A 54,976-nucleotide genomic window follows, 5' to 3' on the forward strand; every position below is an offset into this window, starting at 1 on the left:
GACCGGCATCCCCGCCTTCATCGACCGGTGCGAGGCCCTTCAGGCCCGGCACGGCGAGCGCTTTGCCGTGCCGCAGCTGCTGCGCGACATGGCGGCCAAGGGCGAGAGCTTCTACCGGAGGTGAGCCCAGGCCCGCTGTCGCCGGTTGCTCCTGGGCGCATCGGCGAAGTGGGTCTGGCGCCTGGAAGCGTCAAATTCCGCCGCGTGAAGCAGCGGAAAGGGCCGTCAAAGCGGCATGGCACGTTGAATGATCTCTTTGCAATCGGTGCCGTAAGGCAGTGTTCCGTACTGATGCTGCCCCTTTGCGGCAAGGCGCGAATGGCAGAACGCATCGGCGGTGTTTCCCGTCGAGTGCCGAGTCAACAGCGCGGCCTGCAATGCCAAAGCCATCCGGTCGACGAGATGGCGGGAAGAGAATTCCATCGCGACGGGGTCCGAACGCAGGGCATGCATGTCCTTTTTCAACTCGCTCACGTAGTCGCCGAGTATTCTGCTCTGGCCGGCTGCTTCGCCCACTTCGTCGAAAAACAGTTCCAGCAAGCCCGGCGTCTTGTTGAGGGCACGCAAGACATCGAGACATTGAACATTGCCCGGGCCTTCCCAGATGGCATTGATCGGCGCCTCGCGGTAGAGGCGCGGCATCGGGGAGTCCTCCATGACGCCGCTGCCGCCAATGCACTCCATCGCCTCATAGGCGTGGTGTGGCGTGCGCTTGCAGATCCAGTATTTGCCGATGGCGGTGACCAGGCGCACGAGCCCGTCCTCGCTGGGCTGATCACGATGGTCCATGGCGCGCGCCATGCGGAACGACATCATGGTTGCCGCTTCCGATTCGAGCGCCAGGTCGGCCAGCACGTTTTGCATCAGCGGCTGGTCGACCAAGGTCTTCCCGAAGGCGGCGCGGTTCTTGCAATGAAACAGCGCCTCAGCGGCGGCTCGCCGCATGCCGGCGGATGAGCCGATCATGCAGTCGAAACGCGTCATGGCAACCATTTCGATAATGGTCGGCACGCCTCGGCCTTCGGGGCCCACGCGCCAAGCCAGGGCGCCGCGCAGCTCGATTTCAGTCGAGGCGTTGGAGCGGCCGCCCATTTTCTTCTTCAATCGCTGAATTTGAATCGGGTTCTTTTCCCCATTGGGCTTCCAGCGAGGCAGCAAAAAGCAGGTCAATCCGCCCGGGGCATGGGCCAGGACCAGGAAGGCGTCGCACATCGGTGCCGACGAGAAAAATTTGTGCCCCACCAGAACATAGGCTTCGGCGCCGGATTCCTTGCCGATCGGATAGGCCTTCGTTGTATTGGCGCGCAGATCCGTGCCGCCCTGCTTTTCAGTCATCGCCATCGAAATGGTCACGGCCTGCTTCTGGCTGTCTGTGACATTGCGCGGATCATAGGATCGGGCGAGAATTTTCGGTTCCCATAGGGCAGCCAGATCCGGCTGCAAGCGGAGCGCCGGTATGGACGCAAAGGTCGCCGTGACCGGACAGCAATGACCGACTTCCACTTCGGTCTGCATATAGTATTTGGCCGCCCGCACCACATGGGAGCCGGGTCGCGGATCAGCCCAGGGCGAAGCATGCAGGCCTTCTTCAATGGCTGTTTTCATCAGCTTGTGATAGGCCGGATGAAATTCCACCAGATCCACGCGGGCGCCGAAGCGATCGTGGCTATCGAATTCCGGCAGGTGCTTGTTGGCCAGGACACCCAGTTCCAGATAGTCCGCAGTTCCGGTGAGCGCGCCGAAGCGCTGCAGGTCGTCCACGCCCCAGGCGCCGCCCTCGCGTTTCACGGCATCCATCAGCACGCAATCGCCGGCATAGAGGTTGTAGTCCGCCAGTTCACGCGTCTGGTTCAGCACCGCGTGGGTGTTGGCGTAGAAGGGGTCGCTGGCGGGCAACAAGGCCGGATCGAATTCTTTCAGGTAGTTCATGGTAATTAATTGTTGAGTAAAAGATATGATGCCGCCTCGAAGAAACGCACGCGTGGCTTTTCTCGAGGGCCATGGCCGTTCGGCTGCAGCCAGGTTACGCAGATTTCTCTTGCTCCAGCTTTCTCAATTCTCTTCTCAGAACCTTTCCGACGGCGCTCTTGGGCAGGGTCTTGATGAATTCAACCGATCGAGGAACCTGATAGGTCGACATATTCTCCTTGCAGTACTCAATGATGTCCTCCGCCGTCACTGGCTCCATATCGCCTTCCTTGAGCACGACATAGGCTTTCACCGATTCGCCCCGGTAGTCGTCAGGTACGCCTATGACGGCGACCTCCAATACGGCCGGGTGCTTCATGACGGTTGATTCGACATCGAATGGAGATATGTTGTGGCCGGAGGCGATGATCAGATCCTTGATCCGGTCGACAAAGAAAATGAAGCCGTCCTTGTCCATATACCCGGCATCGCCGGTGCGGACCCAGCCGTCGGGCTGGAAGGTCGCCTTGGATTCCTCGGGCTTGTTCCAGTAGCCCTTCGAGGTTTGCGGGCTGCGGTACATGATTTCGCCCGTCTCCCCGATCGGAACCATGGCCCTGGTTTCCGGGTTCACGACCTTCACTTCTCCATTGGTGGGAACGCCAATGGATGCATTGCTCTTCTTGTTCTGGATGTTCACGATCGCGCCGGCGTTGCATTCGGTCATTCCCCAACCCTGGGTCAGTTCCACGCCGGTCTTTTCCTTCCACAGCCGCTGAACCTCCGCGGGGACCGGCGCCCCGGCGGCGATGCAGACGCGCAGCCGGCGCAGGTCGTGCCTGGAAAGGTCCGGGTGATTCAGCAACGCGATGAACATGGTCGGTATACCGAGCATGGTGGTGACTTCATATCGATGAAGATAATCCAGATACTTGCCGGGCTCGAACATGGGCATGAGAACGACTGTCCCGCCCTTGTAAAGCGTTGGATGCAAGAATAGATAATAGCCGCCGATGTGGAACATCGGCAGCAGATGCAAATTCACATCGTTGTGCGATATTCCAATTGGCTGGCAATGGGAAAGGTTTGCATGCGCCATGTTGAAGTGGCTCAGCATGACCCCCTTCGGTGGCCCCGAGGTGCCGGCCGTGTAGATCAACAGGGCCATATCCTCTTTCGGATCGACGGCCACTGCCGGCGGATGGGTCGGGTAATTTTCGATGCAATCCATGAAATCAATCGCATCCGGCATGATTTTCTTTTCCGGATTCATTGCGGGTGGAATCCAGCATCCCGGTTCGGAAATGTCGGCCAGGTGAACGCTGATGACGTGGCGAAGCCCGGTGCTTGCCTTCACCTTTTGGATGAGGGGATAAAATGCATCCAGAAAGACGATGGCCAGGGCGCCCGAATCGTTCAGGACATGCGCCAGTTCATCGGTCTTGAACATCAGGTTGACCGGCACCGCGATGGCGCCAATCTTGAGGATGGCGTGAAAGGCGATGACGCTCTGGGCCGAGACCGGCGTCATGACGCAGACGCGGTCTCCTTTCTTGACACCCAAATCCGCGAGTGCGGTCGCGAATTTGTCGGACATCTGGTCCATTTCCCTGTAGGAAATTTTCTTCTCACAGGAAACCAGAGCGGTCTTCGATGGGAATCGGCGGGACGATTCCCTGATGGCGTCATAGAAATTCTCCTCCGGCGTCGGCGGCATGGGTTCGACGCCCCAATTCACATCGTTCTCGACGTAGGACAGACCTTCATATAAGTTGGGGGTCGCTTTTTCCATTTTTGCCTCTATTTGTTTTATAAAAATCGAATTTGACGAGGGTGGGCTGGACCAATGGCCGCTCATTCCAGACCGGGAATCGAACGTGCCTTGCTTCTTGCGAAATCGTCGAATGGGTCATGTGACCTAGTTTGCGATCGATTGTAGGGAAATCGGGGTTGCTGTCAACATGAGCCACAATCCTCCGTTCGGCAATTTTTAAAAAAAGCGTAAGGGCATGAGCGCAGACACAGAACCCAAGCTCCGCAGCAAGCGGTCGGAAACCACCGGCAAAGGCCACGAACGCGCCCGCAGCATTCTTGCGGCGGCCCGCACCGTCTTTGCGAGCGAGGGCTACTCGGGTCTGGCGATGCGCAACATCGCCGCGCAGGTCGACGTCAGTCTGTCCACCGTCCAGCACTACTTCCCGAGCAAGGACGCGTTGCTCGAAGCGTTGTTGCTGCAAACCCTGCAGGAATACCAGGCCTTCGTCGACCGGCAGGTGGGGTCGGGGCTCGACGACTCGGGACTCGCCAAGTTCGAGGCCGTGATCGATCACTTCCTCGATGAGCTCAGCACGACAGAATCGAACAGCGTGCTGTGCGAGGTGTTTGCGCTCGCCAACCGAAACGCCTTCGCGGCGGAGGTGCTCGACAAGATCGTGACGCGCGCGCGCAAGGTGTTCCGCAACCTCATCCGCTCTCTGGCACCCCAGCTCCCGCCGGCTCAAGCCGAACTCCGGGGCGCGCTGATCGTGGCGCAGATACAGGGCCTGATGCTCTATCTCGCCCACTCTCGCCCGAAGCACCAGGAGCTCGCCGGACTGAAGCAAGCGGCCCTTGGCGCGATTGTCCGCTTGGCGACGGCGCCCTGAGGCGGGGGGCGGCTGCGGCCGTTGCGCCGCTGCTGGGGTGTCCGGGCCCCTTGTCCCTTGTTCTACTTCTCGGGCTTGGGGCTATTGCTGTTCGACATTCGCCTTGACCGCGATGCGCTTCCACAGCTGGATCTCGCTCGCCTGGAAGGCGCGCATCTCGTCCGGACCGCCCTGCATGACCTCGGCGCCGATGCGCTCGTAGAACTCGCGCGTCTCGGGCATCGTCTCGATCTTCGTGAGCAGCGCCGCCAGCCTGTCCGTTTCGGCCTTCGGCGTCCTGGCCGAGACCATCGCGCCGACCCAGGTGTAGGCCGCGAAGCCCGGCAGGCCTGCCTCGCCGGCCGTGGGCACCGAGGGCAGCGCGGGTATGCGCTTGTCGGCGGCCACGGCGAGCGCATGCAGCTTGCCCGACTTGGTGAGCTCCTGCACGCTGGTGATCTCGGCGAAGGCCATGTCGACCGTGCCCGCCACGACCGCGATCACCGCCTCGCCCGCACCCTTGAACGGGACGTGGCTGGTCTGCACCCTGGCGGCGTCGTTGAAGAGCTCGGACATCAGTTGGTAGCCCGCCGAACCCGCGCCGTAGTTGAGCGCGCCCGGCTTGGCCTTCGCGCCGGCGATCAGTTCGGGCAGCGTCTTGTATGCCGAGTTGCCGGGCACCACGATCAGCGCCGGCGCGCGCATCATCATCGTGAGCGGCGCGAGGTCGGCGACGGGGTCGTAAGGCAGCGACTTGAACAGCGCCGCGTTGACCGCCAGCGTCGAGTTGCTGCCGACGAAGACGGTGTAGCCGTCGGCCGGAGCACCGAGCACGGCCTTCACCGCGATGAAGCCGTTGGCGCCGGGCTTGTTCTCGACCACCACCGGCTGGCCGGTAAGCTCGCCGAGCTTGCGGCCGAAGTAGCGCGCCGAGGTGTCGGTGCCGCTGCCCGGCGGGAACGGCACGACGAACTTGATGGGCTTCGACGGGAAGTCCTGGGCGGCCGCATGGTCCGCGCCGAGCACCAGGCCCAGCGCCAGCAGCGGCGCCATGAAGAGAGGACGGGCGGTCATGTGCTTCACCTTCAGTCGAGCGTCACGCCCGTGGCCTTGACGACACCGGCCCAGCGGACCAGTTCCTTCTTCACATAGGCGCCGTATTCCTGGGGCGTGGAGCCCAGCGGCTCGGCGCCCTGCAGCGCCAGGCGCTCGCGCACGTCGGGCGACTTGAGCGCCTTGACGATCTCTGCGTTCAGCCGCTCCACCACGGCCGGCGGCGTGCCGGCGGGCACCATCACGCCCTGCCAGGCGCCCACTTCGAAGCCCGGCATGCCGGACTCCGCGAGCGTGGGCACATCGGGAAACAGCGACATGCGCCTGGCCGTGGTCACCGCCAGCATCTTCAGCCGCTTGTCGCGCACGAAGCCCATCACCGAATTGACGGTGTCGGTCATGAACTGGATCTGGTTGCCGACCAGGTCGACGTCGGCCGGCGCGCTGCCCTTGTACGGCACGTGCGTGGCATCGATGCCGTTGGCCTGCACGAACTGGAACGCGCCCAGGTGCGTGACGTTGCCGTTGCCCGCGGAGCCGTACGAGAGCTTGCCCGGATGCGCCTTGGCGTAGGCCACGAACTCCTTGACGTTGTTGGCCGGGACCGACGGGTGCGCGACCAGCGCGAGCGGCACCACGGCCACCAGCGCGACCGGTGCGAAATCCTTCTGCACGTCGTACGACACGCTCTTGTAGAGCGCGGGGCTCAGCGTGATGGACGAGGTGTTGTAGAGGAGGGTGTAGCCGTCGGCCGGTGCCTTGGCGACCATCTGCGCGCCGATGTTCCCGTTGGCGCCGCCGCGGTTGTCGACCAGGATGTTCTGGCCCAGCTGCTCGCCGAGCTTCTGCGCGAGCACCCGCGCGACCAGGTCGGTGGGCCCGCCGGGCGGGAAGGGCACGACCATCGTGATCGGCTTGGTCGGGTAGGCCGCCGGGGTTTGCGCGAAGGCACACGGGCCAGCGAGCGCGAGCAGTGCGGCGCTCGCGGCCAGGGTGGCTGCGCGCCGCGTCGCTAGGCGATGAAAGAGGATTGACATGTCTTTGGGTCTCCGATGATGTTCTTGAAGCTCACGGGTCCGCCACGCTGCGCGTGCCCCGCGCCGTATGAAACCGGCGCAGCCAAGCCCAGGGATACCGCGGATCTGGCTTTGCCAGGCCGCTGGTATCGCCCCCTGGGGGGAGGCGCCGCCAGGCGCATCGGGGGGATTTCCATCTCAGCGGCCTGCGAGAAGGCGGCGCGCGTCGTAGTGCATGACGCACCGGCCATGCTGGTTGAAGACCTCGATGCGCGAATCGACGATGGCGCGGCCGCCCTTCGACGTCGGCCGGATGCCGGTGACTTCGATCGCCGCCTCGATGCTGTCGCCGACGAGCACCGGGGCATGGATCTTCTGCACCAGCTCGAGCATCGCGAGCCCCGTGCCCTGGATCATGGTCTGCAGGATGAAGCCTTCGATCAGCGTGTAGGTCAGGGCGGCCGGCACCGGCCGGCCCGCGATGGCGCTGCCTTCGTAGTCGGCATCGATGAAGATCGCCTCGAGCATGCCGGTCACGCCGATGAAGTTGACCAGGTCGGTCTCGGTGACGGTGCGGCGGAAGGTGCGCAGGCGCTGGCCGACCGCGAGGTCCTGCCAGACGAAGCCCTGGCCCAGGCGGGGCAGGGCGGCGTGCTCGGGCGAGCGGTCGGGGGGGGCGTTCATCTCTGGTTCTCCGTGGGCGTGGTGGTGGGTACGGGGGCCGTGGCGCCCGCCGCGCCGTCGGCAATCAACGCGTCGATCCGGGAAGGCGACAGGCCCGCGGCTGCGAGGCTCTGGCGCGTGTGCTCGCCAAGACGCGGCGGCATGCCGACCGCGGGGCGCTGGCCGTCGAACTTCACGGGCACGCCGGGAAAGCGCATCGATCCCATGTGCGTGTCTTCCAGTTCGGTGAAGAAGCCGGTCGCCGTCAGATGCGGGTCGTCGGGCAACTCGTCGAGATGGCGGATCGGTGCGGCCGGGATCTCCAGCCGCTCGCAGGTGGCGAGCCAGTGCGCGGTGGTGCCGCGGGCGACGAATCCACCCGCCAGTGCCAGCAGTTCGCCGATGTGGCGCGTGCGCGCCGCCATGTCGGCGAAGCGCGGGTCCGCAGCCAGGCCGGGCTCGCCGACTTCGGCGAAGAAGCGCTGCCAGTGCTGGCTGGTGTACGGCATCATGCAGATGTGCCCGTCGGCCGTGCGCCACGGGCGCCGCCACGGCGTGAGCACGCGCGGATAGCCGGCGGGGCCGAGCGGCGGCTCGAAGTGCCGGCCATACATGTGCTCGACGAGGTTGAAGGCCACCATGGTCTCGAACATCGGAATCTCCACGAACGCGCCGCGCCCCGTGCGCTCGCGCCGGAACAGCGCCGCCAGGATGGCTTGCGCGCCGACCAGTGCGCAGGTCTTGTCGGCGGCGATGGTGGGCAGGTAGCGCGCCTCGCCGCCCTGCTGCGCCATCAAGGCCGCCAGGCCCGACATGCCCTGGATCACGTCGTCGTAGGCCGGCCGCCCCGCATAAGGGCCGCCCTGCGCGAAGCCGTGCAGGCCGGCATAGACCAGGCGCGGAAAGCGGGCCATGAGCGCCTCGGGATCGATGCCCAGCGGGGCCAGCTTCTGCGGCCGCATGCTGTGCATGAACACGTCGGCGTCGGCGAGCAGCGCCATCAGCGCCTCGCGGGCCGCCGGGCGCTTGAGGTCGAGCACCACGCTCTTCTTGCTGCGGTTGCTGCCGAGGAACATCGCCGACATGCCGGCCTCGGTGGCCGGACCGGTGTGGCGGGTCGAATCGCCCTCGGGCGGCTCGATCTTGATCACCTCGGCACCGTAGTCGGCCAACGCCTGGCTCGCCAGCGGACCGAACACCACGCTCGAGAGGTCGAGCACCTTCACGCCTTGCAGGGGCAGCATCGTCTGTTTGTCTCCTGGGCGCATTCTGCGAAGCGGATTCGTTGCCGTCCAATATCAAATTACTGCTCTGTGATACCTTTCAGAGATCATGGATGCACGCCAGCTTCGTCACTTCATCGCCCTGGCCGAGACGCTCAACTTCCACCGCGCGGCCGAGCGGCTGCACATGGCTCAGCCGCCGCTGTCGGCGTCGATACGGCGGCTGGAGGAGCAGGTGGGCGTGCCGCTGTTCGTGCGCAACCGGCGCGGCACCGAGTTGACACCGGCCGGCGCGGCCGCGCTGGAGAATGCGCGCCGCGCGGTGTTCCACACCGAGCAGTTCGCGCTCGCGGCGCAGGCCGCCTCACGCGGCGAGGCGGGCATCCTGCGCGTGGGCTTCGTGGGCTCGGCCACTTATGCACTGATGCCGCGCCTGCTGCCGCGCTTCAGGCAGCGCTATCCGGGCGTGCAGCTGCAACTGGCCGAGTCGACCACGGCGCGCATCGTCGGGATGGTGGAGAGCGGCGATGTCGATGTGGGGCTGGTGCGCTTCCCCATCGGCCGCGCCTGCAAGGCGCGCATCTTTCCGGCCGAGCGCGATGTGTTCATGGCGGCGCTGTCGGTCGATCATCCGCTGGCGCGGCGGCGTCGGCTCACGCTGGCGGACCTCGCGCCGGAGACCTTCGTGATGTACGGCGCGATGGAAGTGCCCGGCCTGCATGCCGCGGCGCTGCTGGCCTGCCAGCAGGCCGGCTTCATGCCGAACGTGCAGCAGGAGGCGGTTCAGGTGCAGACGCTGATCAGCCTGGTGGAAAGCGGCCTGGGCGTGGCGCTGGTGCCCTCGGTCGCAGCGCGGCACGCGACGCGCAGGATCGTCTTCAAGCCGCTCACGGGGCCGGGCGCGCAGACGGCGATCGGGATCGCCCTGGCGCTGCCGCCGGGCGGCCAGACCTCCGCGGCGCAGCGCTTCCTGGAGAGCGTGCTGGAGTTGCCGGGCGAGTAGCGGCTGCCTCCATGGCGCAGGCGGCGCGCCACGGCGACTGCGGCGAGCTCAGGCGTAGTCGAGCGGCAAGGCCGTCGTGTACTTGATCTGCTCCATGGCAAAGCTCGAACTCACGTCGGACAACTCGATCTCGCGGATCAACCGCTTGTAGACCGCGTCGTAGGCCGCGATGTCCGGCACCACCACCCGCAGCAGGTAGTCGGTGTCGCCGCTCATCCGGTAGAACTCGACGATCTGCGGGATGGCCGCCACCACGCTGCTGAAGCGCTTGAACCACTTGTCGTTGTGCTGGCTGGTGCGAATGGCGACGAACACCGTCACGCCCACGTTGAGCTTGCCGGGATCGAGCAGCGCCACGCGCTGACGGATATAGCCCTCGCGCTCGAGCCGCTGGATGCGCCGCCAGCAGGGCGTCGCCGACAGGCCCACCTGTTCGCTGATGCCCTGCAGCGAGGCGCTCGCGTCGTCTTGCAGCACTTCCAGGATGGCCTTGTCGATCTTGTCCATCGAAGTATTCCAATCCAAATTTCTGCGGTGGGTGAGTAATATTTTGCTCGCATCCGGATCGCGCACAATGGGCACTCGGGGCTTGGTTGGAATAATTTTCCAGGCTATATGAATATAGCGCAAAGTTATATTTGCGAATCGCCCATCATCCGCTCATAACTTACTACTTGGCATAGACATTGCCTTTGCAAGGTGTCGCTTTTCTTTTCTGCTGAGAACCGAATGACCTGCTCACTGATCACTGATCTCCCGCCGAACCGGGCCGAGCTCGCCAAGGCGGCTCACATCGGCATCGACTGATCGCCCGGATACGATATTTATCCAATGACCATCCCTTCTCTTTCCCATTCCCAGGCCGCACCCGGCGGACTGGCCGCGCTCGAGCAGCGCCTGGCCCAGGATCTCGAATGCCTGGGCTGGCCGGCACGCGACTGGATGCCGCAGCAAGCGGCCGAAGATGGCCTGTCCGTGCTCGACGTCGCCATCATCGGCGCGGGCCAGGCCGGCCTGGCCGCGGCGGCTGCGCTGGCCCAGCAGGGCATCCACGCGGTGGTCTTCGACCGCGCGCCGCGCGACTTCGAAGGCCCCTGGGCGAGTACCGCGCGCATGGAGACGCTGCGCTCGCCCAAGGAACTCACCGGTCCGGCGCTCGGCCTGCCGGCACTGACCTTCCGTGCCTGGTTCGAGGCGCAGTTCGGTGCCGACGCCTGGACCCGGCTCGACAAGATTCCGCGCCTGCAGTGGATGGACTACCTGCGCTGGTACCGCCGCGTGATGTCGGTCGACGTGCGCAACGACACCGCCATCACCGCCATCGCACCGCGTGCCGACGGCAAGGTGCTGCTTGACCTGCAGACGCCGGGCGGCGCATCGCGCACGCTGGCGCGCCGCGTGGTGCTGGCCACCGGCCGCGACGGGCTCGGCGGCCCTGCCATTCCGGCCTTTGTGCGGGCGCTCGACCGCACGCGCTGGGCACATTCCTCCGACGTGATGGACTACGGTCGCCTCGAAGGACTGCGCGTGGGCGTGATCGGCGCCGGCTCCTCGGCCATGGACAGCGCGGCGACGGCACTGGAAGCGGGCGCAAAGAGCGTCGACCTGCTGATCCGCCGCGACGACCTGCCGCGCATCAACAAGTCCAAGGGCGCCGGCGTGCCGGGCCTGACGCACGGGCACTTCGACCTGCCCGACGAACTGAAATGGCGCCTGCGCCACTACATCAACGTATCGAACGTGCCGCCGCCGCACGGCAGCACGCTGCGCGTGTCGCGTCATCCGAACGCGCGCTTCAACTTCGGCTGCCCGATCCTGTCGGTCGAGCCGGACGGCCAGGCCCTGCGCGCGAGCACGCCCAGGGGCGAGTTCGTCTTCGACTTCCTGATCGTGTCGACCGGCTTTCGCATCGACTGGAGCGTGCGCCCCGAGTACGCGGCCATCGCGCCGCACGTGCGTGCCTGGAAGGACCGCTTCACCCACGCGCCCGGCCAGGACGACCCGGAACTGGCCGACTCGCCCGACCTCGGGCCGATCTTCGAACTGCAGGAGAAGACCACGGGCGCCTGCCCCGGCCTGGACCGCATCCATTGCTTCTGCTACCCGGCGGTACTCTCGCACGGCGCCGTGTCCGGCGATATCCCGGCCATCAGCGACGGCGCACGACGGCTGGCGAACGGCATCGCGAGCCTGTTCTACCGTGAGGACTTCGAGCACCACTTCGCGCGGCTCGAGGCCTACGACGATCCGGAACTCCTCGGCGACGAGTGGGTGGCCGCCTGAGCGCGCGCTTTTCTCATTTTCGACGTTTCAACCCTCCAGGACCCCACATGACAATTTCTTCCCCCGTCGACGTGATCGACCACGCCGTGCCGCTCGCGGCATCGCAGACGACGCACGCCGTGCGCCACCAACGCACCAAGGTGGTGGCCGCCACGCAGGCGAGCTACGAAGGCATGTTCACGCCCGAGGTCGAAGGCATCTCGGTCGTCGAGCGGCTGCTCACCGCCTTTCACGCCTGCCGCCTGTCGAAGTCGACCAGCCTGAGCGCGCACTACCGCGAACGCCTGCTCGCCGAGAAGGCCGACCCCGCGCTGATCGACGCCGTCGGTGCCGGCCGCACCGCCGCGCTCGGCGATTCGCGCATCGAAACCATCCTCGGCTTCACCACCAAGCTGATCGAGCGCCCGATCGAGGGCGACCGCGATGCGGTGCAGGCGCTGGTCCGCGCCGGCCTGAGCACGCCGGCCATCGTCGCGCTGGCGCAGCTCGTCGCCTTTCTCTCCTATCAGGTGCGCGTCGTGGCAGGCCTGCAGGCGATGGCCGCCGCGGAGGGCGCGAAATGAGCGGCGTCATCCAGATCAACGGCTTCACCAACGAGGTGCTCGATTGGGCCTCCTGGCTCGACACCGTGCAGCTCGAAAGCGCCACGCCCGAGCAGATCGCCGCGCTCGACGAGATGAGCCCGACGGCCAAGCAGTCGGCCTACTTCCTGCTGCTGGCGCACCAGCCGGAAATCCTGCTGCAGCGCTCCATCGCCTTCAACGCGATCATGTTCGCGCCCGGCGGCATGCCGCGCGCAGAGCGCGAACTCGGCGCCACGGTGGAATCGCGCATCAACGGCTGCGTGTACTGCACCTCGGTCCATGCGCAGCGCTTCGAGCAACTGGCCAAGCGCCGTGACGTGATCGAGCAGGTCTTCGAGGACCCGGCCACCGCCGGCACCAGCGCGCGCGAGAAGGCCATCGTCCAGTTCTCGGCCGAACTCACGCTGCGGCCCGACGCGCTGTCCGCCGAGCATGTGCAGGCGCTCAAGGCCGTGGGCCTGAGCGACCTGGAAGTGCTCGACCTGGTCCATTCGGTGGCGCTCTTCGCCTGGGCCAACCGCCTGATGCTGAACCTCGGCGAGCCGATCTTTCCTGCGCCGGCCGAAGCGGCACCCGCATGACGCGCCGCAGCCCCAGCGCTTTCCCCTGTCTCGTCTCCCGTTCTTCCTCTTTCCAGGAGCTTCCATGAAATCCATCCTCCGCACGGCGGCGCCCGCCCTGCTGGCCGCCGGCCTCGCGCTGGCGGCGTCGGCCGCTTTCGCGCAGAACAAGATCGTGATCGGCTACCAGCTGCCGCTGTCGGGTGACAACTCGCAGTACGGCACGCTGTTCAAGAACTCGGCCAATCTCGCGCTGGGAGACTTCAACAAGGCCGGCAAGCTCAAGGGCAGCACGGTCGAGATCCGCTTCGAGGACAGCAAGAGCGACGCCAAGGAAGGCGTGAACATCGCGAAGAAATTCGCCGACGACCCGGCCATCGTGGGCGTGCTGGGCGACTTCAACTCCACCGTGTCGATGGCCGCCGGCCAGGTCTATGCGCAGCAGAAGCTGCCGCAGCTGTCGCAGACCGCGTCGCATCCCGACTTCCTGAAGATCAGCGACTGGCAGTTTCGCAACATCACGACGATGGACATCGAGTCGCCCTTCATCGCCAAGTGGCTGGCCGAGAACGGCCTGAAGAAGTACGCGGTCGTCGCGATCCAGAACGACTGGGGCCTGAGCGCCGTGAAGGCCTTCACCGAAGCCGCGAAGGCCGCGGGCACGCAGATCACGAGCACCGAGTTCTTCAACCCGGGCAACCGCGACTTCCGCTCGATCATCACCAAGCAGAGCCGCGACAAGCCCGATGCAATCGTGATGTTCATGTTCTACGAGGAAGGTGCCTCGTTCCTGCAGCAGCGCACGCAGCTCGGCGTCAAGACGCCGACCTACGGCGCCTCGTCGATGTACGCGCCCAAGCTCATCGAGCTGGCCGGCCCGAGCGCGGACGGCGTGAAGTTCCCGACCACCTTCGTGGCGAGCAACCCGGCGCCGAAGGTCAAGGCCTTCGTCGACGACTACAAGAAGCACTACAGCGCCGAGCCCAGCATGTTCGCGGCGCAGGCCTTCGACGCCACCAACATCATGCTCGATGCCATCGTTGCGGCAGGCCCGAACCCGACGCGCCAGAAGGTGCGCGACGCGCTCGCCGCCACCAAGGGCTTCCCGGGCGTCACCGGCGACACCACCTTCGACCCGAAGACGCGCGAACCGTCCAAGGGCCTGACCCGCATGGAAGTCCGCTCGGGCGCCTTCACCGTCGTCGCCCAGTAGAGCCATCGGCCGCAGGAGGAGGGCGGGGCGGTTCCCGCGCCTCGCACGTCAAGGAAGAATATGTTCGATGCAATCTTGGTGCAGCAGCTCGCGAACGGGCTGAGCCTCGGGCTCGTCTACGCACTGATGGCGATCGGCTTCACGCTGATCTTCGGTGTGCTCAACGTCGTCAACTTCGCCCACGGCGAGATCTACATGCTCGGCGCCTACGCCGGCCTGCTGTTCATCACGAGCACGGCGCCGCCGCTGTTCGCGGTGCTGCTGTTCGTGCTGGCCGTGGGCGCGGCGCTGGGCTTCAGCCTGGAGCGCATCGCCTTCCGGCCGTTCCGCCGCTTCCGGGACGAAGCCTCGCTGAAGTCGAAGGCGATCCGCGAGGCGACGCTGCTGTCGTCGCTGGCGCTGTCGATCGTCATCCGCGAGCTGGTCGAGAAGTTCTTCGGGGCGAGCATGCAGACGATTCCGCAGGCGTATCTGCTGATGACGCCGATCGAGATCGGCCCGATCTCCTTCTCCAGCGGCCAGTTCGTGATCTTCGGCCTGTCGATCGTCATGCTGGCGGGCCTGTACTTCCTGCTGTTCCGCACGCGCATCGGGCTGTCGATCCGCGCCGTGGCCAACAATCCGATGGGCGCGATGTACGTCGGCCTGAACACCGAGCGCACCATCGTCGCGACCTTCGTCATCGGCTCGATGATGGGCGCCGTGGCCGGCCTCGTGGTCGGCCTGTACCAGGGCTCGATCTTTCCGTCGATGGGCTTCACGCCGGGCGTGAAGGCCTTCGTCGCGATGGTGATGGGCGGGCTCAGCTCGATCGGCGGCGCGGTCGTCTGCGCGCTGATCCTCGGCATGGCCGAGGCGCTGACCACCACCTTCTTCGCGCAGGGCTGGGGCGACATGGTCGCCTACCTGTTCTTGCTGATCACGCTGGTGTTCTTCCCGACCGGCCTGTTCGGCGGCGGGCGCGAGCGCGCCTGAGCACCGGCACACTCATTCTCTCCATGAAATCTTCCCGAACCCTCACGCTCGCGCTGCTGGCGGTGCTGATGCTGGCGGTGCCGGCGCTCGGCCTGCTGGTCGGCGGCGGCTACATCTTCCGCATCGCGACCACCATCTGCGTGTTCTCGATCCTGACGCTCAGCGCCAACCTCATCACGGGCACCACCGGGCTGCTGTCGCTCGGCCATGCGGCCTTCTATGGCATCGGCGCGTACACCGCGGCGCTGCTGGGGACGGTGCTGCACTGGCCGGTCTGGCTGACGCTGCCGGTGGCCGGCATCGTCACGGCCTGCGCGGGCATCCTGCTGGCGCTGCCGACGATGCGGCTGGTCGGCATCTACTTCGCGGTCGCCACGCTGGGCGTCGGCGAGATCATCCACGTCACGCTGCTCAACTGGGTCGGCTTCACCCGCGGGCCGATGGGCATCAGCGGCATCCCGCCGCTGCACCTGCCGGGCCTGCCGGCCAACAGCGACATGGCGGCCTATCTGGTCACGGCGCTGTGCCTGGCGGCCACCGTGGCCGTCGTGCACCGGCTCTCGCATTCGTACTTCGGCAATGCGCTGCGCGCCGTGCGCGAAGACGACCAGTGCGCCGAGGCCATGGGCCTGAACGTCGTGCGGCTGAAGGTCCAGGTGTTCGGCTTCTCCTGCTTCTTCGCCGGCGTGGCCGGTGCGCTGTGGGCGCACAGCACCGGCTACGTGTCGCCGGCCGACTTCCGCTTTTCCGAGTCGATCCTGATCATCTCGATGATCGTGGTCGGCGGCCTCGGCAGCGTGCCCGGCGCCATCATCGGTGCGGTGCTGCTGATCGGCCTGCCCGAGCTGATGCGCCCGATCGGCGACTTCCGCATGATCGTCGTCGGCCTGGTGATGTTCCTGTCGATCATGTTCCGGCCCAAGGGCCTCTTCGGCGAGGTCTCGGCCATCGAACTGGTGCGCAAGCGCTTCGGCGCGGCCTGGCGCGCCAACGGGCAGCTGGGCTGGCGCTGAGCGGGAGCCAAGGCAAACGACATGACCCATCTTCTCGACATCGACAACGTCTCGCGGCACTACGGCGGCCTGACCGCCGTGGGCGAGTTCAGCGGCCACATCGCCAGGGGCGAACGCGTCGGCCTGATCGGCCCCAACGGCGCGGGCAAGACCACGCTGTTCGACCTGATCACCAGCTACACGCGCCTGTCTTCCGGCGACGTGCGCTTCGAAGGGCGCTCGATCTCTGCGCGCAAGCCGCACGAGGTGGCGCGCCTGGGCATCGCGCGCACCTTCCAGAACCTGCGCATCCTGCCGAACGTGACGGTGTTCGACAACGTGTCGATCGGCGCGCTCGGCCACGTGGGCCACAGCCCGTGGAACAGCCTGTTTGCGCGGCGCGCCATTTCCGAGCGCATCAGCCGCCTCACCATGCAGGCGCTCGAGCGCACCGGCCTCGAGTCGCTGGCCGGCGAACTGGCCGCCAATCTGTCCTACGGCAAGCGCAAGTACCTCGAGATCGCGCGGGCGCTCGCGCTGCAGCCGACGCTGCTGATCCTCGACGAACCCGCGGCCGGCCTGAACGACACCGAGACCGCCGAGCTCGCCAGCTTCGTGCGGGCCCTGTCGGCCGAAGGCATGACGATTCTGCTGGTCGAGCACGACATGGGCTTCGTCATGAACCTGTGCGAGCGCGTGATGGTGATGGCATCGGGCCAGAAGATCGCCGACGGCCCGCCCGGCGTGATCTCGCAAGACCCGAAGGTGCTCGACGCCTACCTTGGCAGCGACGTCGAGGAAGACGCGCCGGCCGCCGTGACGGCCGCCGTGCCATTGGGAGAACCCGCATGAACGAAGCGCTGCTGCGCGTCAGCAATCTCGGGGTCCGCATCGGACAGCAGACCATCCTGCACGACGTGTCGATCGAAGTGCCGACAAGCGGCATCGTCAGCGTGCTCGGCAGCAACGGCGTCGGCAAGACCACGCTGATGCGCGCGCTCTCGGGCGTCTACAAGGTCACGTCGGGCCAGGTGATGTTCGAAGGCCGGGACATCACGAACCGGCCGCCGCACGAGGTGGTGGCCGGCGGCCTGGCCCAGGCGCCCGAAGGCCGGCAGATCTTCTCGGCCATGACCGTGCTCGAGAACCTGAAGCTCGGTGCCGGCAAGCGCCCCGCGTCGGAGTTCGCGCACGACCTCGAGCGCATGCTCACGCGCTTTCCGCGCCTGAAGGAGCGCATCGCGCAGAAAGCCGGCTCGATGTCCGGCGGCGAGCAGCAGATGCTGTGCATCGCCCGCGCGCTCATGAGCCGGCCGCGGTTGCTGCTGATGGACGAGCCATCGATGGGCCTGGCGCCGATCGTCGTGCGGCAGGTGTTCGAGCTGGTGCGCGACATCCGCGCCGAAGGCACGGCGGTGCTGCTGGTCGAACAGAACGCGCGCGCCGCACTTCGTGTCGCCGACCACGCCTATGTGATGGACAGCGGCCGCATCGTGCTGAGTGGCGATGCGGCTACCATGGCGACGGACGCGCGCGTCAGCGCGGCCTATCTGGGTGGCCACGCGGGTTGACCTTCCTGCCCCGGGCCATCGGATTCGAGAAGCTCTGAAAGACCCGCCATGCCAGATCCACTCTTCCCGCATGCAGCCGTCGCCATCGACGCCCAAGGCGTGGCCACCGTCACGATCCGCGAAGCGAAGTCGCTGAACATCCTGAGCACGCCGGTCATCACCGACCTGACCCAGGCGCTGCGCCAACTCGCGGCCGATCCGAAGGTGCGGGCGGTCGTCTTTCGCGGCACCGGCGACAAGGCCTTCGTCGCCGGCGCCGACATCAAGGAGATGGGCGGGCTGGACGTCGTGTCGGCCAAGGGGTTCATCGACCGGCTGAGGCAGCTTTGCGAAGCGGTGCGGCAGTTTCCGGCACCGGTCATCGCCCGGATTCCGGGCTGGGCCCTCGGCGGCGGCCTGGAGCTCGCGCTCGCCTGCGACCTCCGGATCGCCTCCAGCCAGGCCCATTTCGGCATGCCGGAGGTGAAGGTCGGCATTCCCTCGATCATCCATGCCGCGCTGCTGCCCAGGCTGATCGGAAACGCCCGCGCCAGCTGGCTCTTGCTGACCGGCGAGAACATCGACGCGGCACGCGCCCTGTCCTGGGGGCTGGTCGATGCCGTGGTCGCGCCCGAGGATCTCGACGAAGAGGTGGCCCGGACGGCGCGTCAGTTCGCCTCCTACGGGCCCGCGGTGATGCGCCAGCAGAAGCGCCTGCTGCGCGAGTGGCAGCAAGAGCCGCTGGAAACGTCGATCAGCCACGGTGTGGACGAGTTCGCCAGCGCGTTCGCGACCGGGGAGCCGCAGCGCTACATGCGGGCCTTCGTCGACAAGCGCTCATCGCCTTGAGCCACGCCATCGTTCCGTAGAATGCCTGCAAGGGATGGGTCTTCAGCCACGCAACGACGTCCGCAGGCCGGCCGGGTGATCGGCCGGCACGGCGAATGCGAAGGGTAGGCATGCGTGGCGATCTGCAAGATAGGGGCACAGTCATGCACCGGGTCGTATGGACATCCTTGAACATCGTCGGCGCCGGCACGGGCACGACGATGGGCAATGGCGCGGGCCCGCATGCCATCCGCTGCTGAACCCGCCACCCCCTCCGATGCCGGGAGGGACCAGGTCTCCATGCATGACCTGCTGCGTTTCGAGCGCCTGCTGTCGGATCTCTCGAGGAGCTTCGTCGGGCTGCCGCCGCAAGGCATCGATGCGGCGATCCAGGACGCACTGGCGCGCATCGTGTCCGCGCTGGGGATCGACCGCTCCACCCTCAGCCGGGTGTCTTCGCTGAGCGGCCGGATCGAGGTCACCCATTCATTCGCGGTCGACGGCGTCGAACCGGTGCCCCATGCCCTGTCGGCACGCGAGACGACCCCCTGGGTCCTGGCGATGGCGCTGGCCAACAAGCCGATCGTGTTCACGCGCCTCGACGACCTGCCGCCGGAAGCGGCACTCGACCGGGAGACCTATCGCAGCATCGGCCTCAAGTCGCACGTCACCATGCCGATCGTGGTCGGCGGGCAATTGCACGGCGGGCTGAGCTTCGGCTGCGTGCGCGAGGAGCGGGTCTGGCCGGAGGCCCTGCTGACCCGGATGCGGCTGCTGGCGGAGGTGTTCGGCAGCGCATTGGCGCGCAAGCGGGCGCAGGAGGAACTCGACAACGCGATCGGCTTCGAGCGGCTCGCGAGCGGCATCCTGACTTCCCTGGTGCTGGCGGAGCCCGGCGAGGAGAACCTTGCGATCGGCATCGGCCTGCGGCAGATCGGCCAGTTCATGGGCGCCGAGCAGGTCGCGCTCTGGCAGCGCGTCGCCGGCGAGGCCCGATTCGGCGGCACGCAGCAATGGCATGCGGAAGGCTTCGCGCCTCCGCTGGGCCTGGGGGACACGCCCGTGCTTGCCTGGGTGGGCGACAGGGTCGCCGCGGGCTGCATCGTGCGGCTGGGCCGGATCGCCGATCTGCCGCGGGAGGCGGAGGCCGACAGGGCGGCACTGGCGGCCACCGGCGTCTGCTCCCTGCTGGTGGTTCCGATTTCGGTCTCCGGCAGGGTCTCCGGCGCCCTCTCGATCGCGAGCATGCAGCGCCCGAACGAATGGCCCGACGCGCTGACGCCGGGCGTCAGCCTGCTCGCCGAAGTCTTCGGCAGCCTGCAGGCGCGCGAGGCCGCCGAGCGCCGCAAGCTCGCCGCGGAGGTCGAGGCGGCGCATTGGCGCGAGCGCCTCGCCCACCTGGTGCGCGTTCACACAGCGGGCGAAATGTCCGTGGCGCTGGCTCACGAGATCACGCAGCCGCTCGGTGCGATCGAGAACTACGCGCTGGCCGCACGCCGCCGTGCGTCCGAGCCGGCGCCCGACCTGGCTCGGGTGATGGACCTGCTGGACAAGGTCGTCGGCCAGGCGACGCGCGCCGGCGACGTGGTGACGCGCATGCGCAGCATGGCGCAGCGGCACGAGCTGGACCCCAAGCCGATCGACATCGAGCAGGCGATCGCCGAATGCATCGGCATGGTGAAGATGGACTGCGAGCTGCGCGACATTCGCATCCGGTCGGCGGCGGCGAACGGATTGCCGGTGGTGGTGGTCGACGAGATCCATCTGCAGCAGGTGGTGCTGAACCTGCTTCGCAATGCGATGGAGGCGATCGCGCTTCCAGGTTCCGGCAGCGCGAGGGAAATCGGCATCGTCATCGCGCCGAACGAGCGCGGCGAGGTCCAGGTGGAGGTCGGGGACAGCGGCGCCGGCATCGCCGAAGGCGACCTGGAGCGGGTCTTCGAGTCCTTCTATTCGACCAAGTCCAGCGGCCTGGGCGTCGGCCTGGCGATCTGCCGCAAGCTGATCGAGGCGCACGGCGGCACGCTGTGGGCCTCGCACAATCCCGGCGGCGGAGCCTTGTTCCGCTTCACCCTTCCCATCACCCCACCCGCAGACTGACGCCATGACCGAACCCACCGTATTCATCATCGACGACGACGAAGGCTATCGCGATTCGGTCCAGGAGCTCGTGAGTTCGGTCGGCCTGCCGACCGAGACCTTCGGCTCGGCGCTGGATTTCCTCGAGGTGTTCGATCCCGAACGCCCGGGCTGCCTGGTGCTGGACGTGCGCATGGCGCGCATGAACGGGCTGGCGCTGCAGGAGCGCCTGATCGCGATGGGGGCGCGCATCCCCATCGTCTTCATCAGCGGCCACGGCGACATCGCGATGGCGGTCAAGGCGGTCAAGGACGGTGCGGTGGATTTCGTCCAGAAGCCGTATCGCGAGCAGCAGTTGCTCGATGCGATCGACGAGGCGCTGAGGCGGAATGCGGCACACCGCGCGCCCGCCGGGGATGCGCAGCAGGGGGTCGCGAAGCGGGTCGAGGCCTTGAGCACGCGCGAGCGCGAGGTGATGACCCTGGCCCTGCAGGGCTTGCCGAGCAAGCTGATCGCCAAGGAACTGGCCATCAGCCACCGGACGGTCGAGCAGCACCGCAGCCGCCTCCTCGAGAAGCTGGGCGTCGGCTCGATCAACGAGCTGTTGCGGCTCGGTGTCGACGGTGAAGGCCGCCGCTATTCGAGCGCCGAGGCCGGGCCGAAGAACTCGTAGCGCGTCTGCCGGTCCGGCACGCCCAGCGTGCGCAGGGCGGTCTTCACCTGCTGCATGAACGGCTTCGGTCCGAGGAAGTAGGCATCGACGTCGCGCGTCGTCGCGGGCAGCCACTGGGCGAGCTTGTTCACATCGAGGCGCCCCACGGCATCCGGTGCATCGGCTTCGACCTGGGTGTCGTGAACTTCGTCGTAGCAATAGAAGCGCTCGAGCTGCGGATGCTTGTGCGCGAGCGCATCGATGACCTGGCGGAAGGCGTGCACGCCGCGGGTGCGCGCGCAGTGGATGAAGTGCACCGCGCGCGTCGTCTTCAGCGCGGCCTCGAGCATCGCCAGTGTCGGCGTGATGCCCACGCCGCCGCTGATCAGCACCAGCGGCCGATCGCTCGGTTCCAGCGTGAAGGCCCCCGCCGGCGGGAACAGCTCGACCGTGCTGCCTTCGCCGACCTGGTCGTGCAGGTGGCCGGAAGCCAGGCCGCCGGTCTCGCGCTTGACGCTGATGCGGTAGGTCTTGCCGTTGGGCGCTGCGGACAGCGAGTAGTTGCGCCGGATCTCGTTGCCGTCGACCACGAGCCGCAGCCCGATGTACTGGCCGGGCTTGAAATCGAGAATCGGCTGGCCGTCGGCCGGTGCCAGGTAGAACGAAAGGATCTCCTCGCTCTCGACTTCCTTCTTCACCACCACGAAGGGCCGTGCGCCGCGCCAGCCGCCGGGCGCTTCGGCACGCTCATCGTAGGCCTGCTTCTCGGCACCGATCAGGATGTCGGCGAGCTGGCCGTAGGCCGCGCCCCAGGCGGCGATCACCTCGTCGGTGGCGATCTCGGCGCCAAGCACTTCGCGGATCGCGCGAAGCAGGCAGGCGCCGACGATCGGGTAGTGCTCGGGCAGCACCTGCAGCGCGACGTGCTTGTTGACGATCTGGCCCGCGAGCTCGCCGAGCGCCTCGAGGCGATCGATGTTCTTCGCGTACATCAGCACGCCGTTGGCCAGGGCGCGCGGCTGTTCGCCGCTGGCCTGGTGGGCCTGGTTGAAGAGCGGCCGCACTTCGGGATGCTCATCGAGCATGATCCGGTAGAAGTGGGTCGTCAGCGCCTCGCCTCCCGTTTCGAGCAGCGGGACGGTGGCGGTGACGATGGACTTTTGTTGCGCGGTCAGCACGGGAGGGGCTCCTTGGGGTTCACATGGGATGCCGTGTTCCTTGCAAGCCCCGTTCCAGGCCCGATGGCCTTGCAAATCAAGGACTTGGCGCTGTTGCTGTCTTTTTGACCTGGATAGAATCGAGTCATTATGACCTCTCGCCATGTCCAAATGACTGCTGACAAGCTGCTCGAGGCGGTCGCCCCCCTGGTGGCGGACATGGGCGCCGGTCTGCCCGGCGAGGAGCTGTACCGCCGGCTGCTGCAGTCCCTGCGCGTGCTGCTGCCCTGCGATGCGGCCGCGTTGCTGCGGCTGGAGGACGGCAGCCTGCTTCCGCTCGCGGTCGACGGACTGAGCCGCGACACGCTGGGCCGTCGCTTCCGGATCGCCGAGCACCCGCGCTTCGCGGCGCTGCTGGGCGCCGGCGGGCCCTTGCGCTTTCCCTCCGACAGCCCGCTGCCGGACCCGTACGACGGCCTGGTGGAGGGCGTGCACGGCGACCTGGACGTGCACGACTGCGTCGGCTGCCCGATCCACCTCCACCAGCGGATCTGGGGCCTGCTCACGCTCGATGCGCTGCAGCCGGACCGCTTCTCGCGCGGGGACCTCGCGGCGCTGCAGCTGTTCGCGAGCCTGGCGGCGGCCATCGTCACGGTGGCCGGGCGCATCGAGCAGCTCGAGGACCGCGTGGCGCTGGAAAGCCTGCGCGCGGAAGGCTTCAGGCTCGCCGCCGCGCCGCGGGCGCGCGAACTGACCGGCCGCAGCGCGGCCATGCGCCGGCTGCTGGCCGACATCGCGCTGGTCGCCGGCAGCGAGCTCTCGGTGCTGATCCAGGGCGAGACCGGCGTCGGCAAGGAGCTGGTGGCCGAGGCGATCCATGCCGGCTCTGCGCGCGCGGCGCGCCCCATGGTCAGCCTCAACTGCGCGGCCCTGCCCGAGACACTGGTCGAGAGCGAGCTGTTCGGCCATGTGAAAGGCGCCTTCACCGGGGCTTCCGGCGACCGGCCGGGCAAGTTCGAACTGGCCGATGGCGGCACGCTGTTCCTGGACGAGGTCGGCGAGCTCTCGATGCCGGTGCAGGCCAAGCTGCTGCGCGTGCTGCAGAGCGGCCAGCTGCAGCGGCTGGGCTCCGACCGCGAGCACCGCGTCGACGTGCGCCTGATCGCGGCCAGCAACCGCGACCTGGCCGAGGAGGTGAAGGCCGGGCGGCTGCGGGCCGACTTCTTTCACCGCCTGAGCGCCTATCCGCTGCGGGTGCCGCCCTTGCGCGAGCGCGGGCGCGACGTGCTGCTGCTCAGCGGCTTCTTCCTCGAGGAGAACCGGTCCCGGCTCGGCTTCGGCGCCGCGAGGCTGGACGCCAGCGCGCAGGCGGCGCTGCTGGCCTATGGCTGGCCGGGCAATGTGCGCGAACTCGAGCACCTGCTCGGGCGCAGCGTGCTGAAGGCGCGGGCACGCCATCCGCAGCGGCCGCGGGTCCTGAGCCTGACGGCGGAGGACCTCGATCTGGCGGCGGCGCCGCAAGCACCTGCGCCCACGGCAGCGCCCGAGGCCCAGGACGTCGCGCCGGCCGCCGGGCGCCGTCGGCTGCGCGAAGGCGAGCACCTGAGCGACGCGGTCGACCGGCTCAAGAGCGAACTGGTGCAATCGGCGCTGGCCGACAGCGGCGCCAACTGGAGCGCGGCCGCGAAGTCGCTCGGGATCGACCGCGGCAACCTGGTGCGGCTCGCGAAGCGGCTCGGCGTCGCCGCCCCTCAGGCGCCCGGCACGGCGGACTGAACTGCCTCGCGCAGCAGCTTGGCCAGCCGGGCTACCGGCTCTCTGGCTGCCGGCGGTGCCGCTTCAGGCCAGCACGCGCAGGCGCGCGGGGCCCGCTTCGGTATGGCCGATCGCCGCCGCGGCGCCGAAGCCCTCGTCGCGGAAGATCTTCAGCACCGCGTCGACCGCCTCGGGCGCACAGCTCACGAGCAGGCCGCCGGAGGTCTGCGGGTCGCTCACCAGCGCCTGCGCGGTGGCCGGCAAGCCGGCCGCGAGTTCGACCTCGGCGCCGTAGCCGCTCCAGTTGCGGCCCGAGGCGCCGGTGACGAAGCCGTTGGCGGCCAGCGCTTCCACGCCGTCGAGCAGCGGCACCTTCGACCACTCGACCACGGCCGTCAAGCCGGCGCCGCGCGCGAGCTCCAGCGTGTGGCCGGCCAGCCCGAATCCGGTGACGTCGGTCAGCGCGTGCACGCCGGGCAGCGCCGCCAGCGCGATGCCGGGCGTATTGAGCCGGGTCGTCGTGTCGATCAGCTGCCGGTAGCCGGCGTCCGGGAGCTGTTCCTTCTTGAGCGCCGCCGACAGCACGCCGACGCCCAGCGGCTTGCCGAGCACCAGCACGTCGCCGGCGCGCGCGTCGGCATTGCGCTTGACGTGGGCCGGGTTGACCAGGCCCATGGCCACCAGGCCGTAGATCGGCTCGACCGAGTCGATGGTGTGGCCGCCGGCGATCGGAATGCCGGCCGCGCGGCACACGTCCTGGCCGCCGCGCACGATCTCGCCGATGGCTTCGAGCGGCAGCTGGTTGATCGGCATCGCGACCAGCGCCAGCGCCATGATGGGCCTGCCGCCCATGGCGTAGACGTCGCTGATCGCATTGGTGGCGGCGATGCGGCCGAATTCGTAGGGATCGTCGACGATCGGCATGAAGAAATCGGTGGTCGCGATCAGGGCCTGGGTGTCGTTGAGCCGGTAGACCGCGGCGTCGTCGGCGGTCTCGATGCCCACCATCAGCTCCGGCGGCATCAGGCCGCCGGCGCCGCTCTTGAGGATCTCCGAAAGCACGCCGGGCGCGATCTTGCAGCCGCAGCCGCCGCCGTGCGAGAAGCTCGTGAGGCGCAGCGGGGCCAGCGGGTTGACGGGGGAGGGGGGGCGGATGTCGGTCATGGTGTCGGACGGATCGGTGGGAGGCCCATTATCGAAGCGGTCCGCGTCCGCGTCTTTCTACAATTGAGGGCTGTAGCCTTTCTTTTCCGAGGCGCCTGCTTCGTATACCCCCATGAAAACACTTCCCCGCCTCGCCCTCGTGCTGGCCCTGTCCGCTTTCGCCGTGGGCGCCCTGGCCCAGGGCAAGGTGCTGCGCGTCTCCGCCATCCCCGACGAGGCGCCGACCGAATTGCAGCGCAAGTTCAAGCCGCTGGGCGATTACCTGCAGAAGGAGACCGGCCTGGAGGTGCAGTTCACCCCTGTCACCGACTATGCGGCGGTGGTCGAAGGGCTGGCGACGAACAAGCTCGACCTCGCCTGGCTCGGCGGCTTTACCTTCGTGCAGGCCCGCATCCGCACCAACGGCGGGGCGGTGCCGATCGTGCAGCGCGCCGAGGACAAGGTCTTCACCAGCAAGTTCATCGTTCCGACCGACAGCAGCGCCAAGACCCTGGCCGATCTCAAGGGCAAGACCTTCGCCTTCGGCGCGCCGTCGTCCACCTCCGGCAGCCTGATGCCGCGCTACTTCCTGTTGCAGGCCGGCATCGATCCCGAGAAGGATTTCAAGACCGTAGCCTATTCCGGCGCGCACGACGCGACCGTGGCCTTCGTGGCCGCGTCGCGGGCCGAAGCCGGCGTGCTCAACGCCTCGGTCTGGGACAAGCTGGTCGAGAACAAGAACCCGAATGCGGCCAAGGTGCGCGTGCTGGCGACCACGCCGACTTACTACGACTACAACTGGACGGTGCGCCCGGGCCTCGATCCGGCCGTGACGAAGAAGCTGACCGAGGCCTTCCTGAAGCTCGACCCGGCGAACCCGGCCCACAAGGAGATCATGGATCTGCAGCGGGCCAGCAAGTTCATCCCGACCCAGTCGTCCAACTACGACGGCATCGAGGCGGCCGCCAAGTCGGCGGGCCTGGTCAAGTGATTCGGCTGCGGCCTGCTGCCGGAGCGGCCGCGTGAGCTTCGCTCTCGAAGCGGTCGGCCTGGTGCATCCGAACGGCCACCGCGCGCTGAGGGATGTGTCGCTGGCGGCCGGCGGCGGCGAGCGGCTCGCCATCATCGGCCCCTCGGGCGCCGGCAAGACCACGCTGCTGCGCGTGCTGGGCGCGGCGCTGCGGCCCGGCGAAGGCGCGGTCCGGGTGCTCGGCGATTCGCCCTGGCAACTGCCGGCACCCGCGTTGCGCCGGCTGCGCGCGCGCATCGGGACCGTGCACCAGAGCCCGCCGATCGCGCCGCGGCTGCGCGTCGTGACCGCGGTGCTCGCGGGGCGGCTCGGCCAGTGGTCCACGCTGCGCGCGCTCGGCTCGCTGTGGCGTCCGTCCGACCTGCAGGGGGCGCACGAAGCGCTGTCGCGGCTGGCGCTCGAAGACCGGCTCTTCGAGCGCTGCGACCGCCTGTCGGGCGGCCAGCTGCAGCGCGTCGGCATCGCCCGCGTGCTGTACCAGCGCCCGGCGCTGCTGCTGGCCGACGAGCCGGTGTCGGCGCTCGACCCGACGCTGGCCGACGCCGCGCTGCAGCAGCTGGTGCTGCAGAGCGAGGCGAGCGGCGCGACCCTGGTGGCGTCGCTGCATGCGGTCGACCTGGCGCTGCGCTGGTTCCCGCGCATCGTCGGCATGCGCGAAGGGCGGGTGCTGTTCGACCGGCCGGTCGGCGAGGTCGACCCGGCGATGCTGCAGGCGCTCTACGCATGACGGACGTCCGGACGCTGCGCGACCCGGCGGCGCGCCGGCGCCTGGTCGGCGGGCTGGCCGCGCTGGCGATCGCCTGGCCGCTGCTGCAGCTGTCGGAGTTCCATCCCTCGGCCCTGTTCGGTCCCGGACACCTGCAGGTGATCGGCGGATTCCTCGGCGGCTTCCTGCCGCCGGCGACCGCGCCCGACTTCCTGGCGCTGCTCGCCAAGGCCACGCTCGAGACCCTGGCGATGGCCACGGCCGGCACCGCGCTGGCCTTCCTGATCGGCGCGCCGCTAGCGTTCGTGACCACCCGCGCGCTGTCGGTGTCGCGCATCGGCCCGGGGCCGGGCCGCGTTCGCGGCGCCGCGCTGCGGCAATTCGCTCGTTCGGTGCTGATGGTGCTGCGCGCGATCCCCGAGATCGTCTGGGCGCTGATCTTCGTGCGCGCCCTGGGCCTCGGTCCCGGGGCCGGCGTGCTGGCGCTCGCGATCACCTACGGCGGCATGCTCGGCAAGGTGTATGCCGAGGTGCTCGAGTCGACCGACACGGCGCCGGCGCGGGCCCTGCTCGAAAGCGGCAGCGGACGGCTGTCGACCCTGTTCTACGCGCTGCTGCCGAACTGCGCCCAGGAGCTGACCTCCTACACCGTGTACCGCTGGGAATGCGCGGTGCGGGCCTCGGTGGTGATGGGCTTCGTGGGCGCCGGCGGCCTCGGCCAGCTGATGGACCAGTCGATGAAGATGCTCAACGGCGGCGAGGCCAGCAGCATCCTGGGGGTGTTCCTGGTGCTGGTGCTGCTCGCGGATGCGCTCAGCAACGCGTTGCGAAGGCTGCTGGCATGAGTGTTGATTTTCCGGCTTCGCCGCCGCGCTGCCTTCGCTGCTGGGTGGTGACGGGCCTGGTGCTGGCCGCGGTGGTCGCGAGCTTCGTCTATCTCGCCGTCGACTACGGCGCGCTGTTGACCGCCGAGTCGCTGTCGCTCATGGTGCGGTTCATCGCCGAGTTCTTCCCGCCCGATGTGTCACCTGCCTTCCTGTCGAAGACCGCGTGGGGCGCGCTGCAGACGCTCGCGGTGTCGGCGCTCGGAACGCTGCTGGCGGCGGCGGCCGGCGCGCTGCTCGCGCTGCCGGCCTCGGGCCGGGCGGGCTTCGCCTTGCGGCAGCTGTGCCGCTTCGCGCTCAACTTCCTGCGCAGCGTGCCCGAGCTGGTGTGGGCCGCCCTGATGGTGCTGGCGGCCGGTATCGGCCCCTTTGCCGGCGCCCTGGCGCTGGCCCTGCACACCACCGGCGTGCTGGGCCGCCTGTTCGCCGAGAGCCTGGAGAATGCGCCGCGCGAGCCCGAGCAGGCGCTGGCGCTGAGCGGCGCCGGTGCGGCCGCCGCCTTCAGCTACGGCAGCCTGCCGCTGGTGCTGCCGCAGTGGGTGGCCTATACGCTGTATCGTTGGGAGATGAATATTCGAATGGCCACCGTACTGGGCTTCGTGGGCGGCGGCGGCCTGGGCCAGCTGCTCTACTTCCACCTGTCGATCTTCCAGCAGCAGCAGGCCATGACCGTGCTGATCGCCATGTTCGGCCTGGTGGCACTGGTGGACATGGCCAGCGCCCGGCTGCGGCGCGGACTGGGGCCGGCCTATGCGTGAGGACGACAAGCGGTACCGCCCGCCGACGCGCGTGGCGGACATGCACGCCTTCGACACCCTGATCGACGCCCGCTCGCCCGCCGAGTTCGCGCTGGATCACATTCCTGGCGCCATCAACTGCCCGGTGCTCGATGACGAGGAGCGCCGCATCATCGGCACCCTGTACAAGCAGACCGGCGCCTTCGAGGCCCGGCGGCTCGGCGCCGCGATGGTCGCCGCCAATCTCGCCCGCCACCTGCGCGAACGCTTCGCCGACCGGCCCCCGAGCTGGCGGCCGCTGGTCTATTGCTGGCGCGGGGGCTTGCGCAGCGGCTCGATGGTGACCTGGCTACGGCTGGTCGGCTGGGACGCCCAGCAGCTCGCCGGCGGCTACAAGAGTTTTCGCCACCACGTGCTGGCGCAGATCGAGGCCACCTGCCCGCAGTTGCAACTGCGGGTGATCTGCGGCGCCACCGGCAGCGCCAAGACCCGCGTGCTGCAGGCGCTGGCTGCGCGCGGCGAGCAGGTGCTCGACCTGGAGCACTACGCCAGCCACAAGGGCTCGCTGCTGGGTGCGTTGCCCGGCCTGCCGCAGCCTTCGCAGAAGCAGTTCGAGACCCGCATCGCGACCTGCTTCGAGGCGCTGGATCTTTCGAGGCCCCTGTATGTGGAGGGCGAGAGCGCGCGCATCGGCCGGCTGTCGGTGCCCTTGCCGCTGGTGGCGCGGATGCGCGAGTCCGAGTGCATCGAGGTGCAGGCCGACCCGGCCGCGCGGCTGGCCTACCTGCTGCGCGACTACGCCTACCTCGGCGACGACCGCGAGGCCCTGGCCGGCCAGCTCGACAAGCTCAAGGAGCTGCAGGGCAAGGCGGTGGTGGAACGCTGGCAGCAGTGGGCGCGCGAGGGCGACCTGGCGCCGCTGTTCGCGGAGCTGATGGCGTTGCACTACGACCCGCACTACGAGCGGTCGCAGGCGCGGCATTTCAGCCGATGGCCGCAGCGCGAAGCGGTGCCGGCGTCGGACCTCTCGGACGCCGGGATCGAAGCGGTGGCCGAGGGCGTGCGGGCCATCGAGCTCGACGACTCGCCGGCTTCGGCCGTGGGTCCGGCCGTGGCGAAGTAGCGGCCCCCCGGCCGCTTCAGGCCCGGTCCAGCGCGTCGAGCGCCGCGTCGCGTGCCATCACCGCCGCGTACTTCTGTTCCATGTCGAACAGGTTCGCCTCGTGCGGGCCGAGCGCGCGATCGCCGACGCAATCGGAGACCACCAGCGGCCGGAAGCCGTGGGACATCGCGTCGACCACGCTGGCGCGCACGCAGCCGCTGGTCACCGCGCCGGCCACCACCAGCGTCTGCACGCCGCGCTGGCTCAGCCACGCGGCCAGCGAGGTGCCGAAGAAGGCCGAGGGCACGGTCTTGCGCACCACCAGCTCGCCCGCGCGCGGCGCCAGCGCCGGCACGATCGCGCTGTTCGCGTCGTGCTCCTTCAGGCCGAGCATGCCGGGCACCTTGAGCGAGAAGATGTTGTGGTCGGCGCCGTCGTCGGCGTAGACGATCCGGCTGTGCGCGATCGCCCATCCGCGCTCGCGCGCGGCGGCCAGCAGCGGCACGGTGCGCGCGATGGCTGCGGGGATGTTGCCGCCGCCGAACACCGCCGGGTCCGCGAAGCCGTTGACGAAGTCGACGATCAGCAGGCCGACCGGGCCCTTCAGCGGCAGCGCGGTGCCGAAGCCCTGGCGCTCGTAGGTCTTGATCTCAGCGTGCATCGTGGTTCTCCCGGCCGTCCAGCACCTGGCCCTCGCGCACCATGTCCTCGCCGTCGAGGCGCACCGTGCACTTGCGCAGCGGAATGTCGATGTGGCAGGCCGTGTTGCGGCTGCCGCCGGCCTCGTTGTTGGGGCCGAGCGAGAACAGGAAGTTGCCTTCGTAGGCCCGCGCGTCCATGCCGATCGTGGCCTCGCGGTCGTACAGGCCCAGCGTCGACCAGCGCGCGCGCGGCTGCAGGCCCCAGCCGATATGGGAGATCGCGTAGGCCTCGGGATCGCGGAAGGAGGCCATGTAGTCCTCGAGCAGCTCGGCATCGACGCCGCCCTCGATCTTCACCGCGTAGCCGTTGTCGACCGTCAGAACGATGCGCTCCGCCGCATAGGACTTCTGCGGCAGCAGGATGTCGCCGCGGTCGATCACGATCCGGCCGCTGGCGCCGCCTTCGTCGGGCCAGGTGAGCGCGAAGCCGCTCGGCCAGTGGTCCCAGCGCCCGGGCTCGTCGACGAAGCCGTACTCGCTGATCGCGGGGTACTGGCCGAGCTTGCAGCGCAGGTCGGTGCCGGCCGCCGACACCACGTGCATCTCGCGCGCCGCGGTGATGCGCGCCGCGGCGGCCTTGACGCGCACGCGGTCCGCCAGGGTCGGCACCATGCGCACCAGCACCTCGGGCGGCTCGACCGCCAGCAGGATCCTGGTGCCGGCCGACAGGATCTCGTGCTGCTCGGGCGAGAACAGCAGGGTCATCAGGTCGAGCACCAGGTCGCTGGCCTTGAGGGCCGCGATCGCCGCCGGGTTGCCGGTCAGCGGCGTGGTGCCGAGGTAGGCCAGGCTGTCGCGGCTCAGCGCCTTCTCGGCATTGACCGGCGGCAGGTCGAGCCGGTTGACGATCGCGCCCATCGCCTGCGAGGCGATCAGCGCGCACTGCAGCGTTTGCGGATGGGTGGCGGCGCTGGTCAGCACGGTCACGCTCTGGCCGGCCTGCAGGTTCGAGAGGGTGAGCACCTGTTTCCAGGCGTCGATCAGTTGATGGTCGCTGACGGGCATCGCGTGCTCCTTTGAAGAGGGGTTCAGTTCGCTGCTGCTGCCGCCGCCAGCGGCTGGCCGAGGAAGTCGCCGAAGGCGCGGTAGAAGCCGGCTTCGTCGTCCCACGGGATCATGTGGCCCGCGCCGGGCACATGGGTGGTCTGCAGCGCGGGCATCAGGCGGCGCAGTTCATCCTGGTCCTCGGGCCGGATCACGTCGCCACGGCCCGCGACCATCAGCAAGGTCGGCACCGCGATGTGCGGCAGGTCGGCATGGACGTCGTCCTGGTGGAAGCTCTCGTAGGTGCTGACGATCGCGCGTTCGTCGCAGGTGTGGAGCCACTCGGCGCGCAGCCGCAGCTGGGCGTCGGTCCAGGTCGGCGAGAAGGCCCGCAGCGCCTCGAAGCCGGCGCCGTCGCGCATCAGCCGGATCGAGTCGATGTACCAGGCGAGGTTGGCCGGGTAGGCGCGGCGTCCGGGGCCCGACACCGGCGGGTCGATCAGCACCAGGCGCTCCAGCCCGGCGAGGCAGAGGCGCGCGGTGCGGATGCCGATGCGCGCGCCCATCGAATGCCCGACCAGCGCGTAGTTCTCGAGGCCGAGGGCCTCGGCGAAGGCGCCGACGTCGCGGGCGCAGGCGTCCAGGCCGTAGTCGAGCGCGGCCGACGATTCCGAGAGGCCGCGGCCGCGGACGTCGAGCACATAGGTGTCGAAGCTGCGGCCGAACTGCTCCGCCACGAAGCCCCAGGTCACGGCCGGGCTCGTGATGCCGGGCACCAGGACCACGGGGCGGCCCTTGCCGCCGTAGCGCAGGTAGTGCTGGCGGATGCCGTTGGCGCGCAGGTTGGCGCCGTAGAGGAAGGTGCTGTGGGTCATGTGCGGGCGCTCCGGATCAGTAGGCGCCCGACAGCAGCGCGCCGGCGCCCGGCACCACCGGCTCGAGGTCCAGCGCCTTCAGCATGGCGTAGGTGGTGGCGATGGCGGCGGTGACCACCGGCTTGCCGGTCATGGCCTCGACCTTGGCCACCGACGGCAGCGACGGCATCTGCACGCAGGCCGACAGCACGATCGCATCGACGTCGCGCGTGTTCATGCCGGCGACGATGGCGGGCAGCCGGGCCGGGTCGTGGCGGCCGACCTCGAGGTTGTCGGGGATCTCGAGGGCGCGCCAGTCGCTGACTTCGATGTCCTCGTGGCGGATGTAGTCGACCACCAGCTCGGTCAGCGGCTTCATGTAGGGCGCCACCAGCGCGATGCGCCGGGCGCCCATGACCTTGAGCGCATCGACCAGCGCGCCGGCGCTGGTGACCACCGGCGCACTGCCGCCGTTGTCCGCGGTGCGGGCGTGCAGCCGGGCCTGGGAGCTGCGGTGGTAGCCGTGGCCCATCGACATGATCGCGACCAGGCAGGCATAGCCCAGCACGTCGACGCGGGCATCGCTGAGCTCCAGCGCGCAGCGGTCGGACTCGGCGTCCATGGCCGCCAGCTCTTCCTTCTTGACCGTCTTCATGCGCATGCGGCTCGAGTGGAAGGTGAAGCGCTCGGGCCGCACCGCCTGGCGGGCCAGGAGCATGGCCGGGATCTCGGTCTCCATCGTGGTGTTCGAGCTCGGCACGATCTGGCCGATGCGGTAGGTCTTGGTCATGGGGGTCTCCGGTGAATGAAGGAAAAACGCTCAGTCGGCGTTCAGCTTGAGAAGGCGTTCGGCGTTGCCGTGGCAGACCAGCGCGCGCGTGCGCTCGTCCATGGGGGCGGCTTCGATGAAGTCGGCGGCGACGGCGGTCGATTCGTAGGGGTAGTCGACCGAGAACATCACGGCCTCGGCGCCCATCTCGGCGATGGCGCCGGCCAGGGCGGCGGGCGAGCAGACGCCCGAGGTGGTGATCACGATGTTGCGGCCGATGTATTCCGACGGCGCGCGCTGCAGAGTGAGGCCGTGTGGGTAGGCGGCGAAGCGGCTGTCGAAGCGCCAGCGCTGGAAGGGCAGGCCTTCGCCCATGTGGCCGAGGATCAGCTTGAGCCGCGGGAAGCGATCGAACACGCCGCCGAAGAGCAGCCGTAGCGCGTGCGTCGCGGTCTCGATGCCCCAGCCCCAGGTGGCGCCGTTGAGCTCGGCATGGCCGTTGAACGAAGCCGGCACGGCCGGGAAGTCGATCGGGTGCAGGTACAGCGGCACGTCGAGGGCTTGCAGCCGCTCCCACACCTCGTCGTAGGCCGGGTCGTCGTAGTAGCGGCCGTGGGTGTGGCCGTTGACCAGCGCGCCCTTGAAGCCGAGCTGACGCACCGCGCGCGTCAACTCGGCGGCCGCCGCCTTCGGGTCCTGCATCGGCAGCGCCGCGAAGCCGGCGTAGCGGGTCGGATGGCGCGCCACCTGCTGCGCCAGGAAGTCGTTGTTCTCCTGCGCACTGGCGATCGCGAGCGAGCTGCTGGCCTCGCCCTGGACGCCCGGCCCGGTCTGCGACAGCACGGTCACGTCGATGCCGGCCCGATCCATCTCGCCGAGGCGGATCTCGTCGAAGTCGGCCAGCCGGCTCGCGAGCTCGGCATAGACCGCCTTGTCGATGTGCTGCAGGAAGGACTTCGAATAGCGCTCGAAGCCGGGCGCCATGAAATGCTCTTCGAGCGCGATCTTGCGAATCCTTGTCATCTTGATTGCTCCGGGTGGTGAAAGTGAAAGGGAGGGGCCGCGCTACAGGTCGAACAGCAGCACTTCGGTGCCGTCCGCCTCGGCGACGAGTTCCAGCGCTTCGTGGTGGGTGAAGCGCAGGCCGTCGCCGCTGCGCAGCTGCAGGCCGGGGTCGACGCTCAGCGCGCCCGACACCACGTGCAGGTAGCCGAGCCGGTGCGCAGCGAGCCGGTAGGCCAGTGCGCTGCCGCGCGCCGGCCGGCCGACGAAGAGCAGCGCCCGCTGCTGCACGGTGGCCGAGCCGTCGCGGCCGTCGGGCGATGCGATGAGCTGCCAGGTCTCGCGCGCGCCCGCGGCGTCGGTGCGCACCCGCTCGCAGCCGGGCGCGAGCCCGCGGGCCTGCGGGTAGAGCCAGATCTGCAGATGCCGCTCGGCGTCGACGCTCGACGCGTTCATCTCGGCATGCTCGATGCCGCTGCCGGCCGTCATGCGGTGCAGTTCGCCCGGGCCGAACACATAGTCGTTGCCCAGGCTGTCGGTGTGATGGATGCGGCCTTCGATCGGATAGGTCAGCGACTCGATGTCGCGATGCCCGTGCCAGGCGAAGCCGCGGCCCGCGGCGACCCGGTCCTCGTTGAGCGCGCGCAGCGAACCCCAGTGCGTGTGGTTCGGATCCTGGTAGTCGCCGAAGCAGAAGCTGAAGCGCGCCTGCAGCCAGTCGTTCTCCAGCGCGCCGCGCTGATGGGCGCGGCGGACATTGCGCTCGCTCAAGCTTCTGGTCTTCGAGGGTGTTGGGTGTGGCACGGCGTCTATACAATCATCAGTGTGCTAACAAACGGGGGTCCAGGTGCCGTCGAAGAAGCGTCAGTCCGATCGGGAGCCCGCGGTGGATGCCCCGGACATCCCCATGACCACGGTCGACCCTGCCAAGGAACTTCTCTTTGCGCGTCCCGGCTTCCTGGTGCGCCGGCTGCACCAGATCCACGTCGCGATGTTCTTCGAGGAGTGCAAGTCGCAGAACGTCACGCCGGTCCAGTACGCGATCCTCACGGCCGTCTCGGTGCTGCCCGATCTCGACCAGACCTCGCTGGGCCACGAGGTCGGTCTCGACCGCACCACCACCGCCGACGTGGTCAAGCGGCTCGAGGATCGCGGCCTGGTCGAGCGCCGGCCCAACCCTTCCGACAAGCGCACGCGCCACGTGCGGCTGACGGCCGAGGGGCAGACGGTGGTGGACGCGCTGCGCGGCGACATGGCCCGCGCGCAGGAGCGCCTGCTGGCGCCCTTGCGTCCGGCCGAGCGCACGATGCTGATGGACCTCATGAAGATCCTGGTCGAGGCCAACAACCAGTACAGCCGCACGGTGCTGCGCGCCATCTGAGGCGTGACGGGCCGGGCGGCTCACAGCGGGTAGACCAGGTCGTTGGCGATGATCGTGGTGTCGTAGATGGCCTGGCGCTCCCGCAGCAGCAACAGCCCTTCGACGCGCACGAAGCGGTCGTAGTAGGTGCCCGCCATGTGCACCGTGCTCGGTCCCTCGACCAGGGTCTGCAGCAGCAGGAAGTTGGCCTGCGCCTCAACCTCCCCCGCGTCCGATTCGGCGGTGACGCGGGTGTTGGTCACCAGGTGCAGGTTGTAGCGCGGCGCGAACATCTGCGTCTTGGCGATCGCCACCGCACGGTCGTGCATCATGTTGCGCCCCTGCGCATACACCAGGCCGACCGGCATGCCGAGCTCGGCGTTCTCGCGCGCGGTCACGCGGTAGATGCCGTCGGCGGCGAAGAACTCGGGCCAGGCCTCGACCTGGCCGGCATCGAGCACCGCGCAGTACTCGGCATTGAAGTCTTCGATCTCGTGGCGCAGCGCGATGGCGCGCGCCGGGTCGATGCGGCGTTCGCGGAACAGGGACCGGGTCATTGCTTTCATGGCTTCAGAACCCCATCACTTCGCGGTAGTAGCCGTACATGGCGCGGATCGCGGCTTCCGAGATCAGCGAGGTGGAGCTGCCGACGTTGCCGGCGTCGAGCTTGAGCACGTTGGTCTCGGTGCTCGAGCGGCGCACGCCCTCCTGCACGAACTTCATCGCCTCGTTGTCCTCCAGGCCGAGAAAGCCGGCCGGGCCCATCAGGTTGCCCTGGCGCAGCCGGTGCTGCGTCATCTCCTCGGTGTCGTCCTCGTAGCCGAACATGGTCCACAGCATCAGCATGCTGTTGGGGCCGTTGGGCACGATCTGCCGCACGCCCAGCGTGTTCATCTCGCGCTGCACGATCAGGTTGGGCCAGATGGTCTGCATGGTCACCGACCAGGGCGAGTCGAACTCCTTGACGAAGTCCAGGAAGCGGTCGTCGCGCAGGCGCATGCCCTCGTGGTAGGAGCGCATCTCCTTCTTGTTCTCATCGCTGATTGCGGCGTACTTGTCCTCCTTCTTGGCCGAGGCCATGGTGCCGTGGCGGCCGTGCACCGGGTCGGCGATCATGGCGGCGTCGTTGCCCGCGACCAGCAGGCCGAAGACGACCAGAAAGGAATGCAGCAGCGTCGCGTGGTAGGGGTCCTTGAGGTTCTCGTGGTACATCTTCCAGTTGCACGGCAGCTCGTTCTTGTAGTAGCCGTGCACCTTCAGGCGCTTGCCGTTGAAGACGACGTCGAAGTCCTTCAGGATCTCCGGCGTCATGTAGTCCTCGAGCGATTCCATGTCGCTCGCATAGGACGCGAAGACCACGCCGTTGCGGGTCGCGACGTGCAGCTTGCGCAGGCCGTGGTCCTCGTTGCGGAAGTCCTTCGGCATCCCGCCCTGGCGGTTCACGCCGCGCTTGAAGGGCACGCCCTGCAGGTTGCCCTTGAGGTCGTAGGACCACTGGTGGTAGGGGCAGACGAACTCGGTCGCGTTGCCCTGGCTGTGGCGGCAGAACTCGGCGCCGCGGTGGGCGCAGCGGTTCTCGAAGACGTTGATCGAACCGTCCGCCGCGCGCGACACCACCACCGGCGTGGCGCCGACATAGGAGCGCTTGAAGTCGCCCGTGTTCGGCACTTCGGCCTCGAGTGCCACGAAGTTCCAGGAGCGGCCGCGAAAGATCTTCTCCATCTCCTGGTCGTAGACCGCCTCGCTGGTGTAGACCCAGTCGGGGATGAAGTGCGCCGCATCCTCGGGCCACTTGCAGGCGGCGAGCTCGGCGTCCTTGGTGTTCGGGGTGCGGTTGATGACCGCATGGGTGCTGTACATGGCGGGATCCAGTCAGGAGAGTGAGGGGCTGGCCGCGGCCGCCAGTGCGTCGCGCACCAGTTGCCGCGGGGGAATCGAGGTGTCGCGCAACAGCGCGGGGTCGCAGGGGATGCGTCGTTCGATCAGGCTTCGAAGCGGCCGCAGGTCGCCGCCGGCGTTGACGGCGATGGCGTGCGCGAGCCGGCCGTCCGGGTCGAGCCCGAGCAGCATGAACTTCGGCGTGCCGTCGATCGCTGCGTCGCCGCGCAGCTGGTAAGTCGTTTCTGCGGTGGGCAGCCCGAGCATCTGGATGTTGCAGCCGAACTGGTCGGTCCAGAACCAGGGCGTCGCGGCGGCCTCGGTCGGCACGCCGAGCATCGCCGCGGCGGCGACGCGCGCCTGCTCGTTGGCGCTCTGCCAGGATTCGAGGCGGATCTCTTCGCCGACCAGCGGCTGGAGCTGGCTCGCGCAGTCGCCGGCCGCGTAGATGTTCGGCGCGCTGGTGCGGCATTGCGCATCGATGCGGATGCCGCCGTTGTGCGGATGCAGCTCGAGGCCGCAGCCCTCGGCCAGGGCGACCTCGGGCGTCTGCCCGATCGCGACCACCAGCAGCGGCGCCTGGAGGGCGCTGCCGTCGTCCAGCCGCAGGGCCACGCCGTCGGCGTTCGGCACGATCGAGACGCAGCTGCGGCCGAGCCGGAGGTCGACGCCCGCGCCGCGCACGCGCTGGGCAAGCCAGCGCGAGAATTCGGGCGGCACCGCGCGCGGCAGCACCCGCGCAGCGGCCTCGATGACGGTCACGCCGAGTCCTGCCGCGCGCGCGGTGGCCGCCGCTTCGAGACCGAGGAAGCCGGCGCCGAGCACGGTCAGCGCGGGCTGGCCGGCCATCGCAGCGCGCAGCGCCTGCGCATCGGCCAGCGTCCGCACGTAGTGCACATGCGGCGTGCCCGGCGGCAGCGAGGGCAGCGTGCGCGCCCGGCCGCCGGTCGCGATCAGGCAGCGGCTGAAGGGCAGCACCTGCCCGTTGCTGCAGTGCGCCAGCGCGCGCCCGGCATCCAGCGACGCGATGCCGACGCCGAGCCGCAACTCGATCGCCTGGGCGTCGTGGAAGCCCGCGGGATGGATGCCGAGGCGGCCGTCCATCCCGGCATCGGCCAGGACCGCCTTGGTGAGCGGCGGGCGCTCGTAGGGCGGCGACGGCTCGTCGCCGACCATCACGATGCGACCCCGATGGCCGAGAGTGCGCAGTGCGGCGGCCGCGGTCGCGCCGGCCTGGCCGGCACCGATGATCAGGAAGGGCGCGTCGTCGCTCATGGCCGCGCGCTCAGGCATCGACCAGGACGTCGCCGCCCTCGACCCGCACCGGGTAGATCCGGATCGGCTGGGTGGCGGGCGCGCACATGGCTTCACCGGTGCGCAGGTCGAAGCGCGCCTGGTGCAACGGGCACTCGACGCAGCCGTCTTCCACGTAGCCATCGGACAGCAGCGCGTACTGGTGCGTGCAGACGTTGTCCGTGACGTGGAACTCGCCGCCGCTGCGGAACAGCGCGAGCTGTGTCTCTCCCAGCGCGATCGGCATGACTTCGTCGTCTTGCAGCTGACTCGTGGCAGCGATCCTGATCCAGGCCATGGGGCGTCCTTTGAAACGTACACTGAATTAATATCGTCAGTGTACTGAAGAATATTCGAAGGGTGCAAGCGTTTTTCTGTTTCTGTTCGGAGACCCCGCGTTTGCACTCATTCAGTGCTATTTGTCTCTGTGGCGCACCTGAATAAGTACCAGGGAAGGATGTTTTGGTGCACGGGAAAACGCGAAGAAAATGTCGTTGACATGGAATAATCAACTCAGCATACTGACGATTATCTGCCCCACATCCCAGGAGTTATTCATGCAAAGACGCCGCTTTTTCGAGAAGACCGGAGCGCTGGCGGGCCTCGCCACGCTCGCGGTTCCCGCCCTCGCCCAGACCGCTCCGACCGTCAAGTGGCGCATGTCCACGAGCTGGCCCAAGAGCCTGGACACCATCTATGGCTCGGCCGACCGCCTGTGCAAGCGGGTCTCCGAACTGACCGAGGGCCGTTTCGAGATCCGTCCGTTCGCGGGCGGCGAGATCGTGCCGCCGGCGCAGAACATGGAAGCGGTGAGCAACGGCACCATCGAGTGCAATCACGTGCTGGCCTCGGCCTTCATCGGCAAGGACACCGCGATCGCCTTCGATACCGGCCTGGCCTTCGGCCTCAATGCGCGCCAGCACAACGCCTGGATGCACTTCGGCGGCGGYATGCCGCTGGTGCGCGCGATGTACAAGCGCTACGGCATCGTCAACTTCGTCAGCGGCAACGTCGGCGTGCAGATGGGCGGCTTCTATCGCAAGGAGATCAAGTCGGTCGCCGACCTGCAGGGCCTGAAGATGCGCATCGGCGGCATCGGCGGCATGGTGCTCGAGAAGCTGGGCACGGTGCCGCAGCAGATCCCGGCGTCGGACATCTATTCGGCGCTCGAGAAGGGCACCATCGATGCCGCCGAATGGATCGGCCCCTACGACGACGAGAAGCTCGGCTTGCAGCGCGTGGCGCAGCACTACTACGCGCCCGGCTGGTGGGAGGGCAGCGCCTCGATCACCTCGATGGTCAACGAGAAGGCCTGGGCCGCGCTGCCGGCTTCCTACAAGGCGGCCTTCGAGTGCGCCTGCTCCGAAGAGACCATGAAGATGCTGGCCGACTACGACGCCCGCAATCCCGAGGCGCTCAAGAAGCTGATCGGGCAGGGCGCCAAGCTGTCCTATTTCCCGAGGGACGTGATGGTCGCCGCCTTCAAGGCGTCGGAAGAACTGTGGGGCGAGCTGTCGGCCAAGAACCCCGAGTTCAAGGCGATCTTCCCCAAGTGGCAGCAGTTCCGCCAGAACGAGGCCAGCTGGTTCCGTGTGGCCGAGAACGCGCTCGACAACTTCACCTTCGCGGAACTCGCGAAGAACAAGGGCTGAGCGGGCCGAAGGGACACACCGACATGAACTCGCTGCTGCGCGCTTCGCGCCTGATCGATGCCCTGAACACGGCGGTCGGCAAGGCATCGTATTGGCTCATCCTGGTCGCGGTGCTGATCAGCAGCGGCAACGCGGTGGTCCGCAAGGCCTTCAACATGAGCTCCAACTCGCTGCTGGAGATCCAGTGGTACCTGTTCGCGGCGGTGTTCCTGCTCTGCGCCGGCTACACGCTGCTCAACAAGGAACACGTGCGGGTCGACCTGATCCACTCGCGGCTCACGCGCCGAAAGCAGCTGTGGGTCGAGATCTTCGGCACGCTCTTCTTCCTGGCGCCGATGACCCTGCTGATCCTGGTGTTGTCCTGGGCGCCCTTCGTCGATGCCTACACCAGCGGCGAAGTCTCCTCCAACGCCGGTGGCCTGATCCGCTGGCCGGTGAAGCTGCTGATCCCGGTCGGCTTCGGCCTGCTGCTGCTGCAAGGGGCCTCCGAAGTGATCAAGGACGTGGCCGAGCTGCGCGGCCTCGACCGCAGCGCCCCGAAGGCCGCCTGAGACGGCCGCATCCCCTGACCCCCGGACCCCACGATGATTGAATTCCTCACCACCTACATGGCGCCGATCATGTTCGCGTGCCTGGTGCTGCTGCTGCTGATCGGCTACCCGGTGGCCTTCGCCGTCGGCGCCAACGGGCTGATCTTCGGCCTCGTCGGCATCGCGCTCGGACTGATCGAGCCCTCGCTGTTCCAGGCGTTGCCCGAACGCGTCTTCGGCATCATGTTCAACGAGACGCTGCTGGCGATCCCGTTCTTCACCTTCATGGGGCTGATCCTCGAGCGCAGCGGCATGGCCGAAGACCTGCTCGACACCATCGGCCAGCTGTTCGGCCCGGTGCGCGGCGGCCTCGCCTATGCGGTGATCTTCGTCGGTGGGCTGCTCGCTGCCACCACCGGCGTGGTCGCGGCCTCGGTGATCTCGATGGGCCTGATCTCGCTGCCGATCATGCTGCGCTACGGCTACGACAAGCGGCTCGCCAGCGGCGTGATCGCCGCCTCCGGCACGCTGGCCCAGATCATCCCGCCGTCGCTGGTGCTGATCGTGCTGGCCGACCAGATGGGCAAGTCGGTCGGCGACATGTACGCCGGCGCGCTGGTGCCCGGGCTGGTGCTCACCGGCCTGTACGCGGTCTACGTCTTCGTCTACTCGATCGTCAAGCCGGAGGCGGCGCCCGCGCTGCCGCCGGAGGCACGCACGCTGCGCGGCAGCGCGCTGGCCTTCAGGGTCCTGACGACGCTGGTGCCGCCGCTGGTGCTGATCTTCCTGGTGCTCGGCACCATCTTCCTTGGCATCGCGACCCCGACCGAGGGCGGCGCGATGGGCGCGGCCGGCGCGCTGCTGCTGGCGCTCGGCCGGCGCAAGCTCTCGCTGGCGCTGCTGCGCCAGGCGATGGACAAGACCGCCAAGCTGACCTGCTTCGCGATCTTCATCCTGGTCGGCGCGACCGTCTTCGGCCTGGTGTTCCGCGGCGTCGACGGCGATCTCTGGGTCGAGCACCTGCTGCTGCACCTGCCGGGCGGGCAGCTCGGGTTCCTGATCGTGGTCAACCTGATGGTCTTTCTGCTGGCCTTCTTCCTCGACTTCTTCGAGCTGGCCTTCATCATCGTGCCGCTGATCGCCCCGGTGGCCGACAAGATGGGCATCGACCTGATCTGGCTCGGCGTGCTGCTGGCGGTCAACATGCAGACCTCCTTCATGCACCCGCCGTTCGGCTTCGCGCTGTTCTACCTGCGTTCGGTGGCGCCGAAGCAGGTGCTGACCAGCGACATCTACCGCGGCGCGATCCCGTTCGTGCTGATCCAGCTCGCCATGGTGGGGCTGGTGATCGCCTTCCCGGGCATGGTGACCGGCAATGTCCACAAGGCGGCGAAAATCGACCTCGAGACGATCAAGATCGAGATGCCGCACCAGGGCGAGGACAGCCCGTCGGCTTACCCGGGCGACGATGCCCCCTCGCCGTTCGACAGCAGGAAGCCTTGAGCATGGACACCACCCCCTCCCATCACCCCGGCGACCCGAACGCGCAAGGCGTGGGTGCGCGCGTGCTGCGCAAGGAAGACGCGCGCCACCTGCACGGCAAGGGCCAGTTCGTCGCCGACATGAGCCTGCCGGAACTCAGCGAGGTGGCCTTCCTGCGCAGCCCGCTGGCGCACGCCAGGATCGTCTCGGCCCGGCTGCCCGAATCGGGCGCCGAGCGCGTCGTGCTGCGCGAGGCCATGCCCGATGCGCGCGACATCGTGGCCGACTCCACGCTGCCCACCTACCAGTCCTCGGCCCAGCCGCCGCTGGCCTCGGGCAAGGTGCGCTTCGTCGGCGAGCCGGTCGCGATGGTGTTCGCCCGCACCCGCGCCGAAGCCGAAGACCTGGCCGAGCAGATCGAGATCGAGTACGACGAGCTCCCGGTCTACGCCGACGCCGACCGCTCGCGTGCCGCCACCGGCGAGCTGATCCATCCGCAATGGCGCGACAACACCTTCGTCACGCTGCACGCCGACAAGGAGTTCGAGGCGCATGCGGCCCAGGCGGCGCTGGTGGTGCGGCGCGAGGTCTCGCTGGCCCGCCAGTGCATGGTGCCGATGGAAGGCAAGGCGGTGCTGGCCTACTGGGACCACCAGGCCGACCAGCTGGTGGTGGTCAGCGCCACCCAGGTGCCGCACATGATCCGCACCGTGCTGGCCGAATGCCTGGGGCTCGAGCAAGGGCGGGTGCGCGTGATCTCGCCCGATGTCGGCGGCGCCTTCGGCTACAAGTGCGTGCTGCAGCAGGAAGAACTCTGCGTCGCCTGGCTGGCCAAGACCCACCGCAAGCCCTTCCGCTACCTCGAGGACCGGCGCGAGCACCTGATCGCGGGCGCCAACACGCGCGAGCACAGCTACCAGATGACCGCCTACGCCGACGCGCGCGGCCGCCTGCTGGCGCTCGACGCCCGCATCACGATCGACGGCGGCGCCTATTCCGTGTGGCCGTTCACGATCGGGCTCGAACCCGGCCAGGCGGTCGGCAACCTGCCCGGGCCCTATGCCTTCCGTGGCTACCGCTGCGTGACCGAGTGCGTCGCCACCAACAAGCCCGGCTTCGTTCCCTACCGCGGCGTGGCGCGCACCGGCGTCTGCTTCGCGATGGAGCTCACGCTCGACGCCATTGCCCGCGCGGTCGGCCGCGAACCGTGGGAGGTCCGGCTCGAGAACCTGGTGCCGGCCTCGGCCATGCCCTATGTCAACGTCGCCAACAAGCACTTCGACAGCGGCGACTATCCGGCCAGCCTGATCAAGGCGCGCGACCTGATCGACTTCGACGCCGTGCGGCGGCGCCAGCGCGAGACGCAGGCGGATGGCCGGCTGATCGGCGTCGGCTTCGCCACCTACACCGAGCAGTCCGCGCACGGCACCTCGGTGTTCGCGTCCTGGGGCACGCCGGTGATCCCGGGCTTCGATTCGGCGACGGTGCGGATCACGCCCGACGGCGGACTCGAGATCCGCGTCGGCGTGCACTCGCACGGCCAGGGCATGGAGACCACCTTCGCGCAGATCGCGCACGAGATTCTCGGCGTCGATATCGCCCACATGAAGCTGGTGCACGGCGACACCGGGCAGACGCCGTTCTCCACCGGCACCTATGCGTCGCGTTCGCTGGTGATGTCCGGCGGCGCGGTGGCGCGTGCCTGCAAGGCGCTGGCGCCGCGCGTCCTCCACATCGGCGCCCACCTGCTGGGCAGCACGCCGGATGCGGTCGTGTTCTCGGGCGGGCGCATCGCGGCCGGGGAGCGGAGCGTCTCGGTGGCCGAGGTGGCGCAGGCCTGGTATCTGCGCCCCGACCGCCTGCCGCCCGACGTCGACCCAGCCGGGCTCGAGGTGACGACCGGCTTCAAGCCCAAGGTCGACACCGGCGCCTTCACCTATGCGACTCACGCGGTGACGGTGGCGGTCGACCCCGAGACCGGGCACGTCGAGATCCTGGACTACGTGATCGTCGAGGACTGCGGCACCATGATCAACCCGATGGTGGTCGAGGGCCAGACCTATGGCGGCGTGGCGCAGGGCATCGGCACCGCGCTCTACGAGGAGACGCCCTACGACCGCAACGGCCAGCCGCTCGCCTCCACCCTGGCCGACTACATGCTGCCGGGCGCGACCGAGGTGCCGGCCATGCGCATCCACCACTTCGAAACCCCGTCGCCGCACACCGAGTTCGGCGCCAAGGGCATGGGCGAGGGCGGCGCGATCGCGCCGCCGGCGGCCATCTTCAATGCAGTGAACGACGCGCTGCGGCCGCTGGGCGCCGAAGTGTCGCAGACCCCGCTGACCCCTCGCCGCCTGCTCGAGGCGATCGAGGCGGCGCAGCTCGTCGAGAAGAAGAAGGTCGCATGAGGAACACCCGATGAAAGCCGCGAGCTTCGAATACCAACGCCCCGCGACGCTGCAGGCCGCCTTGCGCGCGCTGGCCGACGCCGGCGGCGCCGCCAAGGTGATGGGCGGCGGCCAATCCCTCGGGCCGATGCTGAACCTGCGCCTGGCGCGGCCGAAGCAGGTGGTCGACGTCTCGTCGCTCGGCGAGCTGCGGCAGGTCACGGCCGACGGCGACCAGCTGCGCATCGGCGCGGCCGTGACGCATGCCGAGATCGAGGATGGCGTGCACCCCTTGCTGCGCGACGGCCTGCTGCAGTCGGTGGCCGGCGGCATCGCCTACCGAGCGATCCGCAACCGCGGCACGCTCGGCGGCAGCCTCGCGCACGCAGACCCCGCAGCCGACTGGGTGCTGGCGATGGCCGCCCTCGGGGCGCAGATCGAGATTTCGTCGGCCGCCGGCACCCGCCGGGTGCCGATGGAGCGCTTCATGCAAGGCGCCTACACCACCGACCTGGCCGACGGCGAACTGCTGACCGCGGTGCGCATTCCCAGGCTGGGCGCGGCGGCGCGCTGGGGCTATTTCAAGTTCTGCCGCAAGACCGGCGAGTTCGCGGAGGCCAGCTGCGCCGCCGTGTTCGATCCCTCGCGCAAGCTGGCGCGCATCGTGCTGGGCGCGCTCGACGGCGCGCCCCAGGCCTTGCCGGCCCTGGCCGCGCAGGTGGCGCGGTCCGCCGCGATGCCGTCGCGCGAAACCCTTCAATCGGCCATTGCCGCGGCGCTGCCGGGCAAGGATGCGGTCGATCGCAAACTGAGGGTCGCGGCGGTCGAGCGCTGCCTGCACCAGATCTTCATTCCGGAGCTTTCCACATGACGTCCATCGCCGTCGAACTCAACGGCCGCACGCTGCGTCGCGACGTGCCCGCACGCATGCATCTTGCCGATTTCGTGCGCGAAGAGGGCCGCCAGACCGGCACCCATCTGGGCTGCGAGCACGGCGTCTGCGGCGCCTGCACGGTGCTGGTCGACGACCGGCCGGTGCGCTCGTGCATCGCCTTCGCGGTGGCCTGCGACGGCCAGAAGGTGACCACCGTCGAGGGCTACGACCACGACCCCGTGATGGCGCTGCTGCGCCCCGCGTTCTCGCGCCACCATGCGCTGCAGTGCGGCTTCTGCACGCCCGGCATGCTCGCCACCGCGCGCGACATCGTGCTGCGCTGTCCCGAAGCCGACGAGGCGCGGGTCCGGCTCGAGCTGTCGGGCAACCTCTGCCGCTGCACCGGCTACGTGGGCATCGTCGCGGCCATCCGCGACGTGCTCGACCAATGCCGCGACGGCGGACACGCCGACATTGCGGCGATGCGCGAAGCGCTGCAGGTCCACTGCGGCGAGGCGTCGGGGCTTGCGCCGGCGCAGGCCTTCGCGGCCTTCGACGCCGTTGACACGGGCGTCGCCGCGGTGGCTGCGGCACCGCGCAGCGAGGCGCCTTCGACGGATGCCGCGTCGGCCAACGGCACCCGGATCCAGGGCGGGTTCTCGGTACCGTTCCCGGCCGCCGAGGTCTGGCGCTTCATGGCCGACCTGCCGGCCGTCGCCGCCTGCCTGCCGGGCGCCGAACTGACCGAGCACACCGGCGACCGCGTGAAGGGGCGGGTGGCGATCAAGTTCGGGCCGATGTCGGCCAGCTTCAACGGCGCCGCGCGGCTCGACCGCGACGACAGCACGCGCAGCGCGGTGCTCAAGGGCGCCGGCCAGGATTCGCTGAGCCAGTCGCGCGCCAACGGCGATGTCGCCTACCGCCTGACGGAGGTGTCGCCGACCGCGACCCGGGTCGACGTCGACCTGCTCTATTCGCTGCAGGGTCCGCTGGCGCAGTTTTCGCGCTCCGGCCTGGTCAAGGACTTCGTCGGCCGCCTGATCCAGGAGTTCGGCAAGAACGTGGCGTTGCGCATGGACCCTGCGCGCTCGGGCGATGCGCCCTTGCCGCCGGCGCGCCTGAATGCCTTCAGCCTGGGCGTCGGCGTCCTCTGGGCGCGCATCCGCCGCTGGTTCGGAGCCGGCGACTAGCCCGCAGTTTTTCTCGTGTGTCCCGGCATCCCGGCGCGATTTCGCAGGATTCGCGCCGAGGGCGCAGCTTTGCCCGTTGATGGGTCCCTTTTGATCTTGGAGAGAACGATGATGAATGGCTCGCTTGCTAGAACTCTTCGCGCAGCGCTCGCATGCCTTTGCCTCGGCGCGATGGCCGCGGCCAGCGCCCAGGCCCCCGAGAAGCTGAAGGTCCGGCTCGACTGGACGCCCTGGGGCGTGCATGCCGCGGTGCATCTGGCCCAGCAGAAGGGCTGGTTCAACGCGGCCGGGCTCGACGTCAGCCTCGAGGACGGCAACGGCTCGGTGACCACGGTGCAACTGGTCGGCGGCGGCGACCAGTTCGATGTCGGCCACGCGGCGCTGGCCTCGATGATGATCGCGCGCGACAAGGGCGTGCCGGTGAAGGCGGTGGCGGTCTTCGCGCGGCTCAGCGACGTCGGCCTGCTGGTGCCGAAGGACGGCGGCATCCAGGGCCCCAGGGATCTGAAGGGCAAGAAGGTCGCCTACACCGCGGGTTCGCTGGAGGCGCCGTTCATCGACGCCTTCCTGGCCGCCGGCGGCCTCAAGCGCAGCGACTTGGAACTGGTCGGGGTCGACGCCGCAGGCAAGGCCGCCACCTATGCCGCGGGCCGCACCGACGCCGCGTTCTCCACCATTCCGTTCTTCCTGCCCGTGGTTTCGCTGACCCGGCCTTCGGATGCGATCCGTTTTGCCGACTACCAGCTCAACATGCCGAGCTTCGGGCTCTTCGCCACCGAGGCCAAGCTCGCGGCGCGCGGCCCGGCCATCGGCAGGTTCGCCAGCGTGGTCGCTGCATCGTGGACCTACGTGCTGAACGGCCACGAGGACGAAGCGGTCGAGGCCATCGTGGCGCAGCGGCCGCAGGCCAAGCTCGACAAGAAGGTGGTGCGGGCGCAGATCGAAGCGCTGCGCCCGTTCTTCCAGTCGCCGGCGGCGGCCGGCCAGCCGGTCGGCGTGCCGGTGGCTGCGGACTGGACGATCGCGGTGAAGACCCTGACCGATGCCGGGCTGATCAAGTCGATCAAGGACGGCAGCGACTTCTTCGTGCCGGGCCTGGTGCGGCCGGTGGTACTGAAGGCGGCGGGCACGTGAGCGCGGCGGCCATTCACGCGGACGGCGTCCGCAAGGTCTACCCCGGGGAGCGCGCGCTGACCGCGCTGGACGGCATCTCGCTGGACATCCGGCCGGGCGAGTTCGTCAGCATCCTCGGGCCCAGCGGCTGCGGCAAGAGCACCTTCCTGCGCTGCGTCGCCGGCCTGGAGCCGGTGACGGCCGGAACGCTCAGCGTCGACGGTCGCAAGGTGGCGGGGCCACCCGACCACCTGGGCATGGTGTTCCAGCGCGACGCGCTGCTCGAATGGCGAACCATCGAGCGCAACATCCTGCTGCCGATCGAGTTCGCCCGCAAGCCGACGCAGGCCTACCGGGCGGTCATGGCGCAGCTGCTGAAGCTGACCGGCCTCTCGGATTTCGGCGACCGCTATCCGCGCGAGCTGTCGGGCGGCATGCGGCAGCGGGCCGCGATCTGCCGCGCGCTGATCGACCAGCCGGGCCTGCTGCTGATGGACGAGCCCTTCGGCGCCCTCGATGCCCTGACGCGCGACCAGATGAACGTCGAGCTGCAGCGCATCTGGCTCGAGACCCGCAACACCGTGATGTTCGTGACGCACGGGATCTCGGAGGCGGTGTTCCTCGCCGACCGCGTGGTGGTGTTCTCGCCCCGGCCGGGCCGCATCGCCGACATCATCGAGGTCGACCTGCCGCGGCCGCGCCGCCTGGCGGTGCGCGAGACGGCGCAGTTCGGCGCCTACACCGGCCGCATCCGCGACCTGTTCCACGACATGGGGCTGATCAACGAAGAGCCCGCCCACGCCCTCGAGGAGGCTGCATGATGAATCCGTGGATGGCCAAGGCCAGGCAATGGCTAGTGGGTGCGCTGTCGATCGTCGCCTTCCTCGCGGTGTGGGAAGTGCTGGTGCGGGTGCTGCACGTGCGGCCGGTGACGCTGCCGCCGCCGACCGCCATCCTCGGCGAGCTCGGCAGCGAGTGGCGCTGGTACCTGGACCACGCGCTCTACACCCTGCTGACCACGCTCGGCGGCTTCGCGCTGTCGGTGGTGGTCGGCGTGGCGCTGGCGATGCTGCTGGTGGGCTCGCGCGGGTTCGAGCATGCGATCTATCCGCTGATCGTGGCCCTGAACAGCGTGCCCAAGGTGGCCATCGCGCCGCTGTTCGTGATCTGGCTCGGCACCGGCTCCGAGCCCAAGATCGCGATCGCCTTCCTGATCGCGGTGTTCGCGGTAATCGTCGATGCCGTGCACGGGCTGCGCTCGGTGCCGCAGGACGTGCTGGACCTCGGCACCGTGCTGAAGGGGTCGACCCTCGACTTCTTCTTCAAGGTCCGGCTGCCGTGCGCGCTGCCCTCCATCCTGACGGGCATGAAGGTGGCGATCTCGCTGTCGCTGGTGGGCGCCATCGTGGGCGAGTTCGTCGCGTCGCAGCGCGGCCTCGGCTACGTGATCCTGAGCGCGCAGGGCACCTTCGACACGCCGCGGGTGTTCGCGGCGGTGTTCATGCTGGCGATTCTCGGCATCGTGCTCTATGGCGGCCTGGCCTGGGCCGAGCGTCGCGCGACGCCCTGGCGCCGCATCGATGCCTAGGCCTGCGGGCGTGCGCCCTACCGATGGGGCCGCAGCTGCGCAATCAGCCGCCGAATCGCACCAGCGACGCCGCGCTTGGCCGCCACGATCGGGTCGGCACAGAAGATCGCGCGCTGCTCGGCCAGGGCGACGTGCAGCGCGGCATGGTTCTTCTCGTTGTAGACCCAGGTGCCGGACACGATGTGCGCGCCCGAAGTCACAGGAGTGATGCGAAGGTCCTCGACCCCGATCCGCTCCAGTGCCGCTGCACGCAGAGCCGCTTGCTGCGCGGGGCCGCCAACCCCGTCGATCGGGCGGGGGAAGGCGAAGCTGATGGCCTGAACCTGCGGGTAGTGCTCCGACATGAAAGCGCAGATCTCGAAGAAGATCAGGCGTCCGAAGTGCCTTCGCTCCTCCAGCATTCCCTGCGTGGGGGTGAACGCCTCGACGTGGATCTGGGTTCCGCCGTTCAGAACGAGCACTGGGTCCAAAGTCGCCAACAGGACACGTCCCTCATGGACACACATGGGGTCGCCGAGTTGATAGAAGGCATCGTTTGTCCCGGTGATCCGAATTTTCGTGAAGGTCATGTAAGGCGAATGCGACGGGCTTTCGCCCATCCCCGCGCGCCGTTCCTCGCTTGCCCTGAAGTTGGTAGGACAACTGTACTGGGAAGAAGGGCATGGTCCTTCGAATCGGCCGGCTCCGAGCGTTCTATCGTGACTTTTTTCGCGTCGGAGGAAACATTGATCTGGCGCAATTCAGGCGTGCGACTCGGCCTTAGGATTTCAGCCGGGTTCTGAAGTGTGGTGGTCAACGCGCCGATGCCGGAAGATGGCCCCCGTACAGGTCTCGAAGCGCTCGCGGCAAGGACTGCGACGGGCTGGAAGAATCAATCGCCAGGAGAACTGCCATGGCCAAGACCGACAAGAACGATCGCGCGAACGCATCGCCTCGAGCGGCAGCGCCTTACACGACGGTCCAGGAACGGCGTACCAAGGGAAAGGCACTGCGCGACAAGGTGCCGCGCGCCACGCATGCGGGGTGGAAGGCACCGAAGGACCGGCGCGACCCGATCAAACTCCTGCTCGAGACCAACGAGGGCCGCATGGCCGACCTGGTCCCGATTCGCTTCGGACGCATGTCGGCGTCGCCGTTCGCCTTCTACCGCGGCGCTGCCGCGCTGATGGCCGCGGACCTCGGCACGACGCCGAGCAGCGGGATCCGGGTGCAGGCGTGCGGCGATGCCCACCTGATGAACTTCGGCGGCTTCGCGACACCGGAGCGCAACGTGATCTTCGACATCAACGATCTCGACGAGACGCTGCCGGCCCCCTGGGAGTGGGATCTCAAGCGGCTTGCCGCGAGCGTGGTGATCGCGGCGCAGCATCTGCGTCTTCCCGACAGCGACGCGGCACGCGTGGCGACGGATGTCGCGCGCGAGTATCGCGAACGGATGGCCGACTACGCGTCGATGCGGGCACTCGAGGTCTGGTACGACAAGATCGATCTGCAGCGCTACGTCGATCGATCGGCCGATCCGGATCTTGTGCTGCAAATCCGCAAGCGCATGGCGGACCGGATCGAAGCAGAAAGGCGCAAGAGTGTCCCCGACCATCTGTACCCGAAGCTGGTCTCGGAGGAGGGCGCAAGGCCCAGGATCAAGGACGAGCCGCCTCTGATCTTCCATCCGACCGGCGAACAGGCTCTCGGCCTGGAGTCGGGGTATGCCGAAGCGATCGCCTCCTACAGAGAGAGCTTGCCCGAGCAGACGCGGACGCTGTTCGACCGGTTCCATTTCTTCGATCTGACCATCAAGGTCGTCGGCGTGGGCAGTGTCGGCACGATGTGTGCTGTCGCACTGTTCATGGCGGCGGACGACGATCCGCTGTTCCTGCAGGTGAAGGAGGCACGCCCCTCGGTGCTCGAGCCCTATGCGGGGAAGAGCCTCCACTCGAACAACGGCCAGCGCGTCGTGATGGGCCAGCGCATGATGCAGGCGGCGAGCGACGTGTTCCTCGGATGGACCCGGGGATTGAACGGCCGTGATTTCTATGTGCGCCAGCTTCGCGACATGAAGATGTCCGCCATCATCGAGGATTGGGACACGGGACTGCTGCGGCAATATGGGCGCATGTGCGCTCACGCGCTGGCCCGCGCGCACGCCCGTTCGGGTGATGCCGCGATGATCCACGGCTACATGGGCTCCGCGCAGACCTTCGACGACGCCATCGCTGAGTTCTCGGTCGAGTACAGCGACCAGAACCGCAATGACTATCGGGCGTTCGTGCAGGCCGTCCGGGAGAAGCGGATCGATGTCATCGTCGAGGGCTAGCGTCAGCGTGGCGCAGGCTCGCCGAGCAGGAACCCCGTGGCGCTGCGCCACCATGCTTCGTCGATGTATCGGATCCAGTCGTTGTGGTCGGCGCCCCGGACCACCTCGAGCCGCTTGGGGCCGGGCAGCGATTCGTACAGCGCCGTGCCGAAGCGGGCAGGAACGACGCGGTCGCGCTCGGCGACGACCACCAGCACCGGGCGGCCGATCGACGCGAGGTGGGCGACGCTGTCGTAGCGGTCGCGCAGCAACCAGGCCACCGGCAGCCACGGATAGTGGTAGGCCGCGATGTGTTCGAGCGTGTCCCACGGCGTGATGAGCATCAGGGCCGCGACGTGGTCGCGCTGCCGCACGGCCGCCGCGGCCGCCACGCCGGCGCCCAGTGATTCGCCGATCAGCAGCAAGGGCGGGCCGTGCAGCCGATGGGCCAGCGCGAAGGTCTGCTCGGCATCCTCGACCAGGCTGCGCTCGCCCAACGCGCCGTCGCGCGGGCCGTAGGCCGGGTATTCGGCCAGGATCACGCGCAGCCCGAGGCGGCTGAGCGCCGCGGCGTAGTAGCCGCGATGCCCGGCATGGCCCGCATTGCCGTGGAACACGAGCACCGTGCCGCGCGCAGGGCCCTCCGGCTCCGCCACCAGGCCACGAAAGTCGCCCTTGGCCGGCCAGGCGACGAGTCCGGCGGACGCCATCTCGGCGGCTTGCGCCCGGGCGGGGTAGTAGATCAGGCGGTCCTGGAACATGGCGGGCGCTGCCAGAGCGATCGCGCAGGCGGTGGCGAGCCAAAGCATGATCGCTGCAGGTTTCATCGAGGCTCGGTGGGGAGGTTCGACGGTGAAGGGTCATCCTTCGGCGAAGACGATGCGCTGTCAACCCCGGATTCGCGCGCATCGCGCGCAGGCCGCCCAGGGCGCGCCGCGGCCGCCACCCCGTACATCACCAGCGCCGCGACGACCACGGCGTTGAATCCGATGTGGATCGCGAGCAAGGTGGCCAGCACCGCTGCGGTGACCGAGGCGCAGCCGTTGATGCCCCAGGCCCAGGGGATGAGCCGGGCATCGGCGGCCTCCACCCTGGCCAGGCCGAGGGGAAAAGGCATGCCCATGAAGAACGCCAGCGGGGCGATGAGTGCCGCCGAGATCAGGATCCGCGCCGCATCGGGCAGGCCCATCGCGTGCCGGAAGAGCCAGGGCAGCAGGAGCAGGCACAGCGCCGCCGACACGGCGATGGCCGCCACCACCGCCGGCACCGGATTGCCCTTGAGCCGGCCCGACACGCGGCTGCCGATGCCGGCGAACAGCAGGAACGCGAACAGCACGACGGCGATCGCATACAGCGGATGGCTCAGGAACAGGACGAACTTCTGGATGAACGCGATCTCGATGAACATGAAGCCGAAGCCGATGGCCAGGAAGTAGGCCAGCACGCGCCCACGCGTTCCGGCGCCCGGCACCCGCCCACCGTGCGGTGCGCCCGGCCGTGCGACCCAGGCCAGCGGCAGCCCGATCAGCAGCAGGCTCGCCACCACCGCCTGCACCAGCGTGGCAACGAGCACCGGATAGCCCCATTCGAGCAGCGGCAGGCCACCCTGCCCCTTGAGCGACAGGAGCTCCGGCAGCGAACGCCACTTGAAGAAGTGGAAGAAGTGCGGCTTGTCGTCGGTGGCCGGTTCGATATGGAACTTGTAGCGCGCCATGAAATCGTCGCGCCCCGGACCGAGCAGCGCCTGCGCGCCGTCGAACAGGTCCGGGCCTTCGACCACGTTGAAGCGATTCGCCTCGTCCCGCCGCATGCCTGGGTAGAAGGCCAGATCGAAGGAGCGGGCGAGGCAGAAGCCCTTGATTGCGGCGATGTCCTCGGGGGTGAACGCGCCGTTCTTGACCAGCAAGGTGCTGGTCTTCCAGCTTCGTATCAACGCCAGCCGCGCGCCGGGGTCGCTGATGCCCGATCGCTCCAGCGCCGCCACCGCGGCGGCGAAGAGCTTGAGCGCATCGCGCGGCGGCAGCGTGACCCAGCGCGTGAATGCCAGCAGCCCGCCGGGCTGCAGATGGCGCAGGTCGTCCTGCACGGCCTCGATCGTGTAGAGGTAGTTCTCGGCGAGCGCGTAGAGGCCGGCCGAGGACGCACTGAAGGAATCGAGCAGCGCCACCTGGATCAGGTCGTAGCGCTCCCGGCTGGCCGCGATGAAGCCGCGCGCCTCGGCCACGTGCACGCGCGCCATCGGCCCGTAGACGCCGCCTGCGGCGGCCGCGAAGGGGCCCTGCACCAGTTCGACGACCTGGGGATTGAGCTCCACCGCATCGATGCGGCGGGCGCCGTGATAGTGGGCCTGCAGCACGTCGGCCCCGGCGCCGGCGCCCAGCACCAGCACGTGCGGCCGGCGCAGCAGGTGGTAGGGCAGCGCGGAGCTGATCTGGTCCAGGTGCGCCAGGCTTTCGCGCTGGCCGTCGAACCGGGTCAGCGCGTTGAGCCCTTCGCCGTCGGTGAAGACGCCCCATTGCGGCGGCGGCTCGGTCGATGCGGTGAGGCTCAGGCCCGGCGCGTGGCGCAGCGGAATGCGCGGGCTCTCGACCACGCTGACGAGGCCCAGGGGGCTCGATCGCTGCGCCACCACCCGGGCGCCGGGGATGCGCAGGGTCTGCGACAGCTCCTTGTAGGGCGACATGACGGGCGCCAGCCACGCCGCGGGCAGCAGCAGGAGGCCGCCGGCCAGCGCCACCGATGCGAGCGCCGGCCAGCGCCGACGCCCGCCGCATTCGATCCACCCGACCGCCGCCGCGACGCAGCCCAGCGCGCCGATCATCTGCAAGGCGTCGGCCGGCGCCACCACGAAGAGCAGCGCCACGATCCCCAGGCTGCCCGCGCCTGCACCGAGGATGTCGACGCTGTAGATGCGCGACTGCGCGCCGCGAAAGCGCGTCAGCGCCATGCACACGCAGGCGCCGGCGCACAGGAAGGGCAGCAGGAGCAGCAGGTAGACGGCCAGCAGGTAGGCCGGCTGGCGCGGGTCCCAGAGGAGTTCGAGCGGATTGAACGGCACGCGCTGGGCCAACGCGAAACAGCCGATCGCAGTGAGCCCGAAAGCCGCGGCGGCCGCGCAGAAGAGCGGCGCGAATCGCTGCTGCACCGCGCGCTGCGCCAGGGTCAGCAAGGCGCCGCTGGCACCCCAACCGAGCAGCGCGAGGCTGATGATCATGTAGGCGAAGTGGTGCCACAGGGTGATCGAGAACAGCCGCATCAGCAGAATCTCGTAGGCCAGCGCGGCGGCCGAGACCAGGGCCACGGCGA

At 68.5% G+C, this 54,976-nt stretch carries 53 protein-coding genes (2 of these 53 running past the window's edge); 31 read left to right on the plus strand and 22 right to left on the minus strand.

All coding sequences use genetic code 11. From position 1 onward, the window contains the following. Positions 1-124: the final stretch of a 3-hydroxyacyl-CoA dehydrogenase NAD-binding domain-containing protein gene (locus AC1D2O_RS17865; RefSeq protein WP_478157640.1), read on the plus strand. 2,000 nt of this gene lie to the left of the window's left edge; the window shows 124 of its 2,124 coding nt (coding positions 2,001-2,124); the start codon falls outside the window, past its left edge; its stop codon occupies positions 122-124. Positions 125-225: 101 nt separating this feature from the next. Here AC1D2O_RS17865 and AC1D2O_RS17870 read toward each other — a convergent pair whose 3' ends face one another. Continuing rightward, entirely contained in the window at positions 226-1,929 is a 1,704-nt protein-coding gene (locus tag AC1D2O_RS17870; RefSeq protein ID WP_478157641.1) for an acyl-CoA dehydrogenase family protein, read from the minus strand. A gap of 94 nt (positions 1,930-2,023) precedes the next feature. Then, positions 2,024-3,700 (minus strand): class I adenylate-forming enzyme family protein, encoded by a 1,677-nt coding sequence (locus AC1D2O_RS17875; RefSeq protein ID WP_478157642.1) that lies wholly within the window; start codon positions 3,698-3,700, stop codon positions 2,024-2,026. A gap of 217 nt (positions 3,701-3,917) precedes the next feature. On the opposite strand from AC1D2O_RS17875, the gene AC1D2O_RS17880 reads away from it, so the two are divergent. Beyond that, positions 3,918-4,553 carry a TetR/AcrR family transcriptional regulator gene (locus AC1D2O_RS17880; protein WP_478157643.1) on the plus strand — a complete coding sequence of 212 codons (636 nt, stop codon included), beginning with the start codon at positions 3,918-3,920 and terminating at the stop codon, positions 4,551-4,553. Positions 4,554-4,634: 81 nt separating this feature from the next. Here the strand turns inward: AC1D2O_RS17880 and AC1D2O_RS17885 are convergent, their stop codons facing one another. From AC1D2O_RS17885 to AC1D2O_RS17900, 4 genes are all read right to left on the minus strand, one after another. Continuing rightward, a complete protein-coding gene (locus tag AC1D2O_RS17885) occupies positions 4,635-5,606 on the minus strand; it encodes a Bug family tripartite tricarboxylate transporter substrate binding protein (RefSeq protein WP_478157644.1) in 972 nt (323 codons plus the stop codon). An 11-nt stretch (positions 5,607-5,617) separates the two neighbouring features. Next, the gene (locus AC1D2O_RS17890; RefSeq protein ID WP_478157645.1) at positions 5,618-6,622 is read right to left on the minus strand and encodes a Bug family tripartite tricarboxylate transporter substrate binding protein; all 1,005 of its coding nucleotides are present in this window, start codon (positions 6,620-6,622) and stop codon (positions 5,618-5,620) included. 177 nt (positions 6,623-6,799) lie between these two features. Next, positions 6,800-7,285 carry a MaoC family dehydratase gene (locus AC1D2O_RS17895; protein ID WP_478157646.1) on the minus strand — a complete coding sequence of 162 codons (486 nt, stop codon included), beginning with the start codon at positions 7,283-7,285 and terminating at the stop codon, positions 6,800-6,802. Then, the gene (locus AC1D2O_RS17900; RefSeq protein WP_478157647.1) at positions 7,282-8,508 is read right to left on the minus strand and encodes a CaiB/BaiF CoA transferase family protein; all 1,227 of its coding nucleotides are present in this window, start codon (positions 8,506-8,508) and stop codon (positions 7,282-7,284) included. The genes AC1D2O_RS17895 and AC1D2O_RS17900 overlap by 4 nt, the downstream gene beginning before the upstream one ends. A gap of 88 nt (positions 8,509-8,596) precedes the next feature. Between AC1D2O_RS17900 and AC1D2O_RS17905 the strand changes: the two genes are divergently transcribed. Further along, positions 8,597-9,490: a LysR family transcriptional regulator gene (locus tag AC1D2O_RS17905; RefSeq protein WP_478157648.1), complete on the plus strand. Its 894-nt coding sequence runs from the start codon at positions 8,597-8,599 to the stop codon at positions 9,488-9,490. 48 nt (positions 9,491-9,538) lie between these two features. Here AC1D2O_RS17905 and AC1D2O_RS17910 read toward each other — a convergent pair whose 3' ends face one another. Continuing rightward, entirely contained in the window at positions 9,539-9,997 is a 459-nt protein-coding gene (locus tag AC1D2O_RS17910) for an Lrp/AsnC family transcriptional regulator (RefSeq protein ID WP_478093155.1), read from the minus strand. Between the two features lie 324 nt (positions 9,998-10,321). Here AC1D2O_RS17910 and AC1D2O_RS17915 point away from each other — a divergent pair, with 324 nt between their 5' ends. From AC1D2O_RS17915 to AC1D2O_RS17965, 11 genes are all read left to right on the plus strand, one after another. Beyond that, positions 10,322-11,773, plus strand: coding sequence for a SidA/IucD/PvdA family monooxygenase (locus tag AC1D2O_RS17915; protein WP_478090002.1), 1,452 nt, complete (start codon positions 10,322-10,324; stop codon positions 11,771-11,773). Positions 11,774-11,820: 47 nt separating this feature from the next. Next, entirely contained in the window at positions 11,821-12,336 is a 516-nt protein-coding gene (locus AC1D2O_RS17920; protein WP_478090003.1) for a CMD domain-containing protein, read from the plus strand. Continuing rightward, positions 12,333-12,938: a peroxidase-related enzyme gene (locus tag AC1D2O_RS17925; protein WP_478090004.1), complete on the plus strand. Its 606-nt coding sequence runs from the start codon at positions 12,333-12,335 to the stop codon at positions 12,936-12,938. Before AC1D2O_RS17920 ends, AC1D2O_RS17925 begins: the two co-directional genes overlap by 4 nt. A 64-nt stretch (positions 12,939-13,002) precedes the next feature. Further along, a complete protein-coding gene (locus tag AC1D2O_RS17930) occupies positions 13,003-14,130 on the plus strand; it encodes an ABC transporter substrate-binding protein (RefSeq protein ID WP_478090005.1) in 1,128 nt (375 codons plus the stop codon). A 60-nt stretch (positions 14,131-14,190) separates the two neighbouring features. After that, entirely contained in the window at positions 14,191-15,105 is a 915-nt protein-coding gene (locus AC1D2O_RS17935; protein WP_442283445.1) for a branched-chain amino acid ABC transporter permease, read from the plus strand. Positions 15,106-15,128: 23 nt separating this feature from the next. After that, positions 15,129-16,118, plus strand: coding sequence for a branched-chain amino acid ABC transporter permease (locus AC1D2O_RS17940; RefSeq protein ID WP_478090006.1), 990 nt, complete (start codon positions 15,129-15,131; stop codon positions 16,116-16,118). 21 nt (positions 16,119-16,139) lie between these two features. After that, the gene (locus AC1D2O_RS17945; protein ID WP_478090007.1) at positions 16,140-16,949 is read left to right on the plus strand and encodes an ABC transporter ATP-binding protein; all 810 of its coding nucleotides are present in this window, start codon (positions 16,140-16,142) and stop codon (positions 16,947-16,949) included. 8 nt (positions 16,950-16,957) lie between these two features. After that, entirely contained in the window at positions 16,958-17,668 is a 711-nt protein-coding gene (locus tag AC1D2O_RS17950) for an ABC transporter ATP-binding protein (RefSeq protein WP_478090013.1), read from the plus strand. Positions 17,669-17,716: 48 nt separating this feature from the next. Beyond that, positions 17,717-18,496 (plus strand): enoyl-CoA hydratase, encoded by a 780-nt coding sequence (locus AC1D2O_RS17955; protein WP_478090008.1) that lies wholly within the window; start codon positions 17,717-17,719, stop codon positions 18,494-18,496. Between the two features lie 279 nt (positions 18,497-18,775). Further along, a complete protein-coding gene (locus AC1D2O_RS17960; RefSeq protein ID WP_478157649.1) occupies positions 18,776-20,575 on the plus strand; it encodes a GAF domain-containing sensor histidine kinase in 1,800 nt (599 codons plus the stop codon). A gap of 4 nt (positions 20,576-20,579) precedes the next feature. Further along, the gene (locus AC1D2O_RS17965; RefSeq protein ID WP_478090010.1) at positions 20,580-21,227 is read left to right on the plus strand and encodes a response regulator transcription factor; all 648 of its coding nucleotides are present in this window, start codon (positions 20,580-20,582) and stop codon (positions 21,225-21,227) included. Here the strand turns inward: AC1D2O_RS17965 and hmpA are convergent. Then, positions 21,191-22,384, minus strand: coding sequence for an NO-inducible flavohemoprotein (hmpA, locus tag AC1D2O_RS17970; protein ID WP_478090011.1), 1,194 nt, complete (start codon positions 22,382-22,384; stop codon positions 21,191-21,193). The two genes, AC1D2O_RS17965 and hmpA, sit on opposite strands and share 37 nt — an antisense overlap. Positions 22,385-22,534: 150 nt before the next feature. Here hmpA and norR point away from each other — a divergent pair, with 150 nt between their 5' ends. Beyond that, positions 22,535-24,139, plus strand: coding sequence for a nitric oxide reductase transcriptional regulator NorR (gene norR / locus AC1D2O_RS17975; protein ID WP_478157650.1), 1,605 nt, complete (start codon positions 22,535-22,537; stop codon positions 24,137-24,139). Positions 24,140-24,202: 63 nt separating this feature from the next. Here norR and selD read toward each other — a convergent pair whose 3' ends face one another. Next, the gene (gene selD / locus AC1D2O_RS17980; RefSeq protein WP_478093259.1) at positions 24,203-25,282 is read right to left on the minus strand and encodes a selenide, water dikinase SelD; all 1,080 of its coding nucleotides are present in this window, start codon (positions 25,280-25,282) and stop codon (positions 24,203-24,205) included. A gap of 112 nt (positions 25,283-25,394) precedes the next feature. Here selD and AC1D2O_RS17985 point away from each other — a divergent pair, with 112 nt between their 5' ends. From AC1D2O_RS17985 to mnmH, 5 genes are read left to right on the plus strand one after another with little or no spacing between them, the layout of a single operon-like run. Further along, positions 25,395-26,252 (plus strand): putative selenate ABC transporter substrate-binding protein, encoded by an 858-nt coding sequence (locus AC1D2O_RS17985; RefSeq protein ID WP_478093257.1) that lies wholly within the window; start codon positions 25,395-25,397, stop codon positions 26,250-26,252. Between the two features lie 31 nt (positions 26,253-26,283). After that, a complete protein-coding gene (locus AC1D2O_RS17990; RefSeq protein ID WP_478157651.1) occupies positions 26,284-27,018 on the plus strand; it encodes a phosphonate ABC transporter ATP-binding protein in 735 nt (244 codons plus the stop codon). After that, a complete protein-coding gene (locus AC1D2O_RS17995; RefSeq protein ID WP_478157652.1) occupies positions 27,015-27,842 on the plus strand; it encodes a PhnE/PtxC family ABC transporter permease in 828 nt (275 codons plus the stop codon). Before AC1D2O_RS17990 ends, AC1D2O_RS17995 begins: the two co-directional genes overlap by 4 nt. Then, entirely contained in the window at positions 27,839-28,639 is an 801-nt protein-coding gene (gene phnE / locus AC1D2O_RS18000) for a phosphonate ABC transporter, permease protein PhnE (protein ID WP_478157653.1), read from the plus strand. Before AC1D2O_RS17995 ends, phnE begins: the two co-directional genes overlap by 4 nt. Continuing rightward, entirely contained in the window at positions 28,632-29,741 is a 1,110-nt protein-coding gene (gene mnmH, locus AC1D2O_RS18005) for a tRNA 2-selenouridine(34) synthase MnmH (RefSeq protein WP_478086932.1), read from the plus strand. The genes phnE and mnmH overlap by 8 nt, the downstream gene beginning before the upstream one ends. A 16-nt stretch (positions 29,742-29,757) precedes the next feature. Here the strand turns inward: mnmH and AC1D2O_RS18010 are convergent, their stop codons facing one another. Genes AC1D2O_RS18010 through AC1D2O_RS18035 form a run of 6 tightly spaced genes read right to left on the minus strand, consistent with a single transcriptional unit; the run spans position 29,758 to position 34,801 of the window. After that, positions 29,758-30,381, minus strand: coding sequence for an N-carbamoylsarcosine amidohydrolase (locus AC1D2O_RS18010; protein WP_478086933.1), 624 nt, complete (start codon positions 30,379-30,381; stop codon positions 29,758-29,760). Further along, entirely contained in the window at positions 30,371-31,426 is a 1,056-nt protein-coding gene (locus tag AC1D2O_RS18015) for a 2,5-dihydroxypyridine 5,6-dioxygenase NicX family protein (RefSeq protein WP_478086935.1), read from the minus strand. The genes AC1D2O_RS18010 and AC1D2O_RS18015 overlap by 11 nt, the downstream gene beginning before the upstream one ends. Positions 31,427-31,449: 23 nt before the next feature. Then, positions 31,450-32,280: an alpha/beta fold hydrolase gene (locus AC1D2O_RS18020; RefSeq protein WP_478086937.1), complete on the minus strand. Its 831-nt coding sequence runs from the start codon at positions 32,278-32,280 to the stop codon at positions 31,450-31,452. 16 nt (positions 32,281-32,296) lie between these two features. Then, the gene (locus tag AC1D2O_RS18025; protein ID WP_478086939.1) at positions 32,297-33,049 is read right to left on the minus strand and encodes a maleate cis-trans isomerase family protein; all 753 of its coding nucleotides are present in this window, start codon (positions 33,047-33,049) and stop codon (positions 32,297-32,299) included. 30 nt (positions 33,050-33,079) lie between these two features. Further along, on the minus strand, positions 33,080-34,051 hold the full coding sequence (locus tag AC1D2O_RS18030) for an amidohydrolase family protein (RefSeq protein ID WP_478086941.1): 972 nt from the start codon (positions 34,049-34,051) through the stop codon (positions 33,080-33,082). Between the two features lie 42 nt (positions 34,052-34,093). After that, a complete protein-coding gene (locus tag AC1D2O_RS18035) occupies positions 34,094-34,801 on the minus strand; it encodes a pirin family protein (RefSeq protein ID WP_478086943.1) in 708 nt (235 codons plus the stop codon). A 136-nt stretch (positions 34,802-34,937) separates the two neighbouring features. Between AC1D2O_RS18035 and AC1D2O_RS18040 the strand changes: the two genes are divergently transcribed. Further along, positions 34,938-35,411 (plus strand): MarR family winged helix-turn-helix transcriptional regulator, encoded by a 474-nt coding sequence (locus AC1D2O_RS18040; RefSeq protein WP_478086945.1) that lies wholly within the window; start codon positions 34,938-34,940, stop codon positions 35,409-35,411. A gap of 20 nt (positions 35,412-35,431) precedes the next feature. Here the strand turns inward: AC1D2O_RS18040 and AC1D2O_RS18045 are convergent, their stop codons facing one another. Genes AC1D2O_RS18045 through AC1D2O_RS18060 form a run of 4 tightly spaced genes read right to left on the minus strand, consistent with a single transcriptional unit; the run spans position 35,432 to position 38,859 of the window. Then, positions 35,432-35,947 (minus strand): aromatic-ring-hydroxylating dioxygenase subunit beta, encoded by a 516-nt coding sequence (locus tag AC1D2O_RS18045; RefSeq protein ID WP_478086946.1) that lies wholly within the window; start codon positions 35,945-35,947, stop codon positions 35,432-35,434. A 13-nt stretch (positions 35,948-35,960) separates the two neighbouring features. After that, positions 35,961-37,250, minus strand: coding sequence for a Rieske 2Fe-2S domain-containing protein (locus AC1D2O_RS18050; protein WP_478157654.1), 1,290 nt, complete (start codon positions 37,248-37,250; stop codon positions 35,961-35,963). A gap of 12 nt (positions 37,251-37,262) precedes the next feature. After that, entirely contained in the window at positions 37,263-38,543 is a 1,281-nt protein-coding gene (locus tag AC1D2O_RS18055) for an NAD(P)/FAD-dependent oxidoreductase (protein ID WP_478086948.1), read from the minus strand. Between the two features lie 10 nt (positions 38,544-38,553). Next, a complete protein-coding gene (locus tag AC1D2O_RS18060; protein ID WP_478086950.1) occupies positions 38,554-38,859 on the minus strand; it encodes a non-heme iron oxygenase ferredoxin subunit in 306 nt (101 codons plus the stop codon). 259 nt (positions 38,860-39,118) lie between these two features. Here AC1D2O_RS18060 and AC1D2O_RS18065 point away from each other — a divergent pair, with 259 nt between their 5' ends. The 9 genes from AC1D2O_RS18065 (at position 39,119) to AC1D2O_RS18105 (ending at position 49,377) form a co-directional block, all read left to right on the plus strand. Beyond that, positions 39,119-40,213 carry a TRAP transporter substrate-binding protein gene (locus tag AC1D2O_RS18065; RefSeq protein WP_478086951.1) on the plus strand — a complete coding sequence of 365 codons (1,095 nt, stop codon included), beginning with the start codon at positions 39,119-39,121 and terminating at the stop codon, positions 40,211-40,213. Positions 40,214-40,236: 23 nt separating this feature from the next. Beyond that, positions 40,237-40,764, plus strand: coding sequence for a TRAP transporter small permease subunit (locus tag AC1D2O_RS18070; protein ID WP_478086952.1), 528 nt, complete (start codon positions 40,237-40,239; stop codon positions 40,762-40,764). A 33-nt stretch (positions 40,765-40,797) separates the two neighbouring features. After that, positions 40,798-42,246 (plus strand): TRAP transporter large permease, encoded by a 1,449-nt coding sequence (locus AC1D2O_RS18075; RefSeq protein ID WP_478086954.1) that lies wholly within the window; start codon positions 40,798-40,800, stop codon positions 42,244-42,246. 2 nt (positions 42,247-42,248) lie between these two features. Beyond that, positions 42,249-44,633, plus strand: a complete 2,385-nt coding sequence (locus AC1D2O_RS18080; protein WP_478086955.1) for a xanthine dehydrogenase family protein molybdopterin-binding subunit — start codon at positions 42,249-42,251, stop codon at positions 44,631-44,633. A gap of 10 nt (positions 44,634-44,643) precedes the next feature. Next, entirely contained in the window at positions 44,644-45,483 is an 840-nt protein-coding gene (locus AC1D2O_RS18085; protein WP_478157655.1) for an FAD binding domain-containing protein, read from the plus strand. Then, positions 45,480-46,676: a xanthine dehydrogenase family Fe-S subunit gene (locus AC1D2O_RS18090; RefSeq protein ID WP_478086958.1), complete on the plus strand. Its 1,197-nt coding sequence runs from the start codon at positions 45,480-45,482 to the stop codon at positions 46,674-46,676. The genes AC1D2O_RS18085 and AC1D2O_RS18090 overlap by 4 nt, the downstream gene beginning before the upstream one ends. A gap of 171 nt (positions 46,677-46,847) precedes the next feature. Next, a complete protein-coding gene (locus tag AC1D2O_RS18095; RefSeq protein ID WP_478086972.1) occupies positions 46,848-47,810 on the plus strand; it encodes an ABC transporter substrate-binding protein in 963 nt (320 codons plus the stop codon). Continuing rightward, on the plus strand, positions 47,807-48,610 hold the full coding sequence (locus tag AC1D2O_RS18100; RefSeq protein WP_478086960.1) for an ABC transporter ATP-binding protein: 804 nt from the start codon (positions 47,807-47,809) through the stop codon (positions 48,608-48,610). Before AC1D2O_RS18095 ends, AC1D2O_RS18100 begins: the two co-directional genes overlap by 4 nt. Beyond that, complete coding sequence (locus AC1D2O_RS18105; protein WP_478086962.1) at positions 48,610-49,377, plus strand: ABC transporter permease; 768 nt, start codon at positions 48,610-48,612, stop codon at positions 49,375-49,377. Before AC1D2O_RS18100 ends, AC1D2O_RS18105 begins: the two co-directional genes overlap by 1 nt. Positions 49,378-49,394: 17 nt before the next feature. Here AC1D2O_RS18105 and AC1D2O_RS18110 read toward each other — a convergent pair whose 3' ends face one another. Further along, entirely contained in the window at positions 49,395-49,946 is a 552-nt protein-coding gene (locus tag AC1D2O_RS18110; protein WP_478086964.1) for a hypothetical protein, read from the minus strand. A gap of 323 nt (positions 49,947-50,269) precedes the next feature. Between AC1D2O_RS18110 and AC1D2O_RS18115 the strand changes: the two genes are divergently transcribed. After that, positions 50,270-51,691 carry a DUF2252 domain-containing protein gene (locus tag AC1D2O_RS18115; RefSeq protein ID WP_478086965.1) on the plus strand — a complete coding sequence of 474 codons (1,422 nt, stop codon included), beginning with the start codon at positions 50,270-50,272 and terminating at the stop codon, positions 51,689-51,691. Between the two features lie 2 nt (positions 51,692-51,693). Here the strand turns inward: AC1D2O_RS18115 and AC1D2O_RS18120 are convergent, their stop codons facing one another. Further along, positions 51,694-52,497 (minus strand): alpha/beta hydrolase, encoded by an 804-nt coding sequence (locus AC1D2O_RS18120; protein WP_478086966.1) that lies wholly within the window; start codon positions 52,495-52,497, stop codon positions 51,694-51,696. Beyond that, positions 52,494-54,976, minus strand: partial view of a spermine/spermidine synthase domain-containing protein gene (locus AC1D2O_RS18125; protein ID WP_478086968.1) — the 3' portion only. 19 nt of this gene lie beyond the right edge of the window; 2,483 of the gene's 2,502 nt are visible here — the last part of the coding sequence; its start codon lies off the right edge, out of view — the gene reads right to left on this strand; the stop codon is at positions 52,494-52,496. Before AC1D2O_RS18125 ends, AC1D2O_RS18120 begins: the two co-directional genes overlap by 4 nt.

The organism is Variovorax sp. P1_G12 (assembly GCF_056405555.1).

Coding starts and splice junctions, on each gene's coding strand:
- AC1D2O_RS17940 (WP_478090006.1), top strand. CDS start 15,129: ATGAAATCTTCCCGAACCCTCACGCTCGCGCTGCTGGCGGTGCTGATG.
- AC1D2O_RS17925 (WP_478090004.1), top strand. CDS start 12,333: ATGAGCGGCGTCATCCAGATCAACGGCTTCACCAACGAGGTGCTCGAT.
- AC1D2O_RS17955 (WP_478090008.1), top strand. CDS start 17,717: ATGCCAGATCCACTCTTCCCGCATGCAGCCGTCGCCATCGACGCCCAA.
- AC1D2O_RS17945 (WP_478090007.1), top strand. CDS start 16,140: ATGACCCATCTTCTCGACATCGACAACGTCTCGCGGCACTACGGCGGC.
- AC1D2O_RS18010 (WP_478086933.1), bottom strand. CDS start 30,381: ATGCACGCTGAGATCAAGACCTACGAGCGCCAGGGCTTCGGCACCGCG.
- AC1D2O_RS17935 (WP_442283445.1), top strand. CDS start 14,191: ATGTTCGATGCAATCTTGGTGCAGCAGCTCGCGAACGGGCTGAGCCTC.
- AC1D2O_RS17880 (WP_478157643.1), top strand. CDS start 3,918: ATGAGCGCAGACACAGAACCCAAGCTCCGCAGCAAGCGGTCGGAAACC.
- AC1D2O_RS18060 (WP_478086950.1), bottom strand. CDS start 38,859: ATGGCCTGGATCAGGATCGCTGCCACGAGTCAGCTGCAAGACGACGAA.
- AC1D2O_RS17985 (WP_478093257.1), top strand. CDS start 25,395: ATGAAAACACTTCCCCGCCTCGCCCTCGTGCTGGCCCTGTCCGCTTTC.
- phnE (WP_478157653.1), top strand. CDS start 27,839: ATGAGTGTTGATTTTCCGGCTTCGCCGCCGCGCTGCCTTCGCTGCTGG.
- AC1D2O_RS18105 (WP_478086962.1), top strand. CDS start 48,610: ATGAATCCGTGGATGGCCAAGGCCAGGCAATGGCTAGTGGGTGCGCTG.
- AC1D2O_RS18070 (WP_478086952.1), top strand. CDS start 40,237: ATGAACTCGCTGCTGCGCGCTTCGCGCCTGATCGATGCCCTGAACACG.
- AC1D2O_RS18110 (WP_478086964.1), bottom strand. CDS start 49,946: ATGACCTTCACGAAAATTCGGATCACCGGGACAAACGATGCCTTCTAT.
- AC1D2O_RS18015 (WP_478086935.1), bottom strand. CDS start 31,426: ATGCCCGTCAGCGACCATCAACTGATCGACGCCTGGAAACAGGTGCTC.
- AC1D2O_RS17870 (WP_478157641.1), bottom strand. CDS start 1,929: ATGAACTACCTGAAAGAATTCGATCCGGCCTTGTTGCCCGCCAGCGAC.
- AC1D2O_RS17920 (WP_478090003.1), top strand. CDS start 11,821: ATGACAATTTCTTCCCCCGTCGACGTGATCGACCACGCCGTGCCGCTC.
- AC1D2O_RS18040 (WP_478086945.1), top strand. CDS start 34,938: ATGACCACGGTCGACCCTGCCAAGGAACTTCTCTTTGCGCGTCCCGGC.
- AC1D2O_RS17890 (WP_478157645.1), bottom strand. CDS start 6,622: ATGTCAATCCTCTTTCATCGCCTAGCGACGCGGCGCGCAGCCACCCTG.
- AC1D2O_RS18115 (WP_478086965.1), top strand. CDS start 50,270: ATGGCCAAGACCGACAAGAACGATCGCGCGAACGCATCGCCTCGAGCG.
- AC1D2O_RS18030 (WP_478086941.1), bottom strand. CDS start 34,051: ATGACAAGGATTCGCAAGATCGCGCTCGAAGAGCATTTCATGGCGCCC.
- AC1D2O_RS17905 (WP_478157648.1), top strand. CDS start 8,597: ATGGATGCACGCCAGCTTCGTCACTTCATCGCCCTGGCCGAGACGCTC.
- AC1D2O_RS18055 (WP_478086948.1), bottom strand. CDS start 38,543: ATGAGCGACGACGCGCCCTTCCTGATCATCGGTGCCGGCCAGGCCGGC.
- AC1D2O_RS18020 (WP_478086937.1), bottom strand. CDS start 32,280: ATGACCCACAGCACCTTCCTCTACGGCGCCAACCTGCGCGCCAACGGC.
- AC1D2O_RS18080 (WP_478086955.1), top strand. CDS start 42,249: ATGGACACCACCCCCTCCCATCACCCCGGCGACCCGAACGCGCAAGGC.
- AC1D2O_RS18075 (WP_478086954.1), top strand. CDS start 40,798: ATGATTGAATTCCTCACCACCTACATGGCGCCGATCATGTTCGCGTGC.
- AC1D2O_RS18025 (WP_478086939.1), bottom strand. CDS start 33,049: ATGACCAAGACCTACCGCATCGGCCAGATCGTGCCGAGCTCGAACACC.
- mnmH (WP_478086932.1), top strand. CDS start 28,632: ATGCGTGAGGACGACAAGCGGTACCGCCCGCCGACGCGCGTGGCGGAC.
- AC1D2O_RS17875 (WP_478157642.1), bottom strand. CDS start 3,700: ATGGAAAAAGCGACCCCCAACTTATATGAAGGTCTGTCCTACGTCGAG.
- AC1D2O_RS18045 (WP_478086946.1), bottom strand. CDS start 35,947: ATGACCCGGTCCCTGTTCCGCGAACGCCGCATCGACCCGGCGCGCGCC.
- AC1D2O_RS18085 (WP_478157655.1), top strand. CDS start 44,644: ATGAAAGCCGCGAGCTTCGAATACCAACGCCCCGCGACGCTGCAGGCC.
- AC1D2O_RS18120 (WP_478086966.1), bottom strand. CDS start 52,497: ATGAAACCTGCAGCGATCATGCTTTGGCTCGCCACCGCCTGCGCGATC.
- AC1D2O_RS18090 (WP_478086958.1), top strand. CDS start 45,480: ATGACGTCCATCGCCGTCGAACTCAACGGCCGCACGCTGCGTCGCGAC.
- selD (WP_478093259.1), bottom strand. CDS start 25,282: ATGACCGACATCCGCCCCCCCTCCCCCGTCAACCCGCTGGCCCCGCTG.
- AC1D2O_RS17910 (WP_478093155.1), bottom strand. CDS start 9,997: ATGGACAAGATCGACAAGGCCATCCTGGAAGTGCTGCAAGACGACGCG.
- AC1D2O_RS17915 (WP_478090002.1), top strand. CDS start 10,322: ATGACCATCCCTTCTCTTTCCCATTCCCAGGCCGCACCCGGCGGACTG.
- AC1D2O_RS17930 (WP_478090005.1), top strand. CDS start 13,003: ATGAAATCCATCCTCCGCACGGCGGCGCCCGCCCTGCTGGCCGCCGGC.
- AC1D2O_RS17895 (WP_478157646.1), bottom strand. CDS start 7,285: ATGAACGCCCCCCCCGACCGCTCGCCCGAGCACGCCGCCCTGCCCCGC.
- AC1D2O_RS17885 (WP_478157644.1), bottom strand. CDS start 5,606: ATGACCGCCCGTCCTCTCTTCATGGCGCCGCTGCTGGCGCTGGGCCTG.
- AC1D2O_RS18095 (WP_478086972.1), top strand. CDS start 46,848: ATGGCCGCGGCCAGCGCCCAGGCCCCCGAGAAGCTGAAGGTCCGGCTC.
- norR (WP_478157650.1), top strand. CDS start 22,535: ATGACTGCTGACAAGCTGCTCGAGGCGGTCGCCCCCCTGGTGGCGGAC.
- AC1D2O_RS17965 (WP_478090010.1), top strand. CDS start 20,580: ATGACCGAACCCACCGTATTCATCATCGACGACGACGAAGGCTATCGC.
- AC1D2O_RS17900 (WP_478157647.1), bottom strand. CDS start 8,508: ATGCTGCCCCTGCAAGGCGTGAAGGTGCTCGACCTCTCGAGCGTGGTG.
- AC1D2O_RS18050 (WP_478157654.1), bottom strand. CDS start 37,250: ATGTACAGCACCCATGCGGTCATCAACCGCACCCCGAACACCAAGGAC.
- AC1D2O_RS17995 (WP_478157652.1), top strand. CDS start 27,015: ATGACGGACGTCCGGACGCTGCGCGACCCGGCGGCGCGCCGGCGCCTG.
- AC1D2O_RS17960 (WP_478157649.1), top strand. CDS start 18,776: ATGCATGACCTGCTGCGTTTCGAGCGCCTGCTGTCGGATCTCTCGAGG.